The 57,671-nt window shown below is 53.9% G+C and carries 54 protein-coding genes and 2 tRNA genes (1 of these 56 running past the window's edge); 39 read left to right on the top strand and 17 right to left on the bottom strand.

All coding sequences use genetic code 11. The annotated features are described in order from the left end of the window. The 17 genes from A3841_RS15610 to A3841_RS15530 form a co-directional block, all read left to right on the top strand. Positions 1–272, top strand: partial view of a porin gene (locus A3841_RS15610; RefSeq protein ID WP_235861437.1) — the end only. The gene continues 883 nt to the left of window position 1, outside the view; 272 of the gene's 1,155 nt are visible here — the last part of the coding sequence; its start codon lies off the left edge, out of view; it ends in the stop codon at positions 270–272. 112 nt (positions 273–384) lie between these two features. Continuing rightward, the gene (locus A3841_RS15605; protein ID WP_073853577.1) at positions 385–1,380 is read left to right on the top strand and encodes a PstS family phosphate ABC transporter substrate-binding protein; all 996 of its coding nucleotides are present in this window, start codon (positions 385–387) and stop codon (positions 1,378–1,380) included. A 79-nt stretch (positions 1,381–1,459) separates the two neighbouring features. Continuing rightward, a complete protein-coding gene (gene pstC / locus A3841_RS15600) occupies positions 1,460–2,335 on the top strand; it encodes a phosphate ABC transporter permease subunit PstC (protein WP_073853573.1) in 876 nt (291 codons plus the stop codon). Beyond that, positions 2,328–3,185 (top strand): phosphate ABC transporter permease PstA, encoded by an 858-nt coding sequence (gene pstA / locus A3841_RS15595; protein ID WP_073853571.1) that lies wholly within the window; start codon positions 2,328–2,330, stop codon positions 3,183–3,185. Before pstC ends, pstA begins: the two co-directional genes overlap by 8 nt. 67 nt (positions 3,186–3,252) lie before the next feature. Beyond that, complete coding sequence (gene pstB / locus A3841_RS15590; protein ID WP_073853568.1) at positions 3,253–4,017, top strand: phosphate ABC transporter ATP-binding protein PstB; 765 nt, start codon at positions 3,253–3,255, stop codon at positions 4,015–4,017. 58 nt (positions 4,018–4,075) lie between these two features. Next, the gene (gene phoU, locus A3841_RS15585; protein ID WP_073853567.1) at positions 4,076–4,765 is read left to right on the top strand and encodes a phosphate signaling complex protein PhoU; all 690 of its coding nucleotides are present in this window, start codon (positions 4,076–4,078) and stop codon (positions 4,763–4,765) included. Positions 4,766–5,997: 1,232 nt separating this feature from the next. Beyond that, the gene (locus A3841_RS15580; RefSeq protein WP_262502616.1) at positions 5,998–6,663 is read left to right on the top strand and encodes a heme exporter protein CcmB; all 666 of its coding nucleotides are present in this window, start codon (positions 5,998–6,000) and stop codon (positions 6,661–6,663) included. Positions 6,664–6,789: 126 nt separating this feature from the next. Continuing rightward, positions 6,790–7,455 (top strand): cytochrome c biogenesis protein CcsA, encoded by a 666-nt coding sequence (gene ccsA / locus A3841_RS15575; RefSeq protein WP_073853565.1) that lies wholly within the window; start codon positions 6,790–6,792, stop codon positions 7,453–7,455. After that, positions 7,442–7,726, top strand: coding sequence for a CcmD family protein (locus A3841_RS15570; RefSeq protein ID WP_073853563.1), 285 nt, complete (start codon positions 7,442–7,444; stop codon positions 7,724–7,726). The genes ccsA (A3841_RS15575) and A3841_RS15570 overlap by 14 nt, the downstream gene beginning before the upstream one ends. Before the next feature lie 112 nt (positions 7,727–7,838). Continuing rightward, positions 7,839–8,267 (top strand): cytochrome c maturation protein CcmE domain-containing protein, encoded by a 429-nt coding sequence (locus A3841_RS15565; protein WP_073853561.1) that lies wholly within the window; start codon positions 7,839–7,841, stop codon positions 8,265–8,267. A gap of 103 nt (positions 8,268–8,370) precedes the next feature. After that, on the top strand, positions 8,371–10,965 hold the full coding sequence (gene ccsA, locus A3841_RS15560; protein WP_073853559.1) for a cytochrome c biogenesis protein CcsA: 2,595 nt from the start codon (positions 8,371–8,373) through the stop codon (positions 10,963–10,965). Positions 10,966–11,068: 103 nt separating this feature from the next. Then, a complete protein-coding gene (locus A3841_RS15555; protein ID WP_073853557.1) occupies positions 11,069–11,848 on the top strand; it encodes a Rossmann-like and DUF2520 domain-containing protein in 780 nt (259 codons plus the stop codon). A gap of 111 nt (positions 11,849–11,959) precedes the next feature. Beyond that, entirely contained in the window at positions 11,960–12,289 is a 330-nt protein-coding gene (locus A3841_RS15550; RefSeq protein ID WP_139307985.1) for a 2Fe-2S iron-sulfur cluster-binding protein, read from the top strand. Between the two features lie 74 nt (positions 12,290–12,363). Beyond that, positions 12,364–12,600 (top strand): Fe-S cluster assembly protein IscX, encoded by a 237-nt coding sequence (gene iscX / locus A3841_RS15545; protein ID WP_073853555.1) that lies wholly within the window; start codon positions 12,364–12,366, stop codon positions 12,598–12,600. A 114-nt stretch (positions 12,601–12,714) separates the two neighbouring features. Continuing rightward, complete coding sequence (locus tag A3841_RS15540; RefSeq protein WP_073853553.1) at positions 12,715–13,212, top strand: KdsC family phosphatase; 498 nt, start codon at positions 12,715–12,717, stop codon at positions 13,210–13,212. A gap of 122 nt (positions 13,213–13,334) precedes the next feature. Then, positions 13,335–13,529 carry a cold-shock protein gene (locus A3841_RS15535; RefSeq protein ID WP_025608922.1) on the top strand — a complete coding sequence of 65 codons (195 nt, stop codon included), beginning with the start codon at positions 13,335–13,337 and terminating at the stop codon, positions 13,527–13,529. A gap of 130 nt (positions 13,530–13,659) precedes the next feature. Then, on the top strand, positions 13,660–14,502 hold the full coding sequence (locus A3841_RS15530) for a geranylgeranylglycerol-phosphate geranylgeranyltransferase (RefSeq protein WP_073853551.1): 843 nt from the start codon (positions 13,660–13,662) through the stop codon (positions 14,500–14,502). A 97-nt stretch (positions 14,503–14,599) separates the two neighbouring features. Here A3841_RS15530 and A3841_RS15525 read toward each other — a convergent pair whose 3' ends face one another. Beyond that, positions 14,600–15,343: a T9SS type A sorting domain-containing protein gene (locus tag A3841_RS15525; protein ID WP_073853549.1), complete on the bottom strand. Its 744-nt coding sequence runs from the start codon at positions 15,341–15,343 to the stop codon at positions 14,600–14,602. Between the two features lie 207 nt (positions 15,344–15,550). Here A3841_RS15525 and A3841_RS15520 point away from each other — a divergent pair, with 207 nt between their 5' ends. From A3841_RS15520 to A3841_RS15505, 4 genes are read left to right on the top strand one after another with little or no spacing between them, the layout of a single operon-like run. Beyond that, entirely contained in the window at positions 15,551–15,970 is a 420-nt protein-coding gene (locus A3841_RS15520) for a Fur family transcriptional regulator (protein ID WP_073853547.1), read from the top strand. Between the two features lie 51 nt (positions 15,971–16,021). Further along, the gene (locus A3841_RS15515; RefSeq protein WP_073853545.1) at positions 16,022–16,522 is read left to right on the top strand and encodes a PaaI family thioesterase; all 501 of its coding nucleotides are present in this window, start codon (positions 16,022–16,024) and stop codon (positions 16,520–16,522) included. 60 nt (positions 16,523–16,582) lie between these two features. Further along, entirely contained in the window at positions 16,583–17,407 is an 825-nt protein-coding gene (locus A3841_RS15510) for a Cof-type HAD-IIB family hydrolase (protein ID WP_073853543.1), read from the top strand. 13 nt (positions 17,408–17,420) lie between these two features. Then, entirely contained in the window at positions 17,421–17,804 is a 384-nt protein-coding gene (locus A3841_RS15505; protein WP_073853541.1) for an SRPBCC domain-containing protein, read from the top strand. A gap of 440 nt (positions 17,805–18,244) precedes the next feature. On the opposite strand, the gene A3841_RS15500 is transcribed toward A3841_RS15505, so the two are convergent. Continuing rightward, on the bottom strand, positions 18,245–18,553 hold the full coding sequence (locus A3841_RS15500; protein WP_073853539.1) for a hypothetical protein: 309 nt from the start codon (positions 18,551–18,553) through the stop codon (positions 18,245–18,247). Between the two features lie 62 nt (positions 18,554–18,615). Here A3841_RS15500 and purN point away from each other — a divergent pair, with 62 nt between their 5' ends. The 8 genes from purN (at position 18,616) to A3841_RS15460 (ending at position 27,776) form a co-directional block, all read left to right on the top strand. Further along, the gene (gene purN / locus A3841_RS15495; RefSeq protein ID WP_073854217.1) at positions 18,616–19,209 is read left to right on the top strand and encodes a phosphoribosylglycinamide formyltransferase; all 594 of its coding nucleotides are present in this window, start codon (positions 18,616–18,618) and stop codon (positions 19,207–19,209) included. Between the two features lie 32 nt (positions 19,210–19,241). Next, the gene (gene purH, locus A3841_RS15490) at positions 19,242–20,765 is read left to right on the top strand and encodes a bifunctional phosphoribosylaminoimidazolecarboxamide formyltransferase/IMP cyclohydrolase (RefSeq protein WP_073854215.1); all 1,524 of its coding nucleotides are present in this window, start codon (positions 19,242–19,244) and stop codon (positions 20,763–20,765) included. Positions 20,766–21,052: 287 nt separating this feature from the next. Beyond that, on the top strand, positions 21,053–22,078 hold the full coding sequence (locus A3841_RS15485; RefSeq protein ID WP_046310045.1) for a rod shape-determining protein: 1,026 nt from the start codon (positions 21,053–21,055) through the stop codon (positions 22,076–22,078). A gap of 9 nt (positions 22,079–22,087) precedes the next feature. Then, positions 22,088–22,954: a rod shape-determining protein MreC gene (gene mreC / locus A3841_RS15480; protein ID WP_073853537.1), complete on the top strand. Its 867-nt coding sequence runs from the start codon at positions 22,088–22,090 to the stop codon at positions 22,952–22,954. Next, positions 22,944–23,477: a hypothetical protein gene (locus A3841_RS15475; RefSeq protein ID WP_073853535.1), complete on the top strand. Its 534-nt coding sequence runs from the start codon at positions 22,944–22,946 to the stop codon at positions 23,475–23,477. The genes mreC and A3841_RS15475 overlap by 11 nt, the downstream gene beginning before the upstream one ends. Next, positions 23,474–25,303 (top strand): penicillin-binding protein 2, encoded by a 1,830-nt coding sequence (gene mrdA / locus A3841_RS15470; RefSeq protein ID WP_073853533.1) that lies wholly within the window; start codon positions 23,474–23,476, stop codon positions 25,301–25,303. Before A3841_RS15475 ends, mrdA begins: the two co-directional genes overlap by 4 nt. Before the next feature lie 3 nt (positions 25,304–25,306). Beyond that, on the top strand, positions 25,307–26,626 hold the full coding sequence (gene rodA / locus A3841_RS15465) for a rod shape-determining protein RodA (protein ID WP_073853531.1): 1,320 nt from the start codon (positions 25,307–25,309) through the stop codon (positions 26,624–26,626). Positions 26,627–27,059: 433 nt separating this feature from the next. Next, a complete protein-coding gene (locus A3841_RS15460; RefSeq protein ID WP_073853529.1) occupies positions 27,060–27,776 on the top strand; it encodes a GNAT family N-acetyltransferase in 717 nt (238 codons plus the stop codon). 447 nt (positions 27,777–28,223) lie between these two features. Here the strand turns inward: A3841_RS15460 and A3841_RS15455 are convergent. From A3841_RS15455 to mutS, 3 genes are all read right to left on the bottom strand, one after another. Next, positions 28,224–28,307: transfer RNA gene (locus A3841_RS15455), tRNA-Leu, on the bottom strand. An 82-nt stretch (positions 28,308–28,389) separates the two neighbouring features. Further along, positions 28,390–28,462: transfer RNA gene (locus A3841_RS15450), tRNA-Gly, on the bottom strand. Positions 28,463–28,965: 503 nt separating this feature from the next. Beyond that, a complete protein-coding gene (mutS, locus tag A3841_RS15445) occupies positions 28,966–31,599 on the bottom strand; it encodes a DNA mismatch repair protein MutS (protein ID WP_073853527.1) in 2,634 nt (877 codons plus the stop codon). Positions 31,600–32,053: 454 nt separating this feature from the next. Between mutS and A3841_RS15440 the strand changes: the two genes are divergently transcribed. After that, positions 32,054–32,593 carry an RNA methyltransferase gene (locus A3841_RS15440; protein WP_073853525.1) on the top strand — a complete coding sequence of 180 codons (540 nt, stop codon included), beginning with the start codon at positions 32,054–32,056 and terminating at the stop codon, positions 32,591–32,593. A gap of 231 nt (positions 32,594–32,824) precedes the next feature. Then, the gene (locus tag A3841_RS15435) at positions 32,825–35,299 is read left to right on the top strand and encodes an outer membrane beta-barrel family protein (RefSeq protein ID WP_139307984.1); all 2,475 of its coding nucleotides are present in this window, start codon (positions 32,825–32,827) and stop codon (positions 35,297–35,299) included. A gap of 592 nt (positions 35,300–35,891) precedes the next feature. Here A3841_RS15435 and A3841_RS15430 read toward each other — a convergent pair. Beyond that, entirely contained in the window at positions 35,892–36,386 is a 495-nt protein-coding gene (locus tag A3841_RS15430) for a GNAT family N-acetyltransferase (protein ID WP_073853521.1), read from the bottom strand. Positions 36,387–36,499: 113 nt separating this feature from the next. On the opposite strand from A3841_RS15430, the gene A3841_RS15425 reads away from it, so the two are divergent. Then, positions 36,500–36,736, top strand: coding sequence for a hypothetical protein (locus A3841_RS15425; RefSeq protein WP_073853519.1), 237 nt, complete (start codon positions 36,500–36,502; stop codon positions 36,734–36,736). 24 nt (positions 36,737–36,760) lie between these two features. On the opposite strand, the gene A3841_RS15420 is transcribed toward A3841_RS15425, so the two are convergent. From A3841_RS15420 to A3841_RS15390, 7 genes are all read right to left on the bottom strand, one after another. Beyond that, positions 36,761–37,249, bottom strand: a complete 489-nt coding sequence (locus A3841_RS15420) for a CHRD domain-containing protein (protein WP_170866216.1) — start codon at positions 37,247–37,249, stop codon at positions 36,761–36,763. A gap of 220 nt (positions 37,250–37,469) precedes the next feature. Continuing rightward, the gene (locus tag A3841_RS15415; protein WP_073853515.1) at positions 37,470–38,567 is read right to left on the bottom strand and encodes an efflux RND transporter periplasmic adaptor subunit; all 1,098 of its coding nucleotides are present in this window, start codon (positions 38,565–38,567) and stop codon (positions 37,470–37,472) included. A gap of 28 nt (positions 38,568–38,595) precedes the next feature. Beyond that, on the bottom strand, positions 38,596–38,958 hold the full coding sequence (locus A3841_RS15410; protein ID WP_073853513.1) for a four helix bundle protein: 363 nt from the start codon (positions 38,956–38,958) through the stop codon (positions 38,596–38,598). 45 nt (positions 38,959–39,003) lie between these two features. Then, a complete protein-coding gene (locus A3841_RS15405) occupies positions 39,004–40,254 on the bottom strand; it encodes an ABC transporter permease (RefSeq protein ID WP_073853511.1) in 1,251 nt (416 codons plus the stop codon). Between the two features lie 203 nt (positions 40,255–40,457). Then, positions 40,458–41,702 (bottom strand): ABC transporter permease, encoded by a 1,245-nt coding sequence (locus tag A3841_RS15400; protein WP_073853509.1) that lies wholly within the window; start codon positions 41,700–41,702, stop codon positions 40,458–40,460. 148 nt (positions 41,703–41,850) lie between these two features. Further along, positions 41,851–42,579: an ABC transporter ATP-binding protein gene (locus A3841_RS15395; RefSeq protein WP_073853507.1), complete on the bottom strand. Its 729-nt coding sequence runs from the start codon at positions 42,577–42,579 to the stop codon at positions 41,851–41,853. Positions 42,580–42,905: 326 nt separating this feature from the next. Beyond that, complete coding sequence (locus A3841_RS15390; RefSeq protein WP_073853505.1) at positions 42,906–43,121, bottom strand: PLDc N-terminal domain-containing protein; 216 nt, start codon at positions 43,119–43,121, stop codon at positions 42,906–42,908. A gap of 84 nt (positions 43,122–43,205) precedes the next feature. Here A3841_RS15390 and A3841_RS15385 point away from each other — a divergent pair, with 84 nt between their 5' ends. Further along, the gene (locus tag A3841_RS15385; protein WP_139307983.1) at positions 43,206–43,784 is read left to right on the top strand and encodes a hypothetical protein; all 579 of its coding nucleotides are present in this window, start codon (positions 43,206–43,208) and stop codon (positions 43,782–43,784) included. 54 nt (positions 43,785–43,838) lie between these two features. On the opposite strand, the gene A3841_RS15380 is transcribed toward A3841_RS15385, so the two are convergent. The 4 genes from A3841_RS15380 to A3841_RS15365 form a co-directional block, all read right to left on the bottom strand. Continuing rightward, on the bottom strand, positions 43,839–44,630 hold the full coding sequence (locus tag A3841_RS15380) for a pentapeptide repeat-containing protein (RefSeq protein WP_073853501.1): 792 nt from the start codon (positions 44,628–44,630) through the stop codon (positions 43,839–43,841). Between the two features lie 165 nt (positions 44,631–44,795). Continuing rightward, a complete protein-coding gene (lpdA, locus tag A3841_RS15375) occupies positions 44,796–46,199 on the bottom strand; it encodes a dihydrolipoyl dehydrogenase (RefSeq protein WP_073853499.1) in 1,404 nt (467 codons plus the stop codon). A 302-nt stretch (positions 46,200–46,501) separates the two neighbouring features. Beyond that, positions 46,502–48,085: a 2-oxoglutarate dehydrogenase complex dihydrolipoyllysine-residue succinyltransferase gene (gene odhB, locus A3841_RS15370; protein ID WP_073853497.1), complete on the bottom strand. Its 1,584-nt coding sequence runs from the start codon at positions 48,083–48,085 to the stop codon at positions 46,502–46,504. 98 nt (positions 48,086–48,183) lie between these two features. Further along, positions 48,184–50,940, bottom strand: coding sequence for a 2-oxoglutarate dehydrogenase E1 component (locus tag A3841_RS15365; RefSeq protein ID WP_073853495.1), 2,757 nt, complete (start codon positions 50,938–50,940; stop codon positions 48,184–48,186). 540 nt (positions 50,941–51,480) lie between these two features. Here A3841_RS15365 and A3841_RS15360 point away from each other — a divergent pair. The 6 genes from A3841_RS15360 (at position 51,481) to aspA (ending at position 57,541) form a co-directional block, all read left to right on the top strand. Next, positions 51,481–51,777, top strand: a complete 297-nt coding sequence (locus A3841_RS15360) for a WYL domain-containing protein (RefSeq protein ID WP_073853493.1) — start codon at positions 51,481–51,483, stop codon at positions 51,775–51,777. Positions 51,778–51,915: 138 nt separating this feature from the next. Beyond that, positions 51,916–52,386 (top strand): very short patch repair endonuclease, encoded by a 471-nt coding sequence (locus A3841_RS15355; protein ID WP_073853491.1) that lies wholly within the window; start codon positions 51,916–51,918, stop codon positions 52,384–52,386. Between the two features lie 67 nt (positions 52,387–52,453). Further along, positions 52,454–54,190, top strand: a complete 1,737-nt coding sequence (locus A3841_RS15350) for a M28 family metallopeptidase (RefSeq protein WP_073853489.1) — start codon at positions 52,454–52,456, stop codon at positions 54,188–54,190. A 355-nt stretch (positions 54,191–54,545) separates the two neighbouring features. Continuing rightward, positions 54,546–54,776, top strand: coding sequence for a hypothetical protein (locus A3841_RS15345; protein ID WP_073854213.1), 231 nt, complete (start codon positions 54,546–54,548; stop codon positions 54,774–54,776). 136 nt (positions 54,777–54,912) lie between these two features. Further along, positions 54,913–56,097, top strand: a complete 1,185-nt coding sequence (locus A3841_RS15340; RefSeq protein WP_073854211.1) for a ribonuclease D — start codon at positions 54,913–54,915, stop codon at positions 56,095–56,097. 34 nt (positions 56,098–56,131) lie between these two features. After that, positions 56,132–57,541, top strand: a complete 1,410-nt coding sequence (gene aspA, locus A3841_RS15335; RefSeq protein WP_073853487.1) for an aspartate ammonia-lyase — start codon at positions 56,132–56,134, stop codon at positions 57,539–57,541. Positions 57,542–57,671: the final 130 nt, after the last annotated feature.

The raw sequence follows: 57,671 nt of genomic DNA, 5'->3' as shown, positions 1-57,671 counted from the left end.
AGGGACAGGTAGACGAGACCTTCGTGACGGGCGACGCCTTCAATATACAGGCAGGATACCTTTTTAAGTCCGACTGGGAAGTGGCCGGGCGCTACACCACCTATAATCCGGAGCGGGAGACAAGCCTGCTGGCGCAGGAGCAGTACACGCTGGGGCTTTCCAAGTACATCGTGGGGCACAGCTTAAAGGTACAGAGCGACGTAACCCTGCAGGACTTTCCCGGCAGAGACAACGGCTACCAGTTCAGGCTGCAGCTGGAGGTGGCGCTGTAAAGCCCTGGCCATATCGCTTTCATAACTACTTACAAGGCATCCAAGTATAAAGCAAAAATTCATGGTGCCTGCTAACAGGATTTTAAACAACACTCTAACCAAACACTGGCTTATGTTAAAGTTAAAGCTTACCAACTTAAATGCTGCCGTACTTGTGGGGGCCACCGTGCTATTCAGCGCCTGCGGCGGTAACGCCGGGAGCGAAGGCGGTTCCGACCTTACGGGAAGTGTGCAGATAGACGGCTCTTCCACGGTATACCCTATAACAGAGGCCGTGGCGGAAGAGTACCGCGCCGAGGCACCTGACGTGAGAGTAACGGTGGGCGTGTCCGGCTCAGGCAGCGGCTTTAAGAAATTCTCCAGAGGCGAAATCGATATTACGAACGCATCCCGCCCGATCAATGACGAAGAGGCTAAAACAGCGGAGCAGAACGGCCTTGCATACCTGGAGATTCCGGTTGCCTACGATGGCCTGACGGTGGTGGTGCACCCTGAGAATGATTGGGTGAAAGAGATCACGGTGGCGGAGCTGAAGAAGATCTGGGAGCCGGCGGCACAAGGCAAGATCAAACGCTGGAACCAGATCCGTCCGGAGTGGCCTGACCAGGAGATTCACCTGTATGGCCCAGGCGTTGAGTCCGGAACCTATGACTACTTCACCGAGGCGATTGTGGGCAAGAGCCACTCAAGCCGCGGCGACTTTACCGCCAGCGAGGACGATAATGTGCTGGTACAGGGCGTGTCTACCGACAAGTATGCGCTTGGCTTCTTCGGCCTGGCCTATTATGAGGAGAACCAGGGCAAGCTAAAGGCTGTAGCCGTAGACGATGGGGACGACAGCAACGGCAAAGGCGCTATTGTGGCATCCCTGGAAACGGTGAAGGACGGTTCCTATGCCCCGCTTTCGCGCCCGCTGTTCATCTATGTACAGTCTAAGGCGGTGGAGCGCCCGGAGGTGGTGGACTTTGTGAACTTCTACCTGGAGAACGCCGCTGTGCTGTCCGAGGAGGTGGGTTACATTCCGCTGCCGGACGAGCTGTATAAAGAGCAGCAGCAGAAGTTCGAGCAGTTCGTATCCGGTAAGGGAGCGGCTACCGCCCAGCAGTAATCGTTAAACTGAATGAAACAACCCGGGTGTAGTGGCGTGTAAGCTGCTGCGCCCGGGTTACTTAAAATAAAGGTGCACCTTGAGAGTATCCGAAAAAATTATCGAGGGCCTGTTGTGGTTATCAGCTGTCATCACGGTTCTTGTTACCATAGGCATTATCTGGGTCTTGCTCTCGGAGTCCATCGGCTTCTTCAGGCAGGTATCCATTGTGGAGTTCCTCACGGAGAAAGAATGGACCCCGCTCTTTGCCAACAAGAAGTTCGGCATCATGCCCCTGGTAGCAGGCACCCTGCTCACCACCCTTATTGCCATCGCGGTGGCGCTGCCCCTGGGCCTAACCATCGCTATTTACCTGAACGAGTACGCCCACGCCCGCATGCGCCAGATCGTAAAGCCGCTGCTGGAGGTGCTGGCCACTATCCCAACGGTAGTGTACGGTTTCTTCGCCTTAACTGTGGTTACGCCCTTTCTGCAGCAGATCATACCCGGGATGGCCGGTTTCAACGCCCTGTCAGCCGGTATTGTGATGGGTATCATGATCATCCCGATGATTTCCTCACTAAGCGAGGACGCCATCAGCTCTGTGCCGCGCTCGCTGCGGGAGGCCGCCTACGGGATGGGCTCCACCAGGCTGCAGACTTCTTTCGGGGTGATGGTGCCGGCCGCCTCCTCGGGTATTATAGTGTCGGTTATACTTGCTATCTCCCGTGCCGTGGGCGAGACCATGATCGTGGCCATTGCCGCCGGCCAGCAGCCGCGCCTTACCATGAACCCGCTGGTGCCCATCGAGACCATCACCACCTACATTGTGCAGGTAAGTATGGGCGACGTGCCGCAGGGCTCGCTGGAGTATAAAACCATTTTCGCGGCGGGTATCACGCTGTTCATCTTCACGTTCGCGCTGAACAACCTCAGCTTCTGGATTAAAAAGAAATACCAGGAAAAGTATGACTAACTCTGAACGCAACAGGTTAAAGGACAAAGCCTTTCAGGTCTTCGGCATCTTCTGTACCTTTATAGGACTGGTGGTGCTGGGTATTTTCCTGATCGACATTATCATAGAAGGATCCAGACGCCTGGACTGGGACTTTTTAACGAGCCTGCCCTCGCGCAGGGCCAGCCGTGCCGGCATCCTGACGGCCTGGGTCGGCACTCTTTGGATTCTGGTGCTTACCACCCTGATAGCCCTGCCGCTGGGCGTGGCAGCCGGTTTATACTTAGAGGAGTATGGCAGGAAAGGCAGGTGGGCCAATTTCCTGGAGATAAACATTGCCAACCTGGCCGGGGTGCCGTCCATCATCTATGGCTTGCTGGGCCTGGAAATATTTGTGCGCCAGATGCGCCTGGGCAGCAGCCTGCTGGCGGGCGCGCTCACGCTGTCGCTGCTCATCCTCCCGATCATCATCGTGACGACGCGCGAGGCGATCAAGGCGGTGCCGCGCAGCATCCGCGACGGCTCCTACGCGCTGGGGGCCTCCAAGTGGCAGACGGTGTGGAACCAGGTACTGCCCGCTTCCTTTGGCAGCATCCTGACGGGCATCATCCTGGCCCTCTCCAGGGCAGTGGGCGAAACGGCGCCGCTGATCGTGATCGGGGCGCTGGCTTACGTGCCATTCACACCGAGCTCGCCGCTGGATGAGTTCACCGTGCTGCCCATCCAGATCTTTAACTGGACCTCCAGGCCACAGGCGGCCTTCCTGGAGAACGCCGCCGCCGCTATTATTGCACTGCTGGTCATCACTTTCCTGCTCAACGGCATTGCCGTGTACCTGCGCAACAGGCAGCAGCGTAAAATAAAGTGGTAAGGCAGCCCGAATCCATACTTTTACAGGGCGAGCCCTGTGCTTTTTACCCTTTGTATTGTTTTATAAAATGAGCAAGAAAAATGACAAGCTGGAGGCCTTAGACCTCAACGCATACTACGGGGACTTCCACGCGCTGAAGGGCATTAACATAGTCATGGAAGAGAAGGCCGTGACAGCCTTTATCGGTCCGTCGGGCTGTGGCAAGTCCACCTTTCTGCGCACCTTTAACCGCATGAACGACTACATCGACGGTTTCAGGGTGGACGGGCAGATCCTGCTGGACGGCCGTGACATTTACCAGAAAGATGTGCGCGTGGATGAGCTGCGGAAAGAGGTGGGCATGGTGTTCCAGAAGCCAAACCCCTTCCCGAAGAGTATTTTTGAGAACGTGGTGTACGGCCTGAAGATACAGGGCATCAAGAAGAAGTCGGTGCTGGAGGAGGCTGCCGAGCAGTCGTTGCGCCATGCCGCGCTCTGGGAGGAGGTAAAGGATAAGCTCGATAAATCCGCGCTGGCGCTCTCGGGCGGACAGCAGCAGCGTTTGTGCATCGCGCGCGCGCTGGCCATCTCTCCGTCGGTGCTGCTGATGGACGAGCCGGCGTCGGCCCTGGACCCCATCTCCACGGCAAAAATCGAGGAGCTGATCTACGACCTCAAGAACGACTACACCATTGTGATCGTGACGCACAACATGCAGCAGGCAGGCCGCGTAAGCGATCATACCGCCTTCTTTTACATGGGCGAGCTGGTGGAGTATAACAAGACCAAGACCATGTTCACCAGCCCGAAAGAGGAGCGCACCCAGAACTACATCACGGGCCGCTTTGGTTGATCAGGCCATACTTTGGTCCTTACACGTTCTAGATACTCACCCACAAAATAAGACTTAAATGGCACAATTTGATACAGAGTTAAAACGGCTCAAGACCAAGCTCCTGGAGATGTGGGACCTGGTGGAGTACCAGCTGCAGGCCGGGCGCGAGGCCATGCTGAATGCCGACGTGGAGTTGGCCAAACTGGTAATCAAGCGCGACCGCAAGGTAAACCAGTTCGACATTAAGATAGACCGCATGTGCGAGAACTTCTTCGCATTGTTTACGCCCGTGGCCGTGGACCTTCGCCTGGTGCTGGCCGTGCTCAAGATCAACTCGAACCTGGAGCGCCTGGGCGACACTGCCGAGGGGATTGCCCGCTTCGTGAAGAAGATGGGCTCGCCCGCCAACCCCGAGTTGTTGGAGCTCACGAACGTGGTGCAGATGTATGATGAGGCGCTGAAGATGCTGGCCGATTCCCGCACCGCCTTCCAGAACAACGACACCGCCCTGGCCAAGGCCATCATCAAGAGCGACAAAACGCTGAACAAGATCTACCGCAAGTCCGACGCCATCGTGACCAAGTTCATGGCAGAGAACCCGGACAGGATCACGGAGGCACTGGCCATACTTTCCATCATCAAAAAGCTGGAGCGCGTGGGCGACCAGGTAACCAACATTGCCGAGGAGATTATCTTCTACCGCGATGCCAAGGTGGTGAAGCACAAGTCAGACAAGAAAAAGAAGAAGAAAGAGGACGAGGATTAATTGCTGCTGGTTGGGTTGCGTCATTGCTGATTCGTCAGAATATAAAGTATAAACTCTGAAGCACGGGCCATGGCGGTTCGTGCTTTCTTGTTTGCCTAATGCATTCTATAAGGCCCCTACCCCAGGCAATGGCAGGGTAAGTGGAAGATGGGCGAGAGAGGGTTTATACTTTATAATCTAAGTAACGATGTTTGTGGAAGTATAAATTTATACCTGTCTTTTTACATGGTGCAAGTCTTCAGACTTGTATCCTACCATGGTGTCGGTTTTGCAACCCGACTGGCTTGAAAAGCCATACTTGTACTTGAGCCATACTTTTATACTTGCGCTGGCGCAAGCGTCCGCTTGTGCCTTTTTATACTTGCTGTTCCGGACATCCTTCTGCTGGCGCGAGTTTGCAACTCGTGTCCTACTATGATGTTGGGTTTGTAACCTGACTGGCTCGCAGAGCCATACTTTTATACTTGCCGGTTTATACTTCCCTGGCTGCTGCTTCCCGCAACCTCAACCAAGCTATACTTACTAGCAGCCGTTCATCCTCAGTTTTACTAAAGTGATTGTTTCATTTCCTGCTTTGGTGCCCTCCAGGCCGGGAGGCCTGGAGGGCATCGCGCTGGGAGCTTTTCCTTTGCTCCTGACGTCGCAATGCCTCACTAGCGTTCGGCACCGGAAAAACTCGCATAGGCGCTCTTTGTCGAGGGCCCCTACCCCCACCCAAAGGCTGGGAATCAGTCGATAGCCGCTGCTAATGCAACTTCAACCAGGTCCCCCTTTGAAGGGGGCAGGGGGATGTTAAGCGTGTGCAGGAGCTCCCTCCCCTGTTTTTAGGGGAGGGTTGGGGAGGGGTGAAACAGAACCAGGGATGGGTTTATACTTCTGTAGGGACAGGTCGCGACCTGTCCGCAACTTCAGCGATGCCACAAGTATAAGTATGAAAAGTATAAGTGGTTTTATACTCTGTCCTTTAGCAAATAGCCTTTCCCGATTGCTCTCCTCTGGGTAAGGATGGGGTAACCGCAACCTGGGTTTTATACTTCATACTTTGCCCCGAAAGGATGAAAAGAACGCTGGTTTTACTTTATACTTCCCAAACCTCCTCCACCAAAGTATAAAGTATGGCTTTGGCCTGCCCAATTTCAGGAGGCTTATACTTTACCAACCTTCTAAGTTTTTAACTCTGATTACTTTCTAACGATTTGTGCCTTACCTTTGCGGTAAAAGGAACAAACGTGCTGCTTAAAGAGATTTTATACCTGATACAAAAGGACCTGGTGCTGGAGTGGCGGCAGAAGTACGCCCTGAACGGTATGCTGCTGTACGTGGGCAGCGTGGTGTTTATCTGCTACCTCAGCTTCGGCATGCGCCCCAACATCCTGGTGCCCCCGGTCTGGAACGCCCTGCTCTGGATCATACTTCTGTTCGTGTCGGTAAACGCCATTGCCAAGAGCTTTATGCAGGAGAACCGTGGGCGGCTGCTGTACTTCTACTCCATCGTGAGCCCGCAGGGCATCATCCTGGCCAAGATCATCTACAACACGCTGCTCATGCTGCTGCTGGCCATCATCTGCTTTGTGTTCTACGGCTTTGTGCTGGGCAACCCGGTGGAGGACGTGCCGATGTTCCTGCTCTCCATCCTGCTGGGGGCCGTGGGTTTCTCCACCTCGCTCACCATGATCTCGAGCATCGCCAGCAAGGCCGCCAACAGCAGCACGCTCATGGCCATACTTAGTTTCCCGGTCATCGTGCCCATGCTGCTGATGCTCATTAAAATGTCGAAAAACGCCATGGATGGCCTCGACCGTAGCGCCAGCCTCGACGAACTGCTTACCCTGCTCGCCATAAACATGATCGTTGTCACTGTTTCTTATATCTTATTCCCGTACCTTTGGCGTTCGTAGTGAATCTGATACAGGAAGGCAGGGAAAAGCCGTGCCATACTTGTTCCGGCAGGAAACAGAACGAAATAAAAGATTAAAACGTCTAACGATAGAAGGCTGTAACCCCTGTATACTTTTTTGAAAGCAATGAAGAAGAATTGGTGGAAAATACTGGCGGTGGCGCTACTGGTTTACACGGTAGTGGCTGGTATGCTTACGGACGTGCCACGGCTGGCCATCCTCAACGAGACCATTCGCAACCTATACTTCCACGTGCCGATGTGGTTCGGCATGATCCTGATCCTGCTCACCTCGGTGGTTTACTCCATTTTGTACCTGCGCAACCCCAGCGTCAAGAACGACGTGATCGCCTATGAGGCGGCCAAGGTGGGGATACTTTTCGGCGTGCTGGGCATCGTAACGGGCATGGAGTGGGCCAAGTTTACCTGGGGCGAGTACTGGAGCAACGACCCGAAGCAGAACGCCTCGGCCATCGGCCTGCTCATCTACTTTGCCTACCTGGTGCTGCGCAGCTCCTTCAGCGAGCAGCAGCAGCGCGCCCGCATCAGCGCGGTGTACAACATTTTCGCCTTTGCGGCGCTTATCCCGCTTTTGTTTATACTTCCGCGCCTCACCGACTCGCTGCACCCCGGCAACGGTGGCAACCCCGGCTTTAACACCTACGACCTGGACAGCCGCCTGCGCATGGTATTCTACCCTGCCGTGCTGGGCTGGACGCTGCTGGGCTTCTGGATCATAAACGTGAAATCAAGACTGGAAATACTGAGACAACGCTTATATGAAACTGTTTAGAATACTGGCGGTCTGGTGCCTTTTCCTGCTGGCCGCCGCTGGGCTGCAGCCGGCACAGGCACAGCCGGGCCAAACAACCGAGGTTGAGTTCTCCTCCGCCCCGCAGACTGAGATAGAGATGGCCGATACCCTGCGCCGGGACGGCAAGATTTACGTGGTGGTGGTGGTGCTGCTCACCGTGCTGGTGGGCACAATCGCTTACCTGGTGTCGATCGACCGCAAGGTGGGCAGGCTGGAGAAGCAGCTGAAGGACGACCTGGTAAACAGGTAAAAAACGCACTTTTTACCCTGAAAAGGCAGTAAATAGTTATTGCGCGATGGATTTAAAACGATCTGTCGTGTGTTAGGCTAACAGAAAAAGGAATACCTATACTTCTACTAAGATGAAAAAGACACACATCATCGGGATTTTAGTGATTGCAGTCGCAATCGTTATCATCATGTCTTCGGTGGGCGACGCCAGCACCTACGTTTCTTTCGACGATGCCATTGAGCGCGCCGAGGATGGCGACATGACCAAGGTGCACGTGGTGGGCCGACTGAAAAAGGACGCCCAGGGCCATATTGTAGGCATGAACTACGACCCGCTGGTAGACCCGAACTACTTCACGTTCATGCTCGTGGACACCAACCGCGTGGAGCAGAAGGTGGTATACTTTAACCCCAAGCCGCAGGACTTCGAGCGCTCGGAGCAGGTGGTGATAACGGGCAACATACAAAACAATGTGTTCGTGGCCGACAAGATCCTGCTCAAGTGCCCGTCTAAGTACGTGGAGACCGAGATAAAAGACACCAACACGGCAAGCCTGTAGTTTAGTTAGAAAGTTAAAAGGTTAGAGAGTTAGAAAGTACAGCTCTTTAACCAAAGTTTTAACTTTCTAACCTTTTAACTTTTTAACTTTCTAACTTTCAAAGATGATTAATACGCTGATCGGGGATATTGGCCATACGAGTGTGATCGTGGCTTTTGTGGCGGCCATTGTGTCCTCTTACGCATACTTTATGGCGTCTCGTGCCAAGGTAGAGCTTTCCGGCGATGACAGCTGGCGCAAGATGGGCCGCTGGTCCTTCTATGTGCATAGCGTCGCTGTGATGATGATCATCTTCACGCTGTTCAACATCATCTACGAGCACCGATACGAGTATTACTACGCCTGGAGCCACTCCTCCAACCACCTGCCGGTGCATTACATGATCTCCAGCTTCTGGGAGGGCCAGGAGGGCTCGTTCCTGCTCTGGATTTTCTGGCACGTGGTGTTGGGTGTGGTGCTGATCAACAGCAGCAAGAAAAACAAAGTATGGGAAGCGCCGGTGATGGGCATGTTCTCCTTTGTGCAGCTGTTCCTGACCTCTATGATCCTCGGCATCGTGATCGGCGACCTGAAGATAGGCTCCTCCCCTTTCATCCTGATGCGCGACTTTATGCCGGACACCCCGGTGTTTGCCATGGACCCCAACTTTGTACCTGCCGACGGTACCGGCCTGAACCCGCTGCTCCAGAACATCTGGATGGTGATTCACCCGCCAACGCTGTTCTTGGGCTTTGCCGCCACGCTGGTGCCTTTCGCCTTCGCAATGGCCGGCCTCTGGAAAGGCAAGTTCCATGAGTGGATCAAGCCCGCCCTGCCATGGTCGCATTTCGCGGCGGTGTCGCTGGGTATCGGTACCGTGATGGGTGCTTACTGGGCCTACGTAACCCTGAACTTCGGTGGCTACTGGAACTGGGACCCGGTGGAGAACGCCGTGTATATCCCGTGGCTGGTGCTGGTAGGCGCTATCCACACCATGATTGCCTATAACCGGGGCAAGTCGGGCCTGAAGGCTTCCTTCATCCTGATCATCTCCTCGTTCATACTTATACTTTACGCCACCTTCCTGACCCGAAGCGGCATCCTGGGCAACGCCTCCGTGCACTCCTTCACCGACCTGGGCCTCTCCGGACAGCTGTTCACCTACCTGGCGGCTTTTGCCGTGCTGGCTATCGGCCTGCTACTTTACCGCTGGAAGAGCATCCCAACCTCCGACAAGGAACTGACAACCTACAGCGGCGAGTTCTGGGTGTTCATCGGCGCGATTGTGCTTTGCCTGGCAGCCTTCCAGGTGCTGTTCACCACGTCTATTCCGGTTTATAATTCTTTCTTAGGGTTTATCGGGATTGAGTCTAACGCGGCCCTGCCTGCCGACCAGATCGAGCACTACACCAAGTTCCAGTTGTGGGGCGGTGTGGCCATTGCCGTACTTACGGGCGTAGGCCAGCTGCTGTGGTGGCGCAAAGGCGAGAAAGGAAGCTTTGTGGATGCCATTACCCTGCCGAGCATGCTCACACTGCTGTTCGCCAGCCTCATCATCGTGCTCTCCAAAATGGGCATGCTGCACGAGACAATGGATAACCCGATATTCATTATATTACTGGTAGCCTCTTTGTTTGCCGTGTTTGCCAACATGAGCATCATCCTGAGCCTGCTGCACAAGAAGATTACGCTGTCTGGCGGCGCTGTGGCCCACATCGGCGTGGCCCTGATGCTGCTGGGCATCCTGTTCTCCTCGGGTTACGACAACATCATTTCACAAAACAACTCCGGCCTGGTGTACTCCCGTGAGTTCCCGGAAGAGATTAACCGCGACAACGTGCTGCTGTGGCGCAACACGGCTGTAGACATGGACAGGTATTCCGTAAGCTACCATGGCCAGTTCCAGGAAGTGATCGGGGTGCCGGGCTATGTGAACCGCGAGCTGCTGTGGCCAACCGCTGACCCGTACACGTCTATTGCCCGCGGCCAGATCAAAGTAGGCGATAAAGTATACTTTGAGACAGGTGATACCCTGGCCATGTACTCGCCGGAGAACACCTTCTACGAAGTGCAGTACAAGGAGCGCGAGGGCGACAGGACATTCACGCTTTACCCGCGCGCGCAGGTGAACCCGAACATGGGCCTGCTGGCCTCCCCGGACATCAAGCACTTCGCCAACATGGACCTGTACACGCACGTTTCCTCCATCCCGGACCCGAACGAGGAGAAAGACTGGGGCGATTTGCAGGAGTATGAACTGGCCGTGGGCGATACCATTATCCTGAACGATTATGTGGCGGTGTTTAACGGCGTGGAGCAGATAGCGCAGGTGCCTGGCGTCGCGCTGGAAGAGGGCGACGTGGCTGTGCAAGCGGACCTGAAGATCTACGGAGAGCGCAAGGACTACCATGCGCACCCGGTACTGATGGTGAAGAACCAGCTGATGGGCCGCGTGCCGGAGGAGATCGCAGACCTCGGACTGCGCCTCACTTTCCTGAACATTGACACAGAGAACAACAAATTCAAGATCGGCGTGAATACCTCGCAGAAGGACTACATCATCCTGAAAGCGGTGGAGAAGCCGTTTGTGAACATCCTCTGGATAGGCACGATCGTGATGTCAGTTGGCTTTGTGATGGCCATTGTGCGCCGCAAGGACGGTGGCGCCAAAGCCAGGCCAGCCGCTCCGAAAGAGAAAAGAAAAGTGCAGGCCGCCTAAGTGCCGCCTGAAGTATAGAAAAGCCCTTGCCTACACAGCAGGGGCTTTTTGTTTTACAGCCGATAGCCTTAACTTGCCGGCACCAGCAAAGTATAAACCAAGTATGAACATAGCCCTGATCGGAGCAGGAAACGTAGGATGGCACCTGGCGCAGGCGCTGCAGGCGGGTGGCCACACGGTAACGGCCGTCTATAGCCGCACCGCCGCACCGCGCGAGGAACTGACCCGCCTCCTGCCCCAGGCGCAGCCCATCAGCTCCCTGAACCTGCAAAGTATAAACGCGGAGGTGGTGTTGCTGGCCGTACCCGATGCAGCGCTTGCCGCTGTGGCCGCGGCGCTGCAGGTAAAGCCCGGGACGCTGGTGGCCCATACTTCCGGCTCGCAGCCGCTAGCCATACTTGCTGCCGTGGCAGGCGCCCGCACAGGCGTGTTTTACCCGCTGCAGACCTTCTCCAAAACCAAAGCGGTGGATTTCTGGCAGGTGCCCATACTTTTAGAAGCCACGGATGACGAAACACTGCAACAGCTGCAGGCACTCGCGCAAAGTATAAGTAACTCGGCGGAGGCTGTGGCATCGGGAGCACGGAAGCAGCTGCACCTGGCAGCGGTCTTCGCCTGCAACTTTACCAATCACCTGCTGGGCATCAGCCGGCAACTGCTGCAGGAGGCCAGCCTGCCGCACCACCTGCTGCAGCCCCTTATCCGGGAAACCATCGCCAAAGCCATGCAGCAGCACCCTTACACAGTGCAAACCGGTCCGGCTGTCCGCCACGACCAGAACGTGCTGGACGAGCACCTATACATGCTGCAGCGGCACCCTGAGCTGCAGGAGCTCTACCGGCTGCTCACGCAAAGTATACAGGCCACGGCGGCGGCGCAATAACCATTTACGCTTAAACCTGTTAAGCAGCAAAGGCAATGTATAAGCCCGGGCGTATACTTTGATTCGGTACGCTGGCTTTGTAACTTTGCACACTAGTATAAAGACACAGACATGAAAGTTGTAAATATAACATTTAAGTTTGCTGACGGCGCTCCGGATGAAACGCACCCGGCTGTGGAAGGCGAATCGGTGCTGGATGTGGCACTCAATAATGACATCAAACTACAGCATAACTGCGGCGGCGTGTGCGGCTGCAGCACCTGCCACGTATACATCGAGGCCGGTATGGACGACCTGCCGGAGATCTCGGACAAGGAGGAGGACTACATAGACCGCGCCGTGGACCCGCGCATCAACTCCCGCCTGGGCTGCCAGTGCGTGGTGCAGGGCAACGAGGACATTATCGTAACAATCCCGGAGCAGGACTTCCTGGGCCACTAATTCAATCAACAACTAACAAGTAACATTTATCAGCGATTGGTAAATGATAACTGACAACTGATACCTGAAAAAGTATGAGCTACGAGCCACCAATACACTGGAACGATCACGAGGACATCGCGATGGCGCTTTACGAGAAGTTCGGCGATGATTTCTCAGAGTCTAAGATTTACCGCATCCGCTTTACCGACCTGCTGGAGTGGGTGCTGTCGCTGCCTAACTTTGAGGGCACGCGCGAGCAGGCCAACGAGGGGCACCTGGAGCAGATCCAGTCGGCCTGGGTTTACGAGTGGCGCGACAACCAGGACTAAATCATACCTGCCCACGCACGTATAAATTCAAAAATTTCTATACTTTTAAAGGCCCTTTCAAAAGAAGGGGCCTTTTTCTTTTTGCTGACACCGGATCACCTATAACCTACACGTATGTCTATCACCCAAACAGACCTTAACAGCATCACCACGTTTATCTTTGATGTGGACGGCGTACTGACCGACGGCCTGCTCTACTGCTTTGCCGACGGCGAGCAGGTGCGCGCCTTTAACATAAAGGACGGGTTTGCCATCAAGCATGCCATCAGCCAGGGCTACCACGTGGCCATCATCTCGGGTAAGAACGAGCCGGGCGTGCGCCGCCGCCTGGAGCAGCTGGGCATCGAGGATATCTTTCTAGGGATAGAGGACAAGGTGGAGGCCATGGAGGATTACCTGTACATGCAGGGCGTGAACCCCGCCACCGTGGCCTACATGGGCGATGACATGCCCGACTACGAGGTGATGCAGCGCTGCGGCCTGCGCGCCTGCCCTGCCGACGCCGCCGACGACATCCAGGCCATCTCCACCTTCGTCTCCACCAAAAAAGGGGGCAGGGGGGCCGTGCGCGAGCTGATCGAAACCATCATGAAGGCGCAGGACAATTGGTAATTGAACTAAGGTTATACTATTTTCTAAATAAATAGAAGATTTTATTTAATACACTATTGGATATATAGAAAATAATTTTTAGTTTACCCACAGTTTAATTACCATCAACAGTTCAATTTTTTATGAAGACAGGAAAAGTAAAGTTCTTTATCGAGTCCAAAGGTTTCGGCTTTATCACTGAGGACGACACCAACGAAGATTTCTTTGTACACGTAACCGGCCTTAACGGTCTGCAGATCCAGCAGAACGACCGCGTTGAGTTCGACACGGTGGAAGGCAAAAAAGGAATCAATGCTGTAAACGTGAAGAAGTTCTAAACAGACATACTTTACATGCACAGGAAAAGCCCCTACTGCAGGGGCTTTTTTTGTTGCCCACTCACCACGCTGTCGTATTTTTACGGAAACAAGCCCAAACCCGCACCTGTTATACTTACCGCCACTGCCCGTGAGACACATCCTTGAACTGATACGTGCCCGCAACCTGGTAATGATCGTGCTGAGCCAGGCCCTGGTGCAGGCCTGCCTGCTGGCCCCGGGCCTGGAGTGGCACAGGCTGCAGGACGGCCGCTTCTGGCTACTGGTGCTCTCCACCGTCTGCATTGCCGCCGCCGGCTACATCATCAACGACTACTACGACGTGAAGATCGACGCCATCAACAAGCCCGGCCGCCTGCTGGTGGGCCGCCTCATACGCCGGCGCAGGGCCATGTTCGGCCACCTCATACTTTCCGGCGCTGGGGTATTGATGGGCCTGCTGCTTTCCATACCGGTGGCGCTGATAAACCTGGGGGCGGTGCTGCTGCTCTGGGGCTACTCGGCGCGGCTCAAGAAACTGCTGCTCATCGGCAACGTGGTGATCGCGCTGCTCTCGGCCTCTATGCTGCTGGTGGTGGCTGTGTACGCCGATCAGCTAAACCGCATCACGCTGGGCTACGCGCTGTTTGCCTTCCTTATCTCGCTCATCAGGGAGATCATCAAAGACATAGAGGACATGAAAGGCGATGCCTCGTTTGAGTGCCGCACCCTGCCCATTGTGGCCGGTATGCGTGGCGCCAAACTGGTGCTGTACCCGCTGGTGGCTGCTTTTCAGGCATTTGTAGTGGTCGTTATACTTCATCCGGCCTCTAACCGGATCTTTGAGGCCTACATGGTGCTGCTGGTGCTGCTTCCGAGCCTCTGGCTGGTGGCAAAGCTGGTGCGCGCCGACCGCAAGCGCGACTTCACCTACCTCAGCAACCTTAACAAGCTCATCATGCTCAGCGGCATCCTCTCGATGCTGCTGCTCTAAAGCAGGAAGCCGCTATAAAGTATAAAAAAGTATGGAGCATAAAAAAGCCCGGGCGCTAACCACGGGCTTCTTCACGTAACCAATAAGCAAAAGGAGACTATCTTACGATCAGGCGGCTGGAGGCGACATCGTCCTCAGCCATGACCTTTACGAAGTACGTGCCGCGGGCATATTGCTGGGTGTTGATCTCCACGGTGCCGTTGGCGTTGCGCAGTTCCAGCACTTTGCGGCCGAGCATATCCATCACAGCCACGTTGGCGTTGCGGATGCTGCCCAGGCTCAGCTTCACGGTTCCCTGCGACACGGTTGGGTAAACGGCCACGCGGGTATCGCCGATCATGTCGTCGATGCCGGCCACGGTGCCTACCGTAACGGTCTCGGTGATGGAGGCCAGCGGGTTGCCATCGTCGCGGCGCAGGATCAGGTCATACTTGTAAATACCTGGCGCCGAGAAATTTATCTTAAAGAACTCCTTCAAAGACTCAGGCAGCGCCTCCCCTCCCTGGGGTCCAATCACAGCCACGCCGTTATCGAAGGCAACCTGAGAGTAAACCGCTTCATCCTCGTTAGCCGCGTCACGGTTAGAGTTATAGAAAAGGGTAAAGTTTTCGCTTTGGGCCGGGTCGTGCAGCTTTATTACCAGGTTAGCCTTCTCGTCCTTGCGGTCGAAAGACTTGATCAGCGCCTGCCACTGTATGTCTGTGCCCACCACCAGGTCGCCCTGCTCGGAGATCACATCAAGGGTTCCATTAATGGTGGGTTCCTGCGTTTGCGCCTTGCCAGCGCCGGTTGCCAGAACGAAGGCCAGTACGGTGGCAATAACGTGTAGAGCTTTTTTCATTGCAAAAATTTTTAACATTTCAATATTAGGTATGACAATTCACTATTAAATGACAGTATTCACATACATACGTAAAGCGATGCCTTTTGCTCCACTTTTTTGATACTTTTTTCACTATATATCCTTTCCGCCCTTAATCCGTTAATTGCTTTATCTGGGTAAGTAAGTATCTTTGGCATTGTTACAAATTTGGGAATAGCATTAAAAATGGACAAAGCACAGGAGCTGCTGGAGGAGTACGGGTTACGCAAGACGGGCTGCCGCCTGGAGGTGCTGCAACGTTTTCTGGAGCAGGACTTTGCCCTCTCTCACGCAGACCTGGAGCGGCTCATGGGTGAGAGCTACGACCGCGTCACCATTTACCGCACCCTGTACTCGTTTGAGGAAAAGGGGCTGATCCATAGTATAAATGATGTGAGCGGCGCCATAAAGTTTGCCCTCTGCAAACCCGACACCTGCTCGCTGCAAAAGCACCAGGACAACCACATCCACTTTAACTGCACCTCCTGCGGCCAGACCTACTGTCTTAACGAAGTGCATATTCCGAGCATGGCCCTGCCCCAGGGATACACCGCCGACCGGCTGCACTTCTCAGCCGAGGGCACCTGCAAGGGCTGCAACGATTAATGCGGGCCTGAAAGCCAGGCCGCCGCACCAGGTATACCGCATAAGCACCTTATGAAGCCTCAGCCAGACAATGCCGCCGTGTTCCGCCAACTGGTTTCATCACCGGTCAAGTTTCGCCTCTTCCTGCTCTCCAGGCTGCCCATGGCTTACCTGGCCGGCCTGCGCGTCACCATACTTACGCCGGAGCAAGCCGAGGTCACCATCCCCTACAAGTATGTCAACAAGAACCCCTTCCAGTCCATCTACTTCGCCTGCCTGAGTATGGCGGCCGAGCTCTCCACCGGGGTGCTGTGCATGATGCACGTGTACAAGTCCAGCCCGGCCGTATCGATGCTGGTGGTGAGCATGGAGGCCCGCTTCACCAAGAAGGCCGTGGGCCGGATTGCCTTTACCTGCCGCGATGGGGAGCAGATACAGCAGGCCGTGGCACAGACTAAGGCTACTGGAGAGGGCGTGACCGTGGTGGCCACCAGTATAGGCCTGGACGAGGCGGGCGATCAGGTGGCCGAGTTCCGCTTCACCTGGTCGCTGAAGGCCAGGGCGAAGGCCTGACATTTATTCGCTTTTGGCGGGCCATACTTGTAACTTGCGGCCTAAACCACGGTACCACGCATGAAATTCCGAGCTATCTGCACTGATATAGACGGCACCTTGCTCAACAGCGAGCGCCAGCTCTCGCAGCGCACTATCCATACCTTCAAGAGTCTGGGCAAAGACGTGCCGGTGATCCTGGCCTCCTCGCGCATGCCCAGCGCCGTGCGCCACCTGCAGCAGGAACTGGGCATCCTGCACCACCCGCTCATCTGCTTCAACGGCGGCTACGTTATCCATTTCGAGGATGGCAATACCACGCCCCTGCAGCTCGACTCGGTGCAGATCCGGCCGGATGTCTGCCAAATCATCCACGACTACGCCCAGGGCTCCAACATCCATATAAGCCTTTACGAGCAGGACAACTGGTACGCCCCGGCGATGGATTACTGGGCTGAGCGCGAGCAGCGCATCACCAAGGTATCCCCGCAAGTTACCGAGCTGGCACCTATACTTGACAAATGGCACCAGACGCAGACGGGCGCGCATAAAGTAATGTGCATGGGTCCCGCCGACGAGATAGACGCGCTACAGCAGGAGCTGGACAGCCACTATACCGACCGGGTGCATGCTTATCGCTCCAAGGACACGTACCTCGAGATCGCCCCACGGGCCATCTCCAAGGCCACGGCGCTGGAACTACTGCTGAAGGAGCGCTTTGCTATGGGCATGCACGAGGTAATGGCCTTCGGCGACAACTACAACGACATCCACCTGCTGCAGGAAGCGGGCATGGGCATCGCCGTGGCCAACGCCCGCGAGGAGGTAAAAGCCGTGGCTAACGAAATCACCCTGAAAAGCACAGCAGATGGCGTGGCCGTAGCTATAGAGAAATACTGGAAGTAAAGTATAAACACGCATGAAAGACTACAAGAAATACTACATCATACCTGCCGAGCCCGAGGAAGTATACGTGGCGCTGACCAACCCCTACACTTTGCAACTCTGGACAGGCGAGCCGGCGGAAATGTCGACGGAGCCGGGCTCGGAGTTCTCGCTGTGGGAAGGTAGCATAACCGGCAAAAACCTGGAGTTCGAGGAAAACAGTAAGCTGGTGCAGCAGTGGTATTTCGGCGAGCAGGCGGAGCCATCCATCGTGACCATTAAACTGCACCCGCACAAGTATGGCACCTCCGTAGAGCTGCGCCACATCAACATCCCCGACGAGGCCTACGAGGACATCACCGAAGGCTGGGACGACGCCTACTTCGCCTCGCTCATTGACTTCTACGAGGGGGAGTAAGCGGATTTTATACTTTGGTGGGGCCGACCGCCCCTTTTCCTTCAAGGCGGGGAATTCACCTCTCCCCAGCCCTCTCCTAAAAACAGGGGAGTGAGCTTATACTTAAAATGCCTGGTCCAACCACCCCTGCCCCTCCTTAGCCAAGGAGGGGAATCTGTTACTGCTAGTTCTAAAGTATGAGCTGCATAGTCAAAGTATAAACACCCCATAGTCCCCTCTAAGGGACAGTCTATACTTGTTGCATGGCAAAAGCAGCAGCTATCGAATGATACCCAGTCCTTGGGTTGAGCGCCTTGTGAGATCCGGTGCCGCGCAAGCGGCAGCGCCCTGGCGCAGGAGGGAACACAGCGCGATGCCCAAGGACGAGCCCTCTCGGGCTTGAGAGCACCAAAGTATGAAATGAAACAATAGGTAAGTATAGTCTAGAGGATCAGCAGTAGCTAGAAAGTATAGCTTGGTTCAAGTTGAGGGAAGCAACGGCTCATGGAAGTATAGATCAAGTATAAAGTATGGCTTACGCGGATTAGGAAATCCGCAGCAGCAGTGGTTCCGGACAAGGATGTCCGGAACAGCAAGTATAAAAAGGCACAAACGGACGCTTGCGCCATAAAGCCGAAGTATAAAATCCTGTTCATCCACTCCTCCTGAAAATCCTGCTGCAGACAAGTATAAAAGTATAGCCAAAGTATAAAACAGGAACCCGCAGCAGCTACACCATCAAAACCAAAGTATAAACCACTAATTTCCATCTATACATTTACATCTCCCGCCAAACCCGTTATATTTGCAGTTTCATCGCAAGCCCATACTTTTGAAACCAAAGGATAAGAAAAACATAGTCATTTTCGCGTCGGGATCAGGGAGCAATGCGCAGCGCCTGCTGGAGCATTTCGAACACCACCCTGCCATACGTGTGGCCGCCCTGTTTTCTAACAACCCGAAAGCGTATGCCCTGAAACGAGCCGAGACCTTCCGCGTCCCGGCTTTTTTGTTTACCCGCGACGAGTTTTACAACACTGACAAGGTACTGGAGCAGGTGCAGGAGTTTAAGCCCGACCTGATCGTGCTGGCTGGTTTCCTGTGGCTGGTGCCGCTGAACCTACTGCGCGCCTTCCCCAACCGCATCATCAACATACACCCTGCCCTGCTGCCCAAGTACGGCGGCAAAGGCATGCACGGCGCCCATGTGCACGCGGCCGTTATCCAGGCGCAGGAGCCGGAGTCGGGCATCACCATCCATTACATCAACGAGGAGTACGACAAAGGCGAGTTTATACTTCAGGAGCGCTGCCCGGTACAAGCCACCGACTCGCCAGAGGAGTTGGCTGCCCGCGTGCTGCAACTGGAGCACAAGCACCTGCCCGAGGTGGTGGAGCGGCTGCTGCTGGAACAGGATCAACTATAAAATCATTGTATCAACCCCATACCTTCATGCCCATGCAATCCGTTAAAATTAAATCCGCACTGATATCGGTATACTATAAAGACCGCCTGGAGCCGCTGGTGGAGCTCCTGAAGCAACACGGCGTAACCATTTACTCCACAGGCGGCACCCAGACTTTCTTAGAAGAGCAAGGCGCTAAGGTGGTAGCCGTGGAAGACCTCACCGACTACCCCTCTATCTTCGGCGGCCGCGTGAAAACCCTGCACCCCAAGGTATTTGGTGGCATCCTGCACCGCCGCGATAACCAGAGCGACCTATCGGAGCGTGAGAAGTATGAAATCCCGCCCATCGACCTGGTGGTGGTAGACCTCTATCCTTTCGAGGAAACCGTTGCCTCCGGTGCCTCAGAAGCGGACGTAATCGAGAAGATCGACATCGGCGGTATCTCCCTGATCCGTGCGGCTGCCAAGAATTTCAAGGATGTGCTGATCGTGTCTTCGCGGGAACAGTACGACGAGGTGGTGGAGTTGCTGCAGGAGAAAGATGGCGCCACGGAACTGGAAGACCGCAAGCGTTTCGCAGCCAAGGCCTTCAACGTGTCCTCCCACTACGACACCCATATCTTTAACTATATGAATGCTGCTGGTGAAACGCAGGTCTTTAAGCAGAGCGTGCAGCACAGCATGCCGCTGCGCTACGGCGAGAACCCGCACCAGAAAGGCACTTTCTATGGCAAGCTGGAGGATCTGTTTGAGCAGCTGAACGGCAAGCAGCTTTCTTACAACAACCTGGTGGACGTGGACGCCGCCGTGGCCCTGGCCGCTGAGTTCGAGGAGCCGGTGGTAGCCATCCTGAAGCACACGAACGCGTGCGGTGTCGCTACCGGCGAAAGTATGAAAGAGGCCTACTTGAACGCCCTGTCTTCTGACCCGGTATCGGCTTTCGGTGGTGTGATCATCGCCAACCGCGCTATTGATCTGGCCGTGGCCGAGGAGCTGAACAAGCTGTTCTTCGAGGTACTGATCGCGCCGGAGTATGACGCCGATGCGCTGGAGCTACTGAAGACAAAGAAAAACCGCATCCTGCTGAAGCAGAAGCCGGTGGAGCTGCCAACCAAACTGTTCAAGACGCTGCTGAACGGCGTGATCGAGCAGGACAAGGACCTGGCCACCGAGACTGAGGCTGACTTTAAAACCGCCACCAAGCGCCAGCCAAGCGCCGAGGAGAAAAAAGCCCTGGTGTTCGCTGCCAAAGTATGCAAGCACACTAAATCCAACACTATTGTGCTGGCTACGGATAAGATGATGTTCGCCAGCGGCGTGGGCCAGACCTCGCGCGTGGACGCCCTGCGACAGGCCATCGAGAAAGCCCAGAGCTTTGGCTTCGATGTGAGCAAAACCGTAATGGCCTCCGATGCCTTCTTCCCGTTCCCGGATTGTGTGGAGATTGCAGACAAGGCGGGCATCAAGGCGGTGGTGCAGCCCGGCGGCTCTATCAAGGACCAAGACTCGATCGACTACTGCGACGCACACAACATAGCCATGGTGATGACCGGTGTGCGCCACTTCAAACACTAAACCTTAAGGTATAATATTACTTTTAGATAAATATCCCCGGTTGCTGTTAAGGCCGGGGATATTTTGTTTTCTAAGGAAAGCCCAATTTCAGGCTGCAGGCTACGTTAGCCGGGCATACAAGTATGAATTGGGTACATATCAGGGACAAATAAATCTTTATTCGGTTAACAGAAGGCAACTTGCATTATTAATTCCACTGAATTTCACTAATTTTGCCGCTAGTTTCTGACTAGAAATATTGTATATTGAAAATATAACGGGCAACCGCACGCCTTTCAGACTTCACCATGGGACTATTTAATTTTCTTACCAGCGATATAGCCATTGACCTGGGTACCGCCAATACCCTGATCATCCACAACGATAAAATTGTAGTAGACGAGCCCTCCATCATCGCCGTGGATCGCACCACCGGCCGCGTACTGGCCATTGGCCGCAACGCCATGCAGATGCACGAGAAGACGCACGAGAACATCAAAACGATCCGTCCGCTGAAGGATGGGGTGATCGCCGACTTCCACGCCGCTGAGGAAATGATCCGGGGCATGATCAAGATGATCGACACCGGTCGCCGCTTGTTCCAGCCCTCGCACCGCATGGTAATTTGTATCCCTTCGGGCATTACGGAGGTGGAGAAACGCGCTGTGCGCGACTCTGCACAGCACGCCGGCGCCAAGGAAGTATGGATGATCCAGGAGCCCATGGCGGCCGCTATCGGTATCGGCATCGACGTGGAGCAGCCGATCGGTTCCATGATCGTGGACATCGGGGGCGGTACAACGGAGATTGCGGTGGTGGCCCTGTCCGGTATCGTGTGCGATCAGTCGATCCGCATTGCCGGCGACGTGTTCACCAAGGACATCCTGGACTACATGCGCCGCCAGCACAACCTGCTGATCGGAGAGCGCTCCGCCGAGAAGATCAAAATTGAAGTAGGCGCCGCGCTCACAGAACTGGAAAACCCACCGGCCGACTACGAGATCCGTGGCCGCGACCTGATGACCGGTATCCCGAAGGTGATCAAGGTAACTTACCAGGAAATCGCTATTGCACTGGATAAGTCGGTTTCCAAAATCGAGGAGGCCGTGCTGAAGGCGCTGGAGATCGCGCCGCCGGAGCTTTCTGCCGACATTTACGACAACGGCATTCACCTGACCGGTGGTGGCGCCCTGCTGAGAGGCTTCGACAAGCGCCTGGCTGCCAAAACCAAGCTCCCAATCCACATCGCCGAGGATCCGCTCCGGGCGGTGGTGCGTGGCACGGGTGCAGCCATCAAAAACATTGAAGGATTCAAGAACGTCCTGCTAACATAACAGGGCCGCATGCGGAATCTATTTGCATTTATTTACCGGTTCCGTGCGTTCCTCGTGTTCCTGCTGCTGGAGGCACTGTGCGTATTCCTGATCGTGCGCTATAACACGTACCAGGGAGCGGCCTTTTTTAACTCGGCAAGCAGGTATGTGGGGCAGGTACTGGAGTTCCAGAGTGGCGTAACCGACTATTTCCGCCTGACAGGCATTAACCAGACGCTGGCTAGCGAGAACGCAGCCCTGCGCCAGGAACTGATGCAGTACCGTTTGGCGGCCTTGACGGATAGCACCGCAGCGCTGGACACCACCTACTTTGCCCCCACCGACAGCAGCGTGGCTTACCCGTATCACCTGATGGCCGGCCGCGTGATCAACAACTCGGTGCGCCGCATGAACAACTACCTGACCATCTCGAAAGGCACCGCCGACGGGGTGCAGCCGGGTATGGGCGTAGTAGCCCCTGAGGGCGTGGTGGGTCGCGTTAAAACGGTGTCGGAGCACTATGCCACGGTTACCTCGCTGCTGCACTCGCAGATGCTCATCTCGGCCAAGCTCACGAAGGATGAGACCTTCGGCACCATTAAGTGGCAGGGAGGCGATTATCGCACCGCCCTGCTCGACTACATCCCGCTGCACGTGAAGCCTGAGGAAGGCGACACAGTGGTAACGAGCGGCTTTAACACCGTGTTCCCGGAAGGCATCATGATAGGCACCATCAGTTCGGTAGAGCAGGAGTCGGATAAGAGCTTTTACACGATCGGCGTGCGGCTAAGCGTGGACTTCGCCCAGCTTTCCTATGTGTACGTGGTGGAGAACACCTACAGGCAGGAACGCGACACGCTGGAACAGAACGCAGGCATCATTACAGATGAACAATAGCTTTGGCATAAATCATATCATCCAGTTTTTTTTACTGGTGGCGCTGCAGGTGCTGCTCATGGATAACCTGGTGCTCTACAGTATGGGCTTCTGCTTTATCTATGTTGCCTTCCTGTTATTCTTACCCCTGACTATCAACAGGGTATGGCTGCTGCTGCTGGGTTTCCTGGTTGGTTTTTCGGTGGATGTATTCTATGATACCATGGGCATACACGCGGCAGCAAGCGTTTTACTTGCCTTTTTAAGGCCGCACGTATTGAACCTTCTCACACCGCGCGATGGTTACGACAGCAGCGATGCGGTAAACATACATGTGATGGGCACACGCTGGTTTCTGACCTACGCCTTCACGCTGATCCTGCTTCACCATGCGGCTGTGTTCTTCCTGGAAACCATCAACTTCCAGACGGCACTCTATACGTTGGCGAAGACGCTGCTCAGCACGCTGTTTACGGGTATCGTTGTGGTTATCATTCAACTTCTGTTCTTCTCACCGAAGCGAGAGCGGGTAGATTACCGATGAAGTACTTAGAAACAAGAAAATACATAATACAGGGCATCTTCCTGGTGGTGGGGATCGTTTTCGCCACCAGGCTTTTCTACATTCAGGTAGTGGACAGCAGCTACAAGCAGGCTGCCGAGACCAATGCCATCAAACCCATCATCCAATATCCTTTCCGGGGCCTGATCTACGACCGAAACGGCAAGCTGCTGGTGCAGAACACGCCCGTGTACGACCTGATGGTGGTGCCCAAGGATGTGAAGAACCTGGACACGCTACGGCTGGCAGAGCTCGTGAAGCTGCCGCTGGAACACGTGCGGGAGCGCCTGAAGAAAGCCCGCTCCTTCTCCTACGTGCAGCCCTCCCCTTTCTACCAAAAGCTGAGTACGCAGGAGTTTGCCTACATCCAGAACAACCTCATCGATTTTCCCGGCTTCCATATTAACGCCCGCACGGCCCGTGGCTACCCACACCAGAGCCTGGGGCACGCCTTGGGCTATATTGCCGAGATCAGCCCGCGGCAGCTGGAGGACAGCGCCTACAACGGCTATCGCCCCGGCGATTATATCGGCAAAGCGGGCATAGAGCTGGAGTACGAGAAATACCTGATGGGCCAGCGCGGCGTAAAGTATAAAATGGTGAACGTGCGCGGCGTGGAGAAAGGCTCCTTCCGCGAGGGCGCCTTTGATACGCTGGCGGTTGCCGGCGAGAACCTGGTGAGTACCATCGATTTGGACCTGCAGGCCTACGGCGAGTACCTGATGGACGGAGCCAAGGGAAGTATCGTGGCCATAGAACCCGCTACTGGCGAGGTCCTGGCCTACGTGTCGGCGCCGTTCTACGACCCGAACCTGTTTACCGGCAAAGACTACGGCAAGAACTACATGGAACTGCTGCAGGACTCGAACAAGACCATGTTCAACCGCCCGATCATGGCCGACCAGAACCCGCCCGGCTCTGTCTTTAAGCTGACGCAGGCCCTGATCGCGCTGCAGGAAGGGGTTATTTCGCCCAACACGACGTTCGCCTGTAACCGATCGTTGGTAAATTGCCATAATCACCCTTCCCCGCTTAACCTGTACGGGGCAGTGCAGCACTCCTGCAACCCCTGGTTTTACCAGGCTTACCGCCTGCTGATTAACCAGGGTAAATCGAAAAACACCTTCACGGACACGGCTATCGGCCTGAAGGAGTGGCGGGAGCAGGTGCTCTCCTTCGGTTTTGGCAAGCAGCTGGGCATCGATATACCGGGCGAGAAGAAAGGCATCGTCGCCTCCACCGACCTCTACGACCGCGTGTATGGCAAAAACCGCTGGAAGTACTCTACTATCTACTCCTTAAGTATAGGCCAGGGAGAACTAGGCGTCACGCCGCTGCAAATGGCTAACTTTGCGGCCATTATCGCTAACAGGGGCTATTATATCACGCCACACATCATCCGCTCGGTTGGTGAAGAAGGCAAGCCCCTGAAGGAGTACCGGGAAAAGCACCGTACGTCGGTAGACTCAAAGAACTTTGACCCGATCGTGGAAGGGATGGCAGAGGTGGTGCGGGCTGGTACAGGCCGCAAGGCCAACCTGGCAAAGGTGGGTATAGAGGTCGCGGGCAAGACTAGCACGGCCCAAAACCCCCAGGGCCCGGACCACGCTGTGTTTATAGCCTTTGCGCCCAAGGTCAATCCCAAGATCGCTATCGCTGTGTACGTGGAGCACGGGAAGTGGGGAGGCCAGTCGGCGGCCCCTATTGCCGGCCTGATGATAGAGCAATACCTGACCGACACGGTTACCATGAAGGTGCAGGAGAAATGGGTGCTCAGCCGCGAGTACCTCAACATCAGATCAAAATAAAGTATGGAGAAAGTAATCGGACAAAGACTTGCAAGCACCGCACCTCGCAGCCGCCGCAGCTCCGGCTTTATTGCCCCGCACCTGGACTGGGTAACCATCCTATTGTACTTCCTGCTGGTGTCCCTGGGCTGGATGAATATCTACGCTGCCGTTTACAGCCCCGACAACGTGGTGAACATCCTGAGCTTCGACATTAACTCAGGCAAGCAGCTGGCCTGGATCGGCGCCTCCTTCCTGCTGATCCTCGTGCTGCTGGTGGTGGATTACAAAGTGTATGAGCACCTGGCCTACCCGATTTACGGCTTTATTATCCTGCTGCTGCTGGTAACGTTGGTGGTGGCCAAGCCCATTGCCGGCTCCCGATCCTGGCTCGACCTGGGAGCCGGGATACGCCTGCAGCCTGCCGAGCTAGCCAAATTCGCCACGGCGCTGGCTGCCTCCAGGTTCCTGGGGAGCACGAACCTGCGCCAGCAGAACTTCAAGGACCAGATGATCCTGGCTGCCATTACCTTTGTTCCTCCTGTAATCATTGTACTGCAGAACGAGACGGGCTCCGCGCTGGTGTTTGCCGCGTTTATACTTGCTTACTTCCGCGAGGGCATGTCGCCGCTTATACTTATAGTTGGCGGCTCCGCGGCGGCCATATTCATACTTACGCTGCTGGTGCCCAAGCTCTACCTGATTGCCGGTGTCACCATACTCATGGCCCTGGCCACCTGGCTGGACTACCGCCTGCTGCGCCGTTTTAAAATAATGATCGGGCTCTGGATGGTAGTGGTGGGCATGATCTTCAGCGTGGATTTCTTTGTGAACGATGTGCTGCAGCCGCACCAGCAGAACCGTATAAAGGCCCTAATTAACCCCGAGGCGGACCCGCTGGGCTACGGCTGGAACGTTACCCAGTCGAAGATCGCGATCGGCTCCGGCGGCTTCTGGGGCAAGGGCTTCCTGGAGGGCACTCAAACCAAGTTCGACTTCGTGCCCGAGCAAAGCACCGACTTTATCTTCTGCACCATCGGCGAGGAGCACGGCTGGGTAGGCAGTACCATTTTAATTGCTCTCTTCCTTTTGCTCCTCATCCGGATCGTGAACATAGCGGAGCGGCAGAAGTCGGTTTTCGCCAGAACCTACGGCTATTGCGTGGCCTCCATCATCTTCTTCCACTTCCTGGTGAACGTGGGCATGACGATAGGCCTGGCGCCGGTGGTGGGCATCCCGCTGCCCTTCTTCAGCTACGGCGGCTCCTCACTGTGGTCGTTCACGATCCTGCTTTTTATACTTATCGCCATAGACGCGAACAGGGCGAAGGATCTGGCGCGGTAGAATTGATTTTATACTTGCGGAACGCCTCTTATACTTTAAAGTATGGGAGGCGTTTTTGTTTGGAGCACAAGTATAACTAGGGGCGGTAATTGCCTGATTGTTGCCGTAAAACAGAAAAGGCTGCTAGTTATTAGTCAGCAGCCTTTCGTTTTTAATGCATGCAGCACCAGGAGCCTATATTTAACCCATCCAACAAACCACTTATAATCAATCGCTTAACCTGAAATAAAAGTTATTGAGTTACAAGCTGGTTACAAGACCAGCAAAAGCATCCGCAAATTCTTCCCTAAAGCCATCAAGTGTGTTCTACCGCCAAGCGGAAACATAGTAGGATAAATATGCTTGGCACATACTATACTTTATATAAAATAATATAAAAAAATAACACTTAAAATCTATTTATCGTAATATCATAGGATATAAATACAGGGAGATGAATTCATCACAAATTAGGGATAATAGCCTTTCCATTAGGCTGAACAGGGCGGCCAATTTACTGTCAGATGGACAACTTTCAAAGGTTTGGGAGGCTGCCCAAAAAAAACTATATTCTGAGGATACTTGGTTTGGGATGAGAAGAAACTTAGGAGAGGTGTTTCAGCAACCTAAAGCTAAGATAGATATATCGGTCCGACTGATTGAAGAGCGTGACCTTAGTTATCTTCTAAGCACTGATGGTATGACTGCAGAAGAGGCCAAGATTGTTGGTTGGCGGCACAAGTTACTGGATGCCAACTTTCAATATTGCTATGTAGCTGTCACGGCTGATGATACCCCATGTTACATGCAGTGGTTAATTGGCCCTGCAGAAAATGAAAACATCCTTAAATTCTTCAGAGGACTATTCCCTGAGTTGAAAGCGCATGAGGCCCTTCTTGAGGGTGCATACATGCACCCATCTTTCCGTGGACTAGGTGTAATGCCTGATGCAATGTGCCAGATATCTGAGAAGGCTAAAGACATTGGCGCAAGTGAGACAATCACCTTTGTTCAAACTGATAATGCAGCCTCTCTGAGAGGCTGTAAAAGCTGTGGATACTATCCTTACGCTTTGTTGAAAAGTAAGTGGTTTATATATAAGCAGGATATTTGCTTAGAGGCTATTCCAGATAACACTTTGGCCGAATATGTAGCGATGATTACCAAGTAGCCAAGGCAGAAGGAATAATACATTCAACAAAGATTATAATATTAAGCTGTCCTACCCACACTCCCTATTTAAATAACTCATCCGCTCACTCTCCCTGATCTGCTGCATTAACCTGCTAAACCGCTTAGTAGGCTTGCCTGCATAGGTCCTTCCGAAATGCTTTCTACTCATACAGCCCATCTGAGCCAAAGGCTTTCTCCTACATCCTGAGCAGTTGCCTGTTCTTCTGGCTGTAGGTCTGTCTTTCATACAGGCAGCCTGCAAAGGATTCACGGTGCAGGAACTTTGCTCCTACTGAATGGAGTTACAGACTAGTTACAAATAACATCAAAACTAGGGGATAAAAGCGGGGTATATCAGGGAAGAGTTATAAAAGCAAAACCCGCTTAAGACAGTGTTTAAGCGGGTTTTCATAGGTATCTGCTATGCTGAATATAGCAAATTGAGTACCAGGAGCGGGAATCGAACCCGCACGGCCTTGCGGCCACAAGATTTTAAGTCTTGCGTGTCTACCAATTCCACCATCCCGGCAACCTCCGGGCTGATCCCGGAGAAATGAGTGTAAAAAACAAAGACGTTGTTCACCACAACGTCTTCTGTCTTGCTTTTCGTGAGCGGGAGACGGGATTCGAACCCGCGGCCTCGACCTTGGCAAGGTCGCGCTCTACCAACTGAGCTACTCCCGCTTTTGTTTTCACTAAACCGCCGTAGTGATTTAGTGATGCAAAGATAGAGACAAAATCTGACTTGTCAATAGTTGCTGTAAAAAAAAACAGCCTGTTTATACTTCCTGCTGATAATCAGGCAGAAAATTTCATACTCCTTATATCGTTCATGCAGCCCCGCCCGTTCTACTTGCCCGCACCAGCAAACTTATACTCCCCGGGGCGAAAAACAGGTAGGTTTATACTTTGAAAGTATACTTCTGGCTGCGACGGCGAGTATGAGTTTTTCGAAAGTATAGCTCATGCTCCCGCCTCAAAGGCAAAAGACAAAACTTCCTTTTTGTCATTCTGCAAGTCTCGGATCCCGAACTTGTTTCGGGGGATCTTGTGGACCAGTAACGATAGCTCAACCTCCCGGGGAAGGGGCCCTCTACTTCCACCAAGATTCTTAACAGAATGACAGGGAATTTATAGCTACATTTTCTAAAATGAAACGCCCTACCTTCTCAGGAGAGCTTTTCCTCCTACCGCACCCCCGCCTGTTGCCTGTCTTCCAGCATTAACTTCAGTTCGTTCAGTTTCAGCAGCGCCTCCACAGGCGTAATGGTGTTAATGTCCAGCTGCTCCATCAGTTCTTTTACGCGCGCCAAAGCAGGGTCCTGCAGCTCGAACATGCTGAGCTGGTAATTGCTCTTGGGGGCAGACTTCATCTTCTGCTGCGGGGCTTGTTCTGATACCTTCTCCTTTTCCAGGTGATGCATGATCTCGTCGGCACGCAGCACCACGCTGTTGGGCATGCCCGCCATCTGCGCCACATGGATGCCGAAGCTGTGCTCGCTGCCGCCCGGCACCAGTTTGCGCATGAACAAAATCTTGCCACCGGCCTCGCGTACCGACACGTTGTAATTCTTCACGCGCGGCAGTTCTTCGGCCAGTTGGTTGAGCTCGTGGTAGTGCGTGGCAAAAAGGGTCTTGGCCTTATACTTGGGATGGTTGTGCAAATGCTCTACAATGGCCCAGGCAATAGAAATACCGTCGTAGGTGCTCGTGCCACGGCCAATCTCGTCCATCAGCACCAAGCTGCGGTCTGAGAGGTTGTTAAGGATGCTGGCCGTCTCGGTCATCTCCACCATAAACGTAGACTCGCCCTTCGACAAATTATCCGAGGCGCCCACACGGGTGAAGATCTTGTCGATGATGCCGATTTGAGCAGCCTCTGCAGGCACAAAAGCGCCGATCTGCGCCATCAGCACGATCAGGGCCGTCTGGCGCAGCAGCGCGCTTTTACCGGCCATGTTCGGACCCGTAATGATGATCACCTGCTGCTCCTCATTGTCCAGGAAGATGTCGTTCGGCACATAAGTCTCGCCTAGCGGTAGTTGCTTCTCGATAACCGGGTGACGGCCCTTTTTGATGTCGAGCACGTGGCTGTCGCTCACCTCCGGCTTCACATAGTTACTGGCCAGCGCTATACTGGCAAAGGCACTCAGGCAGTCGATCACGCCGATCACCCTGGCGTTCTGCTGCACCTGCGCCACATAGTCCAGCGCATATAGCACCAGTTCATTATACAGGCCAAACTCTATCGTATAGATGCGCTCCTCGGCGTTCAGGATCTTCTCCTCGTAGGTTTTCAGCTCTTCGGTGATGTAGCGCTCGGCGTTCACCAGTGTCTGCTTGCGGATCCAGGAGCTTGGCACCTTGTCCTTATGCGCATTGCTTACCTCCAGGTAGTAGCCAAACACCTTGTTGTAGGCAATTTTAAGCGAGCTGATGCCCGTGTTCTTGATTTCGCGCTGCTGCACCTGTGCCAGGTAGTCCTTGCCCGAGAAAGCGATGGCACGCAGCTCGTCGAGTTCGGCATTCACGCCCTCGTTGATCATGTTGCCCTGGTTGGTGAGCATGGGTGGCTCGGGCTTGAGGATGTTGCGGATTTCCTCACGCAGCCCGTCGCAGGGCGCCAGCTGCGCCGCTAGCTTTTGCAGAGCCGGAATATCACTTAGTGCCAGTATTTTTTGGATCGGGAGGATGGCCTCCAGCGCCTTGGCCAGTTGCACCAACTCGCGCGGGTTCACGCGGCGCACGGCCACTTTCGAGATGAGGCGCTCCAGGTCGTTTATACTTTTCAGGTGCACTATTAGCTCATCCAGCAGCTCGTGGTGCTTGGTCAGGGCCTCTACCGTATCCAGGCGACGACGGATCTGGGCCACATCCTTGAGCGGCAGCACTACCCACTTTTTAAGCAGGCGGGCGCCCATCGGGGTTACGGTTTGATCGAGCACCTGAATCAGCGGCACGCCCTCGGGGTGCTGCGGGTAGAGCAGCTCCAGGTTGCGCACCGTAAAGCGGTCGAGCCATACATACTTGTCCTCCTCCAGGCGGGAGATGGTGGCGATGTGGCTGATCTCGTGGTGCTGCGTTTCGGAGAGGTAATGCAGGATAGCGCCGGCCGAAATGATAGCCTCCTGCATGCCCTCGATGCCAAAGCCTTTCAGGGAAGCGGTGCCAAACTGCCGCGTCAGGCCATCGTAGGCGTAATCATACTTGAACACCCACTCGTCCAGGGCATAGTAGCGGAAGTCGGGGCCGTAGCGTTCGGTAAAGGTCTCTTTCTCGCGTTTGCAGAAGAGCACCTCGGCCGGGGCCAGGCTCTGCAGCAGCTTGCCAATGTAGCTTTTATCGCCCTGCGCGGTGATGAACTCACCGGTAGAAATATCCAGAAAGGAGATGCCCGTCTCGGTTTTGCCGAAGTGCACGGCGGCCAGGTAGTTGTTGCTGCGGCGCTCAAGCACCTGGTCGTTAAACGATACGCCCGGCGTTACCAGCTCGGTTACGCCGCGCTTTACGATACCCTTTACTGTTTTCGGGTCTTCGAGCTGGTCGCAGATGGCCACGCGCTCGCCGGCACGCACCAGCTTGGGCAGGTAGGTGTCTAAAGAGTGATGCGGAAAACCGGCCAGGGCCGTTTCGGAGGCCGAGCCGTTGCCGCGTTTGGTCAGTACGATGTCCAGAATTTTACTTGCCTTGATGGCGTCTTCGCCGAAGGTTTCGTAAAAGTCGCCTACCCTGAACAGCAGCAGCGCCCCCGGATGCTTCGCCTTAATGGCGTTGTATTGCTTCATCAGCGGCGTTACCGTGCCTTTGTCTCCTCCTTTCATACCTTGTTTTATACTTTGGCGGATGCTGGTGCATCGCGATTTATACTTCGTAAATGATGCTTGGGAATGGACTTAACCCACCCCTATCCCTCCCTTAAAAGAGGGCCCCTACCCCCAGAGGGGAATTTATACTTTGTTGGCACATGCTGTTCCGGATTTGCAATCCGGAACTTTGCTACCTGCGGATTTGCAATCCGCTTTCCTGTCCATAGCCGCTGCCTTTACTATTGCGGATTACAAATCCGCAGGTATTATACTTTCGGATTGCAAATCCGAAAGAGCGAGTTGGCCTAGATAGGAAGCATTTATACTTTATACTTCCCCATTAATCTAACCATGCAGCCATGGAACAGTTTTGCTGCGGTTTGATTTCTGCCATCTTCGCCGGACCTTTGCAGCGGCAAAGTACGCTGAGTCCTTTGTCCTTTGTCAAACAGTCCTTTGTCAACAAAACATGCGCAAACTCTCGATGGACGACCTCAACCGCGACTCGGTTGAAGAATTCAAAAATAAGAAAAAAATACCGTTAGTCTTGGTGCTGGATAATGTGCGCAGCCTCAACAACGTGGGGTCCGTTTTCCGCACGGCCGATGCCTTTATGGCCGAAAAAGTATACCTCTGCGGCATCACAGGCAAGCCCCCGCACCGCGACATTGAGAAAACCGCCCTGGGCGCTACCGAGTCGGTGGAATGGGAGCACGTGCCCGACACGCTGGAATTGGTAAAGGAGCTGAAGGCGCAGGGGTATAAAATTGGTTCGGTGGAGCAGGCCGAGAGAAGTATAAAATTAAATGAATTTGCGCCGGAGCCCGGGCAAAAGTATGCGCTGGTGCTGGGCAATGAGGTATTCGGCGTGGAGCAGGAGGTCATCAACCAGTCTGATTTTGTGCTGGAGATTCCGCAGTTCGGCACCAAGCACTCGCTCAACATCTCGGTGGCCACCGGCGTGGTGGTGTGGGATTTTCTGAGCAAAACGCTGCCACGGCAAGTATAAAACTGCCGTAAAGTATAAACACCGGAGCACTGGTCACGGCTGGTGCTCCATTTTTTGCCTTGCCATCCGCAGCGGTCGCCCTGCTCCCGAAGCCATGCACGTTTTTTCGCCGAAAAATTTGCACCAGCTTTAAACTTTCACCCTTCCCGCTTGTCGCACTATATACAAACGGAGCCTTCACCCGCCGCTCCGCTGGCTGCCTTTTATACTTTTGCGGATTTTATAAGAACTATGATGAAGACTTACTTTCGGTTTATACTTTGCTCCCTGTTTATACTTTCGCCGGCGATGCTTTCAGCACAGAACCAGGCTACTGGCAAGGTGAGCGGCAAGCTCCTGGATGCTGGCAGCAAAAAACCCCTCGGCTTTGCCAACGTGGTGCTGCTTACCCTACCCGATTCCAGCCTGGTAACCGGCGCCACCACCGACATGGAAGGCGTGTTTATACTTGAAAGTGTCCCCTCCGGCCGCTTCGTGCTGCGGGCCTCCATGGTGGGCTATCCAAATAAGTTTGTTCCGAACATCAGCATTAGCCCTGACAAGCCGGAGGCAGCCTTGGGTAATATCACCCTGAAGGCCACTGCCACCCAGTTGGGCGAGGTGGAGGTGGTGGCGCAGCGGCAGCTGGTGGACTTTGAGCTGGACAAGCGCGTGGTAAACGTAAGCCAGGACCTGAACGCGCAGAGTGGCACGGTGGCCGAGGTGATGCAGAACCTGCCTTCTGTGGACGTGGACATAGACGGCAACGTAAGCATGCGCGGCAGCGCCAACGTGACCATCCTGATAGACGGCAAACGCTCGGCCCTTTCCGAAATCCCGCTGGACCAGATTCCGGCCAATATGATCGAGAGCATTGAGCTCATCACCAACCCATCGTCCAAGTATAACCCGGAGGGCACCTCGGGCATTATCAACCTGGTGCTGAAAAAGGAGAAGAAGCCTGGTTTTAACGGCTCGGCCTCCATCACGGCCGGCACCTACGACAACTACAACACCGCGCTTAACCTGAACTACCGCTACAACAAATGGTCGCTGTTTGGCGGGTATGATTTCCGACAGCGCACCCGGCCCGGTACGCAGCAGAACAACACCACCAACTTTTACCTAAACGATGCCGGACAGCTAGACAGCACCAGCTACCGCCTGCAGGAAGGCGAGCGCAACAGCACCGACCTTTCCCACAATTTCCGGCTGGGTGCCGATTATTACCTCACGCCCAAGCATACTTTGTCGGCCTCGGCGCTGTACCGTTTTGGAGAGGACGAGAGCTCTAACAACATCCGCTACCGCTTCCTGGACGAGAACCGCCTGCTGCAGAGCACCCGCACCCGCGATGCCCGCGAGGTGGAGGACGAGCGCGCCCTGGACCTGACATTGGGCTACCGCCAGACCTTCGACCGCAAAGGCCAGGAGCTGACGGCTGACGTGGTCTACAACGCCAACGTGGACGATGAGGTAGCCCTGTTTGATGAAAGAGAAATTGGCCCCTCTCCCTTGGCTGAACTACAGAAAACACTGGTAGATGACAAGAACTATGAGTTGGTGACCAAGGCCGACTACGTGCACCCCTTCTCGGAGAACAGCCGGCTGGAGGCGGGACTCAGAACATCCTACGAGCAGTTGGATGAGGACTCCCGCTTCTTTAACCAGAACATGGAAACCAGCCAGATGGAATACGACACCACCCAAAGCAACCATTTTGTGTATGACCAGCAGGTATACTCCCTCTACACCAACTACAGCAACAAGTATAAAAGTATAACTTACCAGGTAGGCGTGCGGGCCGAACATACGATCACTAAATCGGACCTGCGCAACACCGACGACACCTACCAGAACAACTATTTCAGCCTCTTCCCCACGTTCTTCATCACCAACGATTTTGATGAGGATAACAAACTGCAGTTCAGCTACAGCCGCCGCATCAACAGGCCGCGCAGCCGCTTCCTGAACCCGTTTGTAGACCAATCCGACAGGTACAACCTCTCCTACGGCAACCCCAAACTCGACCCGGAGTTCGTGAACTCGCTGGAGCTGGGCTACCTGCGCTACTGGGGGCAGGCCTCGTTTAACGCCACTGTGTTTTACCGCCACACTACCGACGAGATTGAGCGCTTCCGGATGCCCTCCCCCACTGTTGTGAGAGCGACTGGGGAACCGGGCACAGAAACAACCTTCATCAACCTGTCGGATAACAGATCCTATGGCCTGGAGCTGGGCACCAATTACCCTATCACCAAGTGGTGGCGCCTGAATGCAAGCTGGTCTGGCTTTCGAACCGAGCTAAGTACTACGCAAGACGACACCGAATTGAGCAACTCCCAACTGAGCTGGAATGCCAAGCTCAACTCCAACATGACCGTGTGGAAAGACCTGGACATACAGCTCTCCGGCTTCTACCGTGCCCCCTCCAACGACATTCAGGGGCGTATGGAGCAGATGTTCAGCGCCGACCTGGGCATGAAAAAGGATGTACTCAAGAAGAAGGGCACTGTTTCGCTCCGCGTGTCGGATTTGTTTAACACGCGCCGCTTCGACTTCCTAAGCTACGGGCCCACGTTCCGCTCCGATATCCAAAACCGCCGCCAGAGCCGCATTGTGTACCTGGGCTTCACCTACCGCCTCAATAGCGACGACAGCGACCGCCGTAACCGCCAGAATGAGCAACGCGAGCAGAATGGCGGTGGGGAAGAGGAGGAGTTTTAGACACCGGCGGGTCCAACCACCCCTAACCCCTTCTTGGCCAAGGCGGGGAATGTTCAGCACACGATTATCATCCCCCTACCCCCTTCAAAGGGGGACTTTGGTTCAAGTTGCATAGCAGCAGCTAACGAATCTGATTCCAGCCTTTGGGTGGGGGTAGGGGCCCTCGACAAAGAGCGCCTATGCGAGTTTTTCTGGTGCTGAGCGATAGCGAGGCAGCCCGAGGAACGAGGGCAGGAAAAGCTCCCAGCGCGATGCCCTTATCGAGGGCCCCTACCCCCAAGGCGAGGCCTCCCGGCCTTGAGGGAGCCAAAGTCAGAAATGCAACGATAGGTATGTGGGAACTAGAGGATCAGCAGTAGCTAATAAGTATAGCTTGTATCAAATAGCAGAAAGCAGTGGCTATGAAAGTATAGACCGGCAAGTATAAAGTATAAGTTAGCAAGTATAAAAGTATAGCTGAATTAAGTATAGCTTTTCAAGCCAACTGGGCTGCAAGCCCAACATCATAGTAGGCACGAGTTGCAAACTCGCGCCAGGAAAGAGGTAATGGCAAGTATAAGCACGAGCGGACGCTTGCGCCAGAAAAGAATAACTATACTTCCTCCTTCAACTCTAGCTCCATTTTAATATCTGCCCGCTCGTAAATGCTTGGCGGCATTGGCACTTCCACAAAGCCCAGGCGCTGGTAGAGGTTCAGGGCGGGCAGCAGGCTGCGGTTTGAGACCAGGTATACTTTGCGGGCACCCACGCGGCGGGCTCGGTCAATGGCGGCCTCACCCAGCATCTTCCCGATCTTCATGCCCTGCATTTTAGGGGCCACGGCCATTTTAGCCAGCTCAAACACGCCATCACCTTCATTCAGCAGCGCACAGGTACCAACCGGCTCCCCGTTGAAGAGCGCCATCAGGATATGCCCGCCTTTGTTGATAATATAGCCCTGCGGATCGCTGAGGGATTGGTTGTCGGCCTCCTCCATCACAAAGTGCGTAGAGATCCACTCGTGGTTGAGGTCGTAGAAGGCCTGCGCGTAGAAAATATTGAAATCAACAATCTGTATTGCGGAAGGCGTATTATAATGCTGTGCCATGGTTGCTGTAAGTATAAGTACCGCAAAGGTAAAAAATTGGCTCCAACTGGCCCAGTTTATACTTTATACTTCCGATGGCAGTATACTATGCTGCCGCATCCTCCCCACAAAGTATGGACGCTAACCTAAGCATGATACCGCTCTGGCTGCAACTGGCTTACACTGCCTTTGTGCTGGTGCTCACCTTCCTCCTCACAGACCCACAGGAGAACATCAATTGGGTGTTTGGTCCGGGCAAAAAGCCACAACATACAATTCCCGCCAAGCTATACTTTGCCATCGTGATGCTCATCTTCCCCGTAGGCGTATTTCTTCCCTCCCACTTGCTGCTGCAGTGGCTCTTTACCTGAACCTCCGAAGTATAAACTGCCCTTCTACGGAATCAAGTTGCCCCTGATCTCCCCGGCGGGGTAGGTGGTGCTGTGGATATTCACGTACCATAAACCTGCCTCCAGGTCGTCCTCCTCGGCCTCGGTTAGTTGGCGGGTGCTGCCAGTGATGGTGCCGCTGGAGCCCTGGTTAAAGCCTTCCTCAATGTCAATAACAGGTGGGGCGCTGGATTCGGGGTCCGCAGGGCCGTGAAAGTGCATGGCAGTGGTGGCATCGTCCGGGTTGCCCAGCTGCCAGGTGATGGTGTAGCGCAGCGTGTTATTCACGTCGTCGTATACCACATCCATCTCTCCTGCGCCCTCCGTAGCAATAACCGGCCGCTCGTTGGCCCCGGTCAGCGCCACGTTGTTGAACTCAATCTCATCATCCAGGCTGTTGTCGTCATCGTCATCATCGTCGCAGGCTGCCAGCAGCCCGCTCAGCACCACCACCAGGCACAGGGCCGGCAGCTTCAACATATTCATGCTTCTCATTTTCATAATCTTACGATAAATATCCAACATCACTTTATACTTATTTTACCCATTCATTTAATAGTTGGGGTGCCTGCCTGTCACTTATTCCGTAGGATATTTAAAGTATGCTACCAACAGCAGGTTTCTGGTAGTGTGGGAACTGGGCCGGAAACAGAAAAAGCGGGCTCATAAAGCCCGCTCTCTCCCTTTAAACAAACAACAAACACATTTTTAGAGCTTAGATCTGCACCGTGCCGGCTTCCGGCACTTTCACTTTTTCGTTCTTCTGCAGCCCCGATACCACCTCTATGTTGATGCCGTCGGAGATGCCGGTTTTGATCTTGCGTTTCTCGAACCGCTGCGGCGCCGTCTCCACCTCCACGTACGGCTGCTCTTTTTCAAACTTGAGCATACTTTCCTTAATGGCCAGGGCCTTATCGCGCTTGTCGAGCACAATGTCGGCGTTGGCGCTGTAGCCGGCCCGGATAAAATCCTTCTCATCCAGCAGCACCCGCGCCCGTATCGGGAACTTGATGGAGCCCTCCTCATCCACACCTTTCGGGGCGATGAACTCCAGCTTGGCGTTAAACACCCGGCCTTCGATGGCTCCGATGGTCAGCAGCAGGTCCATATTCTCTTTCAGTTTGCCCACCTCCGACTCATCGATCTTGCCCTCAAAGATGAGGCTGCGCATGTCGGCCACCGAGGCGATGGTGGTGCCCTCGTTAAAGTTGTTGCGCTCGATGATGGAAGTACCCACTTTCACGGGCACATCCAGCAGCATGCCATCGATGGTGGAGTATACCTGGTTGGATTGCTGCTGCCCGCGCTTGCGCGAGGAGCCTTCGCGCACCAGTTGCAGGTTGCTTTCGGCGGCAGAGAGCGCCTCCCGCTTCAGGTTGAAGTCGGCTTTATACTTTCTAAACTCCTGCTCCGGAATCACCCTGTCGGCATACAGCTGCTCATACCGCTTCAGCTCCCGCCCGGCTTCCTCAAAGTTCAGCCTGGCCGTCTGCAGCTGCGTTTCGGCATTGTTCACGCTTACCATGTTGGGCACGATGCGGATCTTGGCCAGCAGCTGCCCCTTTTTCACCAGCTCGCCGGCCTCCACGTACAGCTCCTCCACAATACCCGACACCTGCGACTTTATCTCCACTTCCTTGCGCGGCACGATCGCGCCCGTGGCCACCGTCTTCTTCACGATCTCGGTCTCAAAGGGTGCCTCGGTTTTATACACCACAGGATCGGTGTTGGCCTTGTTGTAGAAGTAATAGCCCAGCCAGCCCGAAAGGCCCAGGAAAATCAGGATGAATACGCCTAACAATACCTTTTTCATAGCGTCGTCAATTATCAATTACCAGTTATCATTTATCAGTTTTGATGCCTCTCGTGGTTCTTATACTTGAGAAGAGCATTTTGCCTAATTCATCAGCATCCGTAAACAAGCTTCGGTGCTGCTTCTCGTCAATATACCCTGTATCCTTTAGCAGGTCAGTCCAGTATTTCGTCTCCAGACATTCCTTATAAGCAATGGAAAGTTTGGAGGAGAACTCCGCATCTGAGATCGCGCCGTTGGCCTCTGCCACATTCGCGCCGATGGATGTACCGCTACGCAGCAGCTGCTTGGCAAGTATAAACTCCCGTTTTTCCTGCCCCAGGTACTGGTAAGCTCTTACCACCCTGATTGCAAAAGCATATGCTTTGTTGTAAAGTACATTCTCCTTCATGTGCATTATGATTGTTAATCGTTAAATGATCATTGTTAACTGAAATTACTCGTCTTTGAGCGCCACTACCGGGTTTACCCGGGCGGCTTTGGTGGCCGGAATCAGGCCTGCCAACGCGCCGGTTACCACCAGCAGCACGGTAGCTGTCAGGGCAATGCCCGGGTTTACCTCCGGGATGCCGAAGAAGCCCGCCTGCACGTCGTTTTCCCGCATCACATATTCGATGAGGGCGATAATGCCGGTGCCGGCCAGCAAGCCCACATAACCTGCCAGCCCGGTTATCACGATCGATTCCTGGATGATCAGGCTGATGATGGAGAGCGGCGTGGCCCCAAGCGCCTTGCGGATACCGATCTCCTTGGTGCGCTCCTTAACCACGATCAACATGATATTGCCCACCCCGATGATGCCCGCCACGATGGTGCCTATACTTACCAGCCAGCTAAAACCGGCAATGCCGGCAAACAGTCCTTGTACTTCCTGGAACTCCTTCTCCACGTTGGCCGAGCCAAAGGCTTTCAAATCGGTGGGGGCTACGCGGTGGCGCTGCATCAGCAGGGCTTTGGTTTTCTCCTCTATCAGGGCAGCAGGCACGCCCGGCTTGGGCACCATGGCCATAAAGCCCACTTTGTTTACCTGGTTATAGGTTTGCTGCAGGGCCGTGAGCGGGATGTAGATCACCTTGGCGTCCTCCACCACGTCCTCGCCCTTGCCCACGGGCTCAAAAGTGCCCACTACCTGAAAGTAGCTGCCCTTGATACTGATATACTTGCCTATCGGGTGTTTCTCGTTGGGGAAGAGCACCTCCAGCACGCGGGGCCCCACCACGGCTATTTTGCGCTTCTCCTGCATGTCGATCTCGTTCACGAAACGACCGGTTTTCACCTTCATCGGCTTTACAGAAAGCATGTCGGGCGTTTCGCCATTTACTGTGAAGGCCGAGCTCTTGTCTTTGTAGTTCACCGAAAAATCGCCCCAGAGTTGGCTGCTGGGAGCCACCACGCCCACCTCCGGTATACTTGCCCGGATGGCATCCACATCGTCGTTCGTCAGCTGGATGGTGCGGCCGGCGTTCATGCCCATATAAGGCACGCTGGTGCGTTGCGTCCAGATAAACACGGCGTTTTTGGCGATGTTAAACTCGCTGGTGATGCCGTTCTCCAGTCCTTTGCCCGCGCCCAGCAATACCACCAGCATAAAAATGCCCCAGAACACGCCAAAAGCCGTCAGTGCCGTGCGCAGCTTGTGCTTCTTGACGGTGTTGTATATCTCGGTCCATTTATCGATGTCGATCATACTTTTAATTTTGAATGAGCGAATGAGTGATTGAGTGAATGGTATCTAATTTTGAATGAGTGACTGAGTGAATGTTTTATTGTTAAATGGCTAATTGTTAGTTGTTGATTGTTGCTTTTATACTTTCAGAGTTATCCTGGATTAGAAGTCTTGGTACACGAAGTATAAATTCACTCAATCACTCAATCACTCATTCAAAATTCCTAATCTGCCCTCAGCGCCTCGATGGGTTTGATGTGGGCGGCTCGCAGGGCCGGCATCAGTCCGGCGATGGCCCCTGATATTACCAGCACCACCGTGGCCGACAGCGCCACCCGCAGGTCTACCTCCGGGCTGGCAAAGAACGGCAGCTCCGCCCCCGACGACACCAGCAGATGCTCTATCACGGCCAGGATCATGGTGCCAAACAGCAGCCCCAGGTAGCCGGAAAAAGCCGTGATCACCACCGACTCCTGCAGGATAAGGCTCACGATGGAAAGCGGCGTGGCCCCCAGCGCCTTGCGAACCCCAATCTCGCGGGTACGCTCCTTCACGATGATCAGCATAATGTTGCTCACGCCCACAATGCCGGCGATCAGGGTACCAATGCCCACAATCCAGACGAAGACGCGGATGCCGTTGAACAGGCCCTGCACTTTCAGGTATTCTGCCTCCGTATTCTCCACCCCGATGGCCATGTCGTCGGTTTCGGCAAACTTGTGGCGCTGGGCCAGCAGGGTGCGCAGTTTGTCTTCCATTTCCTTGGCCGGCACGCCGTCCTGAGCCGTCAGCAGCATCAGCTGCACCTGGTTGGGTTGGTTAAAGGCCGTTTGCAGCGTGGAGAACGGAATGTAGGCGCGCTCTTCGCGGCGGCCGCTGTTGTTACCGCGCACTTTAAAAGTGCCCACCACCTTAAAATGGATGCCCCGGATGTTCACGTACTCGCCAACGGGGTTCTGCTCTTTAAAAAGCACCTGCGCCACCTGCTCTCCCAGCACGATCACCTTGCGCTTCTCGCGCTCGTCGAGCTCGTTGAGGATGCGGCCCCGGAAAGCGCGCTCCCCATTTATCTCCATAAAATCCGGCGCGGCGCCAAACACCTGGTAAGAGCCGTTCTGGTCTTTGTAGTTGATCGTGTACTCGCCCCAGATGCGGTTGCGCGGCGCCATCAGGTTTAGCTCTAGTAGTTCGCGCTTGATGGCATCCAAATCCTGGTTGGTGAACTTGATCTCACGCCCGGGCTTCATGCCTTTGTGCGCCACGGCTGTTTTGCCGCTCCACACAAAAATGCTGTTCTTGGCCCCGTCGCCGAAGCGGTTCACCACGCCCTTCTCCAGTCCCTTCCCCACGCCCAGCAGCAGCACCAGCATGAAGATGCCCCAGAACACGCCAAAAGCTGTGAGGAAGGTGCGCAGCTTGTTTTTGCGCATCGTGCCCAGTATCTCCTGCCATTTATCGATGTCGAACATGCTTTTTAAATTTTGAATGAGCGGATGAGCGGGTGAGTGAATGGTTTATGGTTGAATGATTAAATGACTTAATTGCTGATTGTTGGGCCTTTTATACTTTCTGGATGCTTCTGGAGTGAAAGCCTTAATACACGAAGTATAAATTCACTCATTCGCTCAGTCGCTCATTCAAAATTCCATGCTCTACAGCAGCAGTTTCCAGCACGCCGTGGTCGTCGTTCACGATCAGGCCGTCCTTTAACCGGATGATGCGCTGTGTCTGGGCGGCAATGTCGTTCTCGTGCGTCACGATCACCACGGTCATACCCTTGCGGTTCACGTCCTTGAAGATGTCCATTACCTCGGAGGAAGTTTGGGAGTCCAGGGCGCCGGTCGGTTCGTCGGCAAGTATAAGCTTGGGCTGCGAGATAAGCGCCCGCGCGATGGCCACCCGCTGCCGCTGCCCACCCGATAGTTCGTTGGGCGAGTGATCGGCCCACTCCTTCAGGCCCACCATCTCCAGGTACTGCAGCGCCAGTCTGTTGCGCTCCCGGCGGCCTACCTGCTGGTAATAGAGCGGCAGGGCCACATTCTCCATCGCATTTTTAAAAGAAAGCAGGTTAAACGACTGAAACACAAAACCCAGGAAGCGGTTGCGGTAATACGCCGCCTTTGCCGCGCTTAGGTTTTTGATAGCCGTGCCGGCCAAGGTATAGTTGCCCCGGTCGTAATCGTCGAGGATGCCCAGGATGTTGAGCAGCGTGGACTTACCCGAGCCCGAAGCGCCCATGATCGATACAAACTCCCCTTCCTGAATCTGCATATCGATGCCCTTGAGCACGTGCAGCTTGTTTTGCCCAACGGCGTAGTACTTGTGGATGTCCTGGAGCTGTATCATAGGCAAAGCGCTTCTTCCTTTATTTTACGGTAGTATGCTATACAAGGTACCGATAGGTTAAATATTTTATTGCTTAATTTATACTTACAACGCTTTTCTATCGACTTAACATACATCCGCATCTACCAACAAGGTTAACAGCAGCAGCATTTTAGTAAGCAGGCAAGGGTGCTAAGTATAGAGCGGGCAAAAAGCCGGAAAAAATAAGGTGGCTTTGTGAAGTATAGATGCAGTGGCGGGCGCCATAGTTGCCTGAGGGACGAAATTAAAATAGAAAAGCCCCTCAGGTATTAGCTAAGGGGCTCCCGGTATAGGTTATACTGACCTTAATTCGCCAGTTTTCTGCGGCCAATAAGGTAGTAGAGGAGCAGACCAAAAAACGGCACCAGCAGCACCACCAGCAGCCACACCACCTTGTCGATGCTATCCTTGAAAGTGCCTGTGATGATTTCCAGCACAGCGTAGCCCCAGATTGCAAGAGGGATTAGCAGTATGAGCAATTCCATTAGTCCGAGACCACCGATAAAAAGAAAGTTTGCCATAGTTTCAGGGATTAGTTTAATGAATATATAATTTATAAATATAATATCAAAATCTCCGGCTGCGTAAGTACTATCATCCAAAGTATGCGGGCATTTACAAGTATGATGGAGCAGCCGTTGCCTAACCCTATTTTGTTTCACCCGCTCAAGCACCACCTGGGCTATCTGAGGGATTTTGCCGCCCAAAGTATAACGTGGCCGGAACCGGAGCTGCGAAAGGCGTTTCAGCGGATAGGCGGCTCCCAACTGGATCTGTACATCGGGCCGCTCCCGTCGCTACAGATCGCAGAGGAAGTGATTTTATACTTGCAGCAGCGCCACCTGCTCACGCCAGAGCCATACCGCCAGCACCTTGTCCCCGTCGGCTACCGCCTCTGCACCCTCTCCGACGGCTCCGCCTGGGCGCTGCGCTGGGGCCTGCACACAGGGCGGCACGTGCACCTGCATCCTGGCCGCTACTCGCTGCATACGCTGCGCATCAAGGCAAACCACCTCAAGACTGCCCTTGCTGTGACTATAGCAAGTATAAAGTATAATCAGCCTATCAGCCTGCAGCTGCTAAACCAGGTGCGGGCCGAGTGGCTGGAGCTGCCGCCGGTAACCGGTTATACTTCAGCGGAGGGCCTGGGCAAGGTGCTGGACCTGGTGCCGGGCAACGCGTAAACGAACAGCGCCACCCCCAGAGGAGGTGGCGCTGCCCGCACAAGTATGGTTTTCTTACCGGCTCATACTTTGCAGTGAGGCCAGCGTTACTTTCTGGTTGTTCAATTCGGTATACTTAAAATCGTTGCCTCCCCGGAAGCTGGCCCCTTTTATGTTGAAGTCGCCGGATACCTTCGTGTATTTAAAATTGGCCATACCATCGAACAAGGCCTTCTCGAAATTGGCGCTGCGGGCAAACTTCGCATACTTGTAGTTTGCCTCGCCCTTGTAGGTGGCCCCGGCAAAGCTGGTCCGTGCCGGAAACTCTACATACTTAAAGTTAGCTTCCCCGCCAAAGCGCACGTTGCTGAAGTTCACGCTCCTATCAAACTCGGCATACTTGAAGTTGGCCTCCTCTGCAAAGCGGCTGCTCATAAACGAAACATCGCCCTCGAACTCGCTATACTTAAAAGCTGCCTGCTGCTGAAACTGGCAGTTCTCAAACACTACATCCTTCTCAAAATGGGTGTTGTATACTTCATTCTTTGAGTTCTTCAGATTCACTGCGTTGTCCGGGTTAAAGTAGCCCAGCACATTGCCTGAGAAAGTGCAGTTGACAAAGCTGAGCGGCACCGTAACCGTGCTTACATATTCTTTCGTGTTATACTTGTTATCGCCTCCCTTCACCAGTTTCATATTCTGCAGTTTCGTCATGTCCAGATCGCCCGTGATCTCGGCATTCTGGTAGCTCACAGCCTCACCGCGGTTAATCTTAGCAAGGATTTCGGAGGCGTTTACTTTGGTTTGCGCCATACTCAGCAAAGGCAACAGCAACAGCGCGAGCAACAGGTGTACTTGTTTGTTCATCGTGATTTTTGGTTAGTGGATGGTATACTTCTTTTTTACTCTGTCCTTATAGATGAAGAGAGTACGGGGATGGTTGCCTGGCTAAGATAAAAATTTCCCTGAAAAACAAAAAAAGCGCCACCCTTTGCAGAGTGACGCTTTTATACTTTATACTTCTATACTTGCTTAGATGTGCAGCGCACGGTTGTCGGTAGCTGCCAGGCAGGCTTCCTTCATGGCTTCGGTATAGGTTGGGTGTGCGTGGCTCATGCGGGCAATATCTTCTGCCGAGGCACGGAACTCCATCGCTACCACTGCCTCCGCGATCATATCGGCAGCGCGTGGCCCGATCATGTGCACGCCCAGGATCTCATCCGTATCCTTATCAGCCAGCACCTTCACAAAGCCATCCGTATCCATTGAGGCCTTGGCACGACCAGACGCTTTGAACGGGAACGAACCGGACTTGAAAGCACGGCCCTGCTCTTTCAGTTGCTCTTCAGTAAAGCCTACGCCCGCTACTTCCGGCCAGGTATATACCACGCCCGGTATCAGGTTGTAGTTGATGTGCGGCTTCTGACCAACGATCTGCTCTGCTACCAGCACGCCTTCTTCCTCGGCTTTGTGGGCCAGCATCGCACCACGCACCACGTCGCCAATGGCGTAGATGCCCGGCACATTGGTTTCCAGGTGGTCGTTTACGGCAATCATACCGCGCTCGCCCACTTGTACGCCGGCGCTCTCCAGACCCAAGCCTTCCGTGTACGCCTTACGGCCCACCGAAACCAGCACGTAATCGCCTTCGAAGGTTACCGTTTCGCCTTTTGGGTTCTCAGCCGTTACTTTTACCATATCGCCCTCGTTGGTAGCGCCGGTTACTTTGTGGTTAAAGAAGAACTCGAAGCCAAGTGTTTTCTTGAGCACGCGCTGCAGCTCTTTGCCCAATGCACGGTCCATCGTCGGGATAATAGCATCCACGTACTCCACTACCTGCACTTTGGCACCCAGGCGCGCGTACACCGAACCGAGCTCCAGGCCGATCACACCGCCACCGATCACGATCAGATTCTTAGGAACCTCGGTCAGTGTTAAGGCCTCTGTTGAGGTGATGATACGCTGCTTGTCGATGGGCAGGAAGGGTAACGCCACCGGCTTAGAGCCTGTCGCGATGATGGTCTTGTCTGTTTCGATCTGCTGCTCTTTACCTTCTGCGTCTGATATTTTGATCGTGTTCTTGTTCACGAACGAGCCCAGGCCGTAGTAGGTATCGATCTTGTGCTTCTTCATCAGGTACGCAATGCCGTCGTTGTTCGACTTCACCACCTCCGCCTTGCGCTTGATCATCTGCTCGATGTTCACTTGCAGGTCGTTCAGCTCGATACCATGCGTTTTGAACGTATGCGCGGCATTGTGGTAGTGCTCTGATGAATCGAGCAGCGCCTTGGAAGGGATACAGCCCACATTCAGACAGGTACCACCCAGCACATTATACTTTTCTATGATCGCGGTTTTCAGGCCCAGCTGCGCACAACGGATCGCTGCCACATAGCCCCCAGGACCAGAACCGATTACGGTTACATCGTATTTCATGTGTTTTATACTTTGAGGAGAGTTATACTCTCGTTTTTTATACTTAATTGTCTGTATAGTCTACAGCTACTTTGGAAATAAGAGGAACGATTGTCATCCCCCTACCCCCTTCAAAGGGGGACACTCGCAGATGTAACTTCCGAAAGTATACTTCAAATTACACTTTCAGAAAAGTCCCCCTTTGAAGGGGGTAGGGGGATGATTTACATCTGCAGGCAAACACCTCTATGGTCCCCTCAAGGGGACAGTAAAAAAGGAGGAGCAAACTTATGCGCTTACCCCTCCTTCCCTATCTCAATAAATTATACCCCGAGAAGTAATCTCATCGGATCTTCTAAGAGCTCCTTCACGCGTACCAGGAAGCTTACCGACTCGCGGCCATCGATGCTGCGGTGGTCGTAAGAAAGCGCCAGGTACATCATCGGGCGGATCTCCACCTGGCCATTGATGGCAACCGGGCGCTGTATGATGTTGTGCATGCCCAGTATAGCTGACTGCGGCGCGTTGATGATCGGCGTAGACATCATGGATCCGAACACACCACCGTTGGTGATCGTGAAGGTACCACCTGTCATCTCCTCGATAGAAAGTTTCCCGTCGCGAGCCTTCTTGGCTAGGCGCACTACTTCTTTCTCGATGCCATCCAGCGTCAGGCTTTCTGCGTTGCGGATAACCGGCACCACCAGGCCTTTCGGTGAGGAAACAGCGATCGAAACATCTACGAAGTCATTAAAGATCATGTCGTTGCCATCGATCTGCGCATTTACCGAAGGCCACTCCTTCAGGGCAACGGTACAAGCCTTCGTGAAGAACGACATGAAACCCAGGCCTACTTCGTGCACCTCCTTGAACTTGTCTTTATACTTGGCGCGGATGTCCATGATCGGCTTCATGTCTACCTCATTGAAGGTGGTGAGCATGGCCGTTTCGTTTTTAACCGTTACCAGGCGGCGGGCAACTGTTTTGCGCAGCGAGCTCATTTTCTCGCGGCGCTGGTTTCTCTCGCCAGTGGCGGCAGGAGCCTCAGCGGCAGCCTCCTGCTTAGGAGCAGCGGCAGCGGCTGGTTTGGCAGCGGTTTTCTGTGCGCCCATCGCGTCCTCCTTCGTGATGCGGCCATCACGGCCGGAGCCCTGCACATCAGCGGCGTTTATACCTTTCTCAGCCAGGATTTTCCCGGCAGCCGGAGACGGCGTGCCCGAAGCATAGGTTTGTGCGCCGGAGGGAGCATCAGCCTTGGCGGCCACCTGTTGCGTTGCCTCTTCCTGCTTGGCTGCGGCCTGCGCGTTGGCCTTAACATTTCCGGCACCCGGCACGATCCTGCAAAGCAGCCCGCCTATCTCTACGGTGTCACCTTGCTGCGCCACAATCTCCAATGTACCTGCGGCCTCGGCTGGCAGTTCGAACGTTGCTTTGTCAGACTCCAGCTCCGCGATCACCTCATCCATCTCCACATGATCACCATCTTTCTTCAGCCAGCTGGCAATGGTAACCTCTGTGATAGACTCGCCTACGGTTGGCACTTTCATTTCCACGGCCTCGCCGGCACCGGCAGTAGCGCCCGCTGCTGGCTGAGCAGCGGCTTGTGCCGGGGCTGTTGCCTGCGCCGGAGCGGCTTCTTGATTTGCAGCAGGGGCTGCTGGAGTTGCAGCGCCATCCTGGTCTATTCTGCAGATCACAGCACCGACATTTATCGTGTCGCCTTCCTGCGCTACAATGCGTAAAATGCCTGCGGCTTCGGCTGGCAGTTCGAATGTGGCCTTGTCAGATTCCAGCTCTGCGATCACCTCATCCATCTCCACACGGTCGCCGTCTTTCTTCAGCCACTGGGCTATCGTTACCTCAGTGATCGACTCACCTACGACAGGCACTTTAACTTCTAAGCTCATATTTTATCAATTATGAATTACGATTTAATAATTACGAACGAATGATGAGTAATGACTAATATCGGATCAATTAATCATTACTCATCATTACTTATACATTAAATAGCGAACGCGCGGGCGATCAGCTCCTGTTGCTCCTTGGCGTGCACTTTCAGGTAGCCGGTTGCCGGTGAGGCGCTGGCTTTACGGGCCACCACGTCCTCCACGCCGTTGCGCATGATGCGCAGGATGTACATCCAGGCGCCCATGTTCTCCGGCTCTTCCTGTACCCAGTACACTTTGGCGTTTTTATACTTGCCAAGCTCAGCCTCCAGCTGCACTTTCGGGAACGGCGCCAGCTGCTCCATACGGATAATGGCTACATCCTTGCGGTTGTTCTTCTGCTGCTCTTCCAGCAAATCAAAGTATACTTTGCCGGAGCACAGCAACACTTTCTTCACTGCTTTAGCCGATGCATACGTATCGCCGATCACTTCTCTGAAGCCGCCCGTTGTAAAGTCCTCCACAGGAGAAACCACGGCCGGATGGCGCAGCAGCGACTTTGGCGACATGTTGATGGCCGGCTTGCGGAATGGCAATGCCAGCTGGCGACGCATGAAGTGGAACAGGTTAGCAGGCGTAGTGATGTTGGTAACGAAGATGTTGTTCTCAGCGGCCAGCTGCAGGAAGCGCTCGGGGCGCGCGTTGGAGTGCTCAGGTCCCTGGCCTTCGTAGCCGTGCGGCAACAGCATCACCAGTCCGTTCATGCGCTGCCACTTAGACTCCGTGGAAGAGATGAACTGATCGATCATCACTTGGGCGCCGTTGGCAAAGTCACCGAACTGGGCTTCCCAGATTACGAGCGCATTCGGGTTAGCCATGGCATAGCCAAACTCAAAACCCAGCACGCCATACTCTGAAAGCAACGAGTTATAGATCTCAAACGAGCCCTGGTTCTCCGTCATGTGGTTCAGGTTGTTGTAGGCGGCGCTTGTTACGGCGTCGTGTAACACCGCATGGCGATGCGAGAACGTGCCCCGCTGCACATCCTGACCGGAGAAGCGAACTATCCTGCCATCCAGCAACACCGAACCGTAAGCCAGCAACTCGGCGGCGGCCCAGTTCAGCTGCTTTGTCTCAAAGAACATTTCTTTGCGTTCCTTTAGCAGCTTTTCGATCTGCTTCAGCGGCTTAAAGCCCTGTGGCAGGGTAGTGAGGGCCTTCCCTACTGTCTCGATGGCTTCTGCGGTAATGCCTGTTTCAGGAGACTGGTTAAAATCTTCCGGCGTGGAACGGCGCAGCGACTGCCACTCCTTCTCCAGCACCTGGTAGTTGTACGGCAACGGCTTCTGCTTCACCATGTCCAGGCGGTCCTGCAACAGGTTGCGGAACTCCTTGTCCATACTTTTCGCCAGTTCAGCGTCAATCTCCCCATGGCTGATCAGTTCTTTGTTGTATACCTCGCGCGGGTTCGGGTGCTTCGAGATGATGTTGTACAGCTGTGGCTGCGTGAACTTCGGCTCATCCGACTCGTTGTGGCCATGGCGGCGGTAGCACACCATGTCAATAAAGATGTCGTTGTTGTAGCGCTGGCGGTACTCCATGGCCATGCGCATCGCAAACACCACTGCCTCCGGGTCGTCGCCGTTCACGTGCAGTACCGGCGCGTCAATTACTTTGGCAACATCCGTAGAGTAGATAGAGGAACGGGCATCCTCGAAATCGGTGGTAAAACCAACCTGATTGTTGATCACAAAGTGGATGGTGCCGCCGGTGTTGTAGCCCTCCAGGTTAGCCATCTGCGTTACCTCGTACACAATGCCCTGACCCGCCAGGGCCGCGTCGCCGTGTATCAGTATTGGCAGTACCTTGTCTATGTCTTTGTCATACATGCAGTCAATCTTGGCACGCACAAAGCCTTCTACCACCGGGTTCACCGCCTCCAGGTGCGAGGGGTTCGGGGCCAGCTTCAGGTTAACCTTTTTGCCGGATGGCGTTACCACCTCTGAGGAGAAGCCCATGTGGTACTTCACGTCACCATCGCCCATGGTCAGGTCCGGCACGGCCGTGCCCTCAAACTCGGAGAAGATCTGCTCGTAGGTTTTACCCATGATATTGGCCAGCACGTTGAGGCGGCCACGGTGCGCCATGCCAATCACCACTTCCTCCACGCCCAGTTCAGAGGCCTTGTCGATAGCGGCATCCAGGGCCGGGATGGTTGTCTCGCCGCCTTCCAAAGAGAAGCGCTTTTGGCCCAGGAACTTCGTGTGCAGGAAGTTCTCAAACACCACCGCCTCGTTCAGCTTGGAGAGAATGCGTTTTTTATACTCAATGCCCGGGTTAAAACTCAGGGAATCCTGCTCTACTTTCTTTTTGAACCACTCCAGCACCTCCGGGTCGCGGATGTACATGTATTCAAAGCCGATGGGTCCGGCGTAGATCTTTTTCAGGGCCGCCTCGATGTCGCGCAGCGTAGCCGGCCCGATACCGATGATTTCCCCTACCTTGAACACCGTGTCAAGGTCGGTCCCCGTCAAACCGAAGTCGGAGAGGTCCAGCCGTGCCTTGCGGTCTTTGCGCTCGCGCACCGGGTTGGTTTTGGAGCGCAGGTGGCCGCGCGTGCGGTAAGCGTGGATCAGGTTGCGCACGGCAACCTCTTTCTCAGACTCGCCGGCTACCACTACCTCTTTAGCAGGAGCAGCCGCTGCGCCTTCGGCAGCCTCGTGGCCGTTCTCGCCGTAGGTTGTGGCAAACTCGAACCCTTCAAAAAACTTACGCCACCCGGCATCTACTGATTCCGGGTCCTGCTGGTAGGCTTTGTACAGCCCGTCGATGTAATCGCCATGCGCATTGGCGATGTAGGTATATTTATCCATAGTATAAACTACTGCATGTGATGGAGGCAAAGTTAGAGGTATTATTGAAATTTCAAATTACTCATATTCGCATGAGCAAATATCACTTATAATCAAGCACAAATGTACTATTATCTTACCCTATATCGCCTGTAACAGTTGCATTTTATGCATCTAAACCTCTAAAGGAGCGTAATGTTCGAAAGATGCAGCAACGGGAGGATTCTATACTATTATCCTGGCGCTAAGGCTCCCCAGAGTTCATGCAGCAGGCCTGTCCCGGCACTTTAGGAGCAGCTGGAAGCAAAACCGGAGCTTACCGGGAGTTATGTTTTCCGTAGACATAGGCTTTGGCTCCTGCTGCAGCCATAATCCTCAAAGAATATTTAAATATTTAAACGTAAAAACTATAGTTACTTTAGCCCATGTTATTTCCTGTTATACCATCAAATGTATGATCACCTTTATACGAGGGAAGGTAGTTCGGTTTTATGAGCTAGAAACGTGAGGCTGCTAGGGAGCAGCAATGCAGACATTATTGGTCCTAAACTATAGGAAACTATGTATAGCTATCTGCTGGAAGAACTATCGAAAGCAATTGGGGCCAGGCTCTTGGTTAGCTTCGAGTATGAGAACGAAAGCCTTGTGGTGGAGCCGCACCTGCTGGGGCAAAATAAGCAACACGAGTCCTGCCTGCTCGCCTGGCGCACGGCCAAAAACGGGCAAAAGCAGGGGTGGCAGTGTTTCCTGCTGAGCCGTATGCAAAACACCAGGCTCACGGACGAGCGGTTCAGCAAAAAGCGCCCCGGCTACGACCCTTACGACAATTCCATGTCCCGAATTTACTACCGCATCTGAGAACGGACTTTTTTATACTTCGCGTACGCCTCTCCAAGTTATGAAGAACGCCTGCAGCCGGGCAAAACAGGCCAACGGCAAGTATAAACTATACCTTGCTGCTTTGTGTTGTACTTGCGCTAGAAGTATAACACAGCATTGCCGAAGAAGAGAAAGTATAAAAGGCCGCAGCCCCCGCTGACGGCGCAGGAAAAGGTGAGCCGCTGCATGCGCGGCAACAAAGCCAAAGACACGCAGCCTGAGCTTAAGCTGCGAAGGGCGCTGTGGCAGGCGGGGCTGCGCGGCTACCGCGTGCACTGGCCTAAAGCCCCCGGCAAGCCCGACATCTGCGATCCTGCGCGCCGCCTGGCCGTGTTTGTGCATGGTTGCTTCTGGCACCGCTGCCCCTACTGCCAACCTGCGCTTCCTAAAACAAACGCCGCCTTCTGGCAACACAAGTTAGAGGCCAACGTGAAGCGCGACGCAAAGTATAGGCGCATGTACCGCGAGGCGGGCTGGCAGCGCCTGGTGGTGTGGGAGTGCCAGCTAAAACAAGGCCAGCAAAGTATAGTTTCCCTTATCCGCGAACTGCACAGCGGCGTGCCCGAGAGCTGGGAAGTAGCAGCTTGAGAACTACATACGTATAAAGTATGGATTTTTCACTATCTTGAGGGGACACTAAGCGATACTTTACTCTATGAAGAAACACATTCCGCTGCTGGGCCTGCTCGGGCTGCTGGCCATGGGCTGCAACGAGAACTCCCGACAGGTAAGCGAGGCCGAAAGAGAGACCTCCTCTGCCACCGCCGACAGCACCAACCTGCAGCCTGCCCTGCAAAGCATTTCGGCCGATAGCCTGCTGGCCCACGTTACCACCCTTGCCTCCGACGAATTTGAGGGCCGCGCCCCTGGCTCTGTTGGGGAAGACTCCACGGTGGCCTACCTCACCCGTCACTTTAAGCAGCTGGGCCTGCAGCCGGGCAACCCGGACGGCAGCTTCGTGCAAAAGGTGCCGATGTTCGGCTACACGCCAACGCCAAAGGCTACCCTCACCGCCAACGGCAAAAACATACCGCTCAGCTTTCCGGATGATTACGTGGCCCTTACCCGCCGCTATGTTGAGGGGGTTGAAGTAAACAACTCCGATCTGGTGTTTGTAGGCTATGGCGTGGTGGCGCCCGAATTTGGCTGGGACGATTATAAAGGCGTGGACGTGAAAGGCAAAACGATCGTGATGCTGGTTAGCGACCCGCCGGTGCCGGACCCTCAGAACCCCGAGCAGCTGGACAGCACCATATTTGGTGGCAAAGCCATGACCTACTATGGCCGCTGGACCTACAAGTATGAGATCGCCGCTGAGAAAGGCGCGGCTGCCGCTATTATCATCCACGAAACCGGCCCGGCCGGCTATCCTTATGAAGTAATCTCTGGTAGCCACAGCCGCGAAGGGTTCGAGATCATCACCCCGGATAAAAACATGAACCGCTCTGAGGTGGAGGCTTGGATCACGGAGCCCAAGGCGCGCGAGCTGTTCACCGCCCTCGGCCGTAACTTCGATGAGTTGAAGGAGGCCGCCAAAAAGAAGGATTTCAAGCCTGTTCCGCTGAAGGCCACGGCCAGCTTCAACATCAAAAATGAGCTGCGCGAAGTACAGTCGCAGAACGTGATTGCCAAGCTGGAGGGCTCTGACGAGGAGCTGAAGGACGAGTATGTGATCTATACGGCGCACTGGGACCACCTGGGCAAGGACCCAAGCCTGCAGGGCGACCAGATCTACAACGGCGCCTTGGATAACGCCACCGGTACCGCCGGCCTGATAGAACTGGCACGAGCCTTTAGCCAGATGGAGACCAAGCCGAAGCGCTCCATACTTTTCCTGGCGGTTACTGCCGAGGAGAAAGGCCTGCTGGGTTCTAAATACTACGCCAGCAGCCCGCTCTACCCACTCGAGAAAACCGTGGCCGTTATCAACATGGACGTGCTGAACGCCTATGGCCCTACCGAGGACGTGGTAGTGGTTGGCTACGGTAACTCTACGCTGGAGGATGTGCTGGCGCAGGAGGCAAAATCGCAGAACCGCCGCATCGTACCGGAGGCCACGCCAGAGACCGGCTCCTTCTATCGCTCCGACCATTTCGAGTTTGCCAAGCAGGGCGTGCCGGCGCTCTACGCCGGCTCGGGCGTGGTTGCCCGCAACCAGCCAGCCGATTATGTGAAGCAGTGGAAAGAACGCTACACCGCCAACGACTACCACAAGCTATCGGACGAGGTGCGCGATGACTGGAACCTGGAAGGCGCTGTAGAAGACCTGCAGTTGTTCCTGCGCGTTGGCTACAGGGTTGCCAACACAGAGAAATTCCCGGAATGGAAAGAGGGCACTGAGTTCAGGGCCAAGCGAGAGGAGACCTTATCCCGCGCAGCGCCCTCCAACTAAAGTATAAAGTATAACCACGTATAAAGTTGCTGTTGAGAGGCCTGTCGCTTAGCGTGGCAGGCCTTTCTCTATTCAGCGTACTGTAGCCTTGTCATACTTCTGATACTGCCCTTCTGATGTAGCACCTTTTTTAAAGTATAGCCGATTGATTCAGATCAAATCAAACTCTATACAAGTAAAGTTATACTCTGTCTTTCATCGCTACTTCTGCATTTTATTCACTCGCACCGAGATACTGCCGGCTCACTGTTGAGAATCACCTCTTCACTTTAAAATAGTCTACTTTATTCTATCCATGGGGTTACTTCTTGGGGGCCACCGTATAAATAAGTACAAAATCAATTTATACAAGATTATGAAAAAGATTTGGAAATTCGCCTTCGCCGCTTTTGCAGCCTTCGCTTTTACGGCTTGCGGCACCGATAATAATACAACTACCGAGTCAGACACTATGGAAACCACTGATGAGGTAGAAACAGATATGGATATGGAACTGGATGAAGACACTACGATTGTGGTAGAAGACACTACCGTGGATGATGGTGTTGCCGATGAGATTAAGGAAGAACAGCCTCCTGTACAATAACAGACACAAACTTTCATTCAGAAAGTCCCTGCCCGTTTAGGCAGGGACTTTTTTTATGTCCGGTGATGGTACGGCCGGACGCAAAAAGAAGGCGCCGGAAAGCAGCATATGCCTTAAAACATTTTTATATTTAGGAATGGAAAATACAACGCTGATACATGATGGCGTAACGATAAAATTAGTGGAGCGGCAGGAGCAGTTGCAGGAGTTGGTCATACTTCTGAATCAAAGCAAGGAACTAGGCCTTGACCTGGAGTTTGACCAGAACCGCTTTACGTATGGTTTTAACCTTTGCCTGGTGCAGATTGCCGATGAGAGCGGCGTTTGCTACATTATAGATCCTTTTGCCATCCCCGATCTGCAGTCCCTCTTCGACCTGTTCGCTAACCCTGCGGTCACCAAGATCATTCATCACTCCAACAATGATATCCTCCTGCTCAGCAAGATGGGCTGCCATATTAAAGGGGTGATGGATACGGACGTGGCGGCCAAGGTGCTCAACTATGAGCGCTCCTCGCTGGCGACGGTGCTCAAGGAGGAGTTTAACATCGAGATAGACAAATCCCAGCAGTCAAGCAACTGGAACAAGCGCCCCCTGACAGAGGCACAGCTGCAGTACGCAGCCATAGATGTGATGTACCTGCACCGCGTTAAGGCCAAGCTTTTGACTGAAGTGGAGCAACTGGGTCGCCTGCACTGGCTGGAGGAGGAAAACCAGCTGCTCGAATCGCTCACATACTCCGAGCCCACTAACCCGCACCTGAAACTGCGCAACGCCTACAAGCTTAATTACTACCAGCAGTACATTCTGAGGGATCTGTTTGCCTTTCGTGAACAGATGGGAAAGCTGTTTAACAAGCCTGCCCCTTATATTATCCCCAACGATGCCCTTGTGGAGTTAGCCAACAACCCTAACACGGATATTCATGAGTGGCTGAACCACACACGCGGCATACACGGAGGCCTTAAGCGCTCCAGAAACGAGAATCTGCTGAAGGATGCTATCCGCGACGCTAAAATTGCCGCCAAAGAAAACAACATCAGCCATGATTACCCTGAAAGCCGCTGGCAGCGACCACTTCGCACTCCGGAAACGGAGCAGCGCAAGGAGGAGCTAACAAGGGTGCAGAAACAGATAGTTGAGAAGTATGGAGAGTATGCTGCACGCCTTATTATTACCCAGAGCGTTATAAACGATTACTGCTTTACCGGCGAGCTACGATGCACCAAACAATACGCTGCTGCCATCGTTATGTCTACGGCGCAGGAGCTAGGTATAACTCTACCCGCCCCTGTACAAAAAGATGTACCTGATAACTGACTAAATCAAATCATTTCACCAATCACCTTACATCATGAGCGAGTTCAGAACGGAGCATGACTTTCTGGGAGAAATGGAGATACCCAACTCCGCCTACTATGGCATCCAGACGACCCGTGCTTTAGATAACTTCAATATCACAGGCCTTCCTATTTCCAGGGAGCCACTCTTCATCCAGGCTTTCGGTTACGTGAAAAAAGCGGCAGCCTTGGCTAACCGCGATTGTGGCGTGATCAAGCCAGAGATTGCGGAGGCTATTTGCAAAGCCTGCGACAAACTTATTGCCGGTGAATACCTGGATCAGTTTGTAACTGATATGATACAAGGCGGCGCCGGCACGTCTGTTAATATGAACGTGAATGAGGTGGTGGCAAACCTGGCTTTAGAAATACTCGGCCATAAAAAGGGGGATTACGACATTGTGCACCCCAACAACCATGTTAACTTCTCGCAATCCACTAACGACGCCTATCCTACTGCCTTCCGGCTGGCCTTGTATCGTAAGATCGAAAGTTTTATAGAAAGCCTGCAGGCACTACAGGAATCCTTTGCCCGTAAGGGAGAAGTATTTAAGGGGGTACTGAAGATGGGACGCACACAGTTGCAGGATGCCGTGCCAATGACTTTGGGAGCAGAATTTAATGGATTCTCTACCACCATTAAGGAGGATATCCAGCGCCTGAACGAAGCCAAAATGCTTATCTGTGAGATCAACATGGGAGCTACTGCAATTGGCACCTCCATCAACGCTCCTGAGGGATATCCGCAAATAGTAACAGAGCACATTCGCAACCTGACAGGCATACCCGTTGTACTTGCTGAAGACCTTATTGAGGCTACTTGCGATACAGGTGCCTACGTGCAGGTATCCGGAGTGCTGAAAAGAATTGCTATAAAGGTATCTAAGATCTGTAACGACCTGCGTCTGTTATCTTCCGGACCAAGAACCGGTATAAACGAGATCAACCTGCCGCGCATGCAGCCGGGTTCTTCTATCATGCCGGGCAAGGTAAACCCTGTTATACCTGAGGTTGTGAACCAGACAGCTTATTATGTAATAGGAACTGATATTACTGTAACTATGGCCGCTGAAGCTGGGCAACTGCAACTGAACGTGATGGAGCCGGTAATTGCCTACAGTTTATTCAGTTCTCTCACTTATATGGAGAATGCCTGCTACACCCTCACCAATAAGTGTGTAAATGGAATTACCGCCAATGAGGAGATCTGTGCCAATATGGTGATGAACAGCGTTGGAATAGTAACAGCGCTTAACCCTATTCTTGGCTATGAGGAGTCTGCTTCTATTGCAAAAGAGGCATTAGCCACCGGTAAGTCTATTCACGTTATCACTGTTGTAGAGCGTAAAAGAATTACACAGGAAAAGTGGGAGGAGATTTTCTCGCTGGAGAACCTGATCAACCCGCGGTTCATCAACAGCTGAGTTTTCCAGCATTTCATGTTACCATACTTGAGGCCCCATCCTTTTAGGTTGGGGCCTTTGCTTTGGCGTCTGTGGCCGGGGCCTTTGGGGGGTGGGGTATAAAAAGAAAAAGGGGCAGCGGGATTTCTCC

The sequence above is a fragment of the Pontibacter flavimaris genome (assembly GCF_001907195.1).
GTDB lineage: Bacteria > Bacteroidota > Bacteroidia > Cytophagales > Hymenobacteraceae > Pontibacter > Pontibacter flavimaris.
The sequence above is the reverse complement of the archived record's forward strand: the minus strand, read 5'-3'. Positions and strand labels throughout refer to the sequence as shown.

Excerpts from the sequence above, each read along its gene's own strand:
- A3841_RS15605 (WP_073853577.1), top strand. The coding sequence starts at position 385 with ATGTTAAAGTTAAAGCTTACCAACTTAAATGCTGCCGTACTTGTGGGG.
- pstA (WP_073853571.1), top strand. The coding sequence starts at position 2,328 with ATGACTAACTCTGAACGCAACAGGTTAAAGGACAAAGCCTTTCAGGTC.
- pstB (WP_073853568.1), top strand. The coding sequence starts at position 3,253 with ATGAGCAAGAAAAATGACAAGCTGGAGGCCTTAGACCTCAACGCATAC.
- phoU (WP_073853567.1), top strand. The coding sequence starts at position 4,076 with ATGGCACAATTTGATACAGAGTTAAAACGGCTCAAGACCAAGCTCCTG.
- ccsA (WP_073853565.1), top strand. The coding sequence starts at position 6,790 with ATGAAGAAGAATTGGTGGAAAATACTGGCGGTGGCGCTACTGGTTTAC.
- A3841_RS15570 (WP_073853563.1), top strand. The coding sequence starts at position 7,442 with ATGAAACTGTTTAGAATACTGGCGGTCTGGTGCCTTTTCCTGCTGGCC.
- A3841_RS15565 (WP_073853561.1), top strand. The coding sequence starts at position 7,839 with ATGAAAAAGACACACATCATCGGGATTTTAGTGATTGCAGTCGCAATC.
- ccsA (WP_073853559.1), top strand. The coding sequence starts at position 8,371 with ATGATTAATACGCTGATCGGGGATATTGGCCATACGAGTGTGATCGTG.
- A3841_RS15555 (WP_073853557.1), top strand. The coding sequence starts at position 11,069 with ATGAACATAGCCCTGATCGGAGCAGGAAACGTAGGATGGCACCTGGCG.
- A3841_RS15550 (WP_139307985.1), top strand. The coding sequence starts at position 11,960 with ATGAAAGTTGTAAATATAACATTTAAGTTTGCTGACGGCGCTCCGGAT.
- iscX (WP_073853555.1), top strand. The coding sequence starts at position 12,364 with ATGAGCTACGAGCCACCAATACACTGGAACGATCACGAGGACATCGCG.
- A3841_RS15540 (WP_073853553.1), top strand. The coding sequence starts at position 12,715 with ATGTCTATCACCCAAACAGACCTTAACAGCATCACCACGTTTATCTTT.
- A3841_RS15535 (WP_025608922.1), top strand. The coding sequence starts at position 13,335 with ATGAAGACAGGAAAAGTAAAGTTCTTTATCGAGTCCAAAGGTTTCGGC.
- A3841_RS15525 (WP_073853549.1), bottom strand. The coding sequence starts at position 15,343 with ATGAAAAAAGCTCTACACGTTATTGCCACCGTACTGGCCTTCGTTCTG.
- A3841_RS15520 (WP_073853547.1), top strand. The coding sequence starts at position 15,551 with ATGGACAAAGCACAGGAGCTGCTGGAGGAGTACGGGTTACGCAAGACG.
- A3841_RS15515 (WP_073853545.1), top strand. The coding sequence starts at position 16,022 with ATGAAGCCTCAGCCAGACAATGCCGCCGTGTTCCGCCAACTGGTTTCA.
- A3841_RS15510 (WP_073853543.1), top strand. The coding sequence starts at position 16,583 with ATGAAATTCCGAGCTATCTGCACTGATATAGACGGCACCTTGCTCAAC.
- A3841_RS15505 (WP_073853541.1), top strand. The coding sequence starts at position 17,421 with ATGAAAGACTACAAGAAATACTACATCATACCTGCCGAGCCCGAGGAA.
- A3841_RS15500 (WP_073853539.1), bottom strand. The coding sequence starts at position 18,553 with ATGGAAATTAGTGGTTTATACTTTGGTTTTGATGGTGTAGCTGCTGCG.
- purH (WP_073854215.1), top strand. The coding sequence starts at position 19,242 with ATGCAATCCGTTAAAATTAAATCCGCACTGATATCGGTATACTATAAA.
- A3841_RS15485 (WP_046310045.1), top strand. The coding sequence starts at position 21,053 with ATGGGACTATTTAATTTTCTTACCAGCGATATAGCCATTGACCTGGGT.
- mreC (WP_073853537.1), top strand. The coding sequence starts at position 22,088 with ATGCGGAATCTATTTGCATTTATTTACCGGTTCCGTGCGTTCCTCGTG.
- A3841_RS15475 (WP_073853535.1), top strand. The coding sequence starts at position 22,944 with ATGAACAATAGCTTTGGCATAAATCATATCATCCAGTTTTTTTTACTG.
- mrdA (WP_073853533.1), top strand. The coding sequence starts at position 23,474 with ATGAAGTACTTAGAAACAAGAAAATACATAATACAGGGCATCTTCCTG.
- rodA (WP_073853531.1), top strand. The coding sequence starts at position 25,307 with ATGGAGAAAGTAATCGGACAAAGACTTGCAAGCACCGCACCTCGCAGC.
- A3841_RS15460 (WP_073853529.1), top strand. The coding sequence starts at position 27,060 with ATGAATTCATCACAAATTAGGGATAATAGCCTTTCCATTAGGCTGAAC.
- mutS (WP_073853527.1), bottom strand. The coding sequence starts at position 31,599 with ATGAAAGGAGGAGACAAAGGCACGGTAACGCCGCTGATGAAGCAATAC.
- A3841_RS15440 (WP_073853525.1), top strand. The coding sequence starts at position 32,054 with ATGCGCAAACTCTCGATGGACGACCTCAACCGCGACTCGGTTGAAGAA.
- A3841_RS15435 (WP_139307984.1), top strand. The coding sequence starts at position 32,825 with ATGATGAAGACTTACTTTCGGTTTATACTTTGCTCCCTGTTTATACTT.
- A3841_RS15430 (WP_073853521.1), bottom strand. The coding sequence starts at position 36,386 with ATGGCACAGCATTATAATACGCCTTCCGCAATACAGATTGTTGATTTC.
- A3841_RS15425 (WP_073853519.1), top strand. The coding sequence starts at position 36,500 with ATGGACGCTAACCTAAGCATGATACCGCTCTGGCTGCAACTGGCTTAC.
- A3841_RS15420 (WP_170866216.1), bottom strand. The coding sequence starts at position 37,249 with ATGAGAAGCATGAATATGTTGAAGCTGCCGGCCCTGTGCCTGGTGGTG.
- A3841_RS15415 (WP_073853515.1), bottom strand. The coding sequence starts at position 38,567 with ATGAAAAAGGTATTGTTAGGCGTATTCATCCTGATTTTCCTGGGCCTT.
- A3841_RS15410 (WP_073853513.1), bottom strand. The coding sequence starts at position 38,958 with ATGAAGGAGAATGTACTTTACAACAAAGCATATGCTTTTGCAATCAGG.
- A3841_RS15405 (WP_073853511.1), bottom strand. The coding sequence starts at position 40,254 with ATGATCGACATCGATAAATGGACCGAGATATACAACACCGTCAAGAAG.
- A3841_RS15400 (WP_073853509.1), bottom strand. The coding sequence starts at position 41,702 with ATGTTCGACATCGATAAATGGCAGGAGATACTGGGCACGATGCGCAAA.
- A3841_RS15395 (WP_073853507.1), bottom strand. The coding sequence starts at position 42,579 with ATGATACAGCTCCAGGACATCCACAAGTACTACGCCGTTGGGCAAAAC.
- A3841_RS15390 (WP_073853505.1), bottom strand. The coding sequence starts at position 43,121 with ATGGCAAACTTTCTTTTTATCGGTGGTCTCGGACTAATGGAATTGCTC.
- A3841_RS15385 (WP_139307983.1), top strand. The coding sequence starts at position 43,206 with ATGCGGGCATTTACAAGTATGATGGAGCAGCCGTTGCCTAACCCTATT.
- A3841_RS15380 (WP_073853501.1), bottom strand. The coding sequence starts at position 44,630 with ATGAACAAACAAGTACACCTGTTGCTCGCGCTGTTGCTGTTGCCTTTG.
- lpdA (WP_073853499.1), bottom strand. The coding sequence starts at position 46,199 with ATGAAATACGATGTAACCGTAATCGGTTCTGGTCCTGGGGGCTATGTG.
- odhB (WP_073853497.1), bottom strand. The coding sequence starts at position 48,085 with ATGAGCTTAGAAGTTAAAGTGCCTGTCGTAGGTGAGTCGATCACTGAG.
- A3841_RS15365 (WP_073853495.1), bottom strand. The coding sequence starts at position 50,940 with ATGGATAAATATACCTACATCGCCAATGCGCATGGCGATTACATCGAC.
- A3841_RS15360 (WP_073853493.1), top strand. The coding sequence starts at position 51,481 with ATGTATAGCTATCTGCTGGAAGAACTATCGAAAGCAATTGGGGCCAGG.
- A3841_RS15350 (WP_073853489.1), top strand. The coding sequence starts at position 52,454 with ATGAAGAAACACATTCCGCTGCTGGGCCTGCTCGGGCTGCTGGCCATG.
- A3841_RS15345 (WP_073854213.1), top strand. The coding sequence starts at position 54,546 with ATGAAAAAGATTTGGAAATTCGCCTTCGCCGCTTTTGCAGCCTTCGCT.
- A3841_RS15340 (WP_073854211.1), top strand. The coding sequence starts at position 54,913 with ATGGAAAATACAACGCTGATACATGATGGCGTAACGATAAAATTAGTG.
- aspA (WP_073853487.1), top strand. The coding sequence starts at position 56,132 with ATGAGCGAGTTCAGAACGGAGCATGACTTTCTGGGAGAAATGGAGATA.